The sequence below is a fragment of the Streptomyces sp. NPDC033131 genome, assembly GCF_055578365.1.
The window spans coordinates 168,497-210,262 of sequence record NZ_JBVIPA010000013.1 but is presented as its reverse complement, the minus strand read 5'-3'; the positions used below and the strand labels follow the sequence as shown (position 1 = coordinate 210,262).

The window sequence follows — 41,766 nt, the reverse complement described above, 5'->3', positions numbered from 1 at the left end:
GACAAGGGCCAGGAGACACCGGAGCCCGACCTGCAGTGGTTCCAGGGGCGCCCGCAGAACGGTCTGGGCACCAACACAGTCAACACCCGGTACAAACTGATCCTGTCCGGCGCGACGAACCGTTCCGGTGACAACGCCGACCTGATCAAGTGGGTCAAGGCCGCCAAGGCCGCCGTCATCAAGGACAACTCGACCGCGGACTACAAGGTCAAGCCGTCCGAGGTACCCGCCGACGCGGTCACCTCCTCCGGCTCCGGCCTGGACCCGGACATCTCCCCGGACTACGCCGACATCCAGGTCCACCGCATCGCCGAGCGAAACGGCTTGTCCGTCGCCCAGGTCCAGAAACTCGTGGACGAGCACACGGACGGCCGCGTTCTCGGCTTCATGGGCGAACCCACGGTCAACGTCCTGGAACTCAACATCGCGCTCAAGGAACTCGTGGCCAAGAGCTGATGCCCTTGGGCGAACCACGCGGGGAGCCTGGCGGCCGGGGACAGTCCAGTCCGCTTCCCGCCCCACGGCCCGGGGTACGCGGCTCGGCCGGTCCCGGATCGTGTGTCGTGTGTCGTGTGGGGCCGGCTGATCGAGCGGTGTCGTCGGCCCGGTGCCGCTGCAGGGCTCCGACCGGTGCGACCGGCGCGATCGGGCGACCAACAGCCGCGGTCGCCGCGGTCACCGCCCCCGTTCGATCTTCGGGTGGCCCGGAGCCGGCCCGACGTGTTGGGCTCACCGGCGACGACGGCGGGGCCCGGCGCAGGTCAGGGCCCCGCCGCCGCAGTTCCCGAAGGCAGACGCCATGAACCGCGCAGCACTCCGGCCTGAGCCGGGCCGAGCCTGAGCCGCCCCGCGGGACGTGTTGGCTCAGCGACGACGGCGGAAGCGAGCGAGCCTTAACGGCCGAATGCCGTCTGTTCACGGGTGGGCGAACGCCAATAGCCTGTGCGACCTTCACGCTCTGGGGGTCTCGTGAACGGTCTCCGTGCGGTCATCGTCTGCCTTGTGATCGCCTGTGCCGCGGTGGTGTCGCCGGCCGCGGCTGTGACGCCCGACTGGTCGACGCTGCCGGTGCCGGCGGCGTCCCCGCCGATGACCGTGTCCGACCTCGCCGCCCGTGGGCCGGGTGAGGCGTGGGCGACCGGGTACGAGCATGCCGCCGATGGACCGCGGCCGATGCTGTACGGGTGGGACGGCACGTCGTGGAGCCGGGACACTACCTTCCCCGGCGCCGGCGAGCCGGGCCGGCTCGGCAAGGTGCAGTTCGTCGGCCAGGAGGTGTGGATCTTCCACGAACGCGTTGGGGCGGGGGAGATCCTGCGCCGTTCGGCGGGAGGGTGGAAGGTTCTTCCGTTGCCGCGGACCTTGTCGGTCCATCAGGATTTCGCCGCGGTACCGGGTGCCGCGTGGGTGGTCGGCGAGGACGACACCGGATTGAAGGTGCTGCACTACGACGGTTCCGGCTGGACCACCCAGTCCACCCCGGACGGGGTGCTGTACCTGATGGGGATCACCGCACGTACCGCCTCCGACGCCTGGGCCTGGGCGGACACGAGCACCGGGACCACCATTCTGCGCTGGGACGGCACCGTGTGGCGGGACGCGAACGTCCCGTTGCCGCCGAACAGCAACGTGCACACGGTCGTGCTCGACCCGTCCGGACGGGTCACGATCGGCGGCAGCCAGTACACCGACGGCGTGGCCCGCACCTACCTGATGACCTTCAACGGGCACGCCTGGCGCACCACCCACCCACCGCTGGGCGACACCTACACCGAGGCCATGGTGCGCGGCCCGGACGGCGCGCTGTGGCTGCCGGTGCGCAGCGACCGCGCGTTCCAGTCGAAGTACGCACGGCTGGACGGCCCCCGCACCACCTTCTCCTACGGCCCGGAGCGCACGAACGCGATCGACGTCAAACCGCGTGCACTGGCGAAGGCCGGGTTCTCCCTTCTGTCCTTCGGCACCGTCGAGATCTACGGCTCGAAACCAAACCTGATGAGCGAGCGGCTGGGAGGCTGACCATGGCACGCAGACTTCTCGTCGCGGCCCTCGCTGCGGCCATGACCATCGTGACCGCCATGACCTCGGCCGCGGCGGACACCCAGTCCTGGCAACACGTTCCGGTCCCGGCACAGGTACGCCCCCAGGCCGGGCTGAACGAGGCCGTGGCGTTCGGGCCGGACCGGGCGTGGGCGGTGGGTGCCGACGCCGTCGGCCGCGAGGCGCCGGGCTTCCCGCTGGTGCTGCGCTGGGACGGCACCGCGTGGCAGCGCCAGAGTCTGGCCGGGGTCGGCTGGCAGGGCGAGCTGCTGTCCGTCGCCGCGACCTCACCGACCGCGGTCTGGGCGGTCGGCCGCGACTCGGCGGGCGGCGCCCACCTGCTCCGTTACGACGGCATCGCCTGGGCCGAGAGCCGGCCGCCGCGCGGGGTCGTGCTGACGAAAACCGTCGCGGGCGGCGGTGAGACCTGGCTGATCGGTTCGCGGGAGGGCGCGCAGGTGTTGCTGCGCTGGGACGGGCGCGGCTGGGAGGACGTGCCGGTGCCGCCGGGATCCGTGTACGGCCTGCACATCGTGGCGGCCGACGACGTCTGGGCCGCGGGTGACACCGCGTCGGGGGCGGCCGTCTCGCACTGGAACGGGCAGGCATGGCAGCAGACGATCGTGGACGGTTTCCCGCGGTCGGGCTTGAGCAGTGTGCTGGCGGTCTCGCCGACGGAGGTGTGGGCGGGCGGCACGGCCGGGTTCGTCGGCGGCCCGGTCGGCCGGCCGATTCCGCCGCTGCTGGTCCGCTGGGACGGACAGTCATGGAACCGGGTGGCCGTGCCCACCGACTTCGGCGCGATCAGCTCACTGGTACCCGCCACGTCCGGCGCGCTTGCCTGGGTCGCGGTGGCCCGCTCGCAGAAGTGGGGTCCGCCGGGCAGCTATCCGCCGTTCGTCCCCGGACCGGATTTCCTCGCCTGGAACGGACAGTCGTTCACCGAGCACAGCGAACCGGCGGTGTCGGGGGAGGGTGGGTCCTCGCTGGTGCGGCTGGCGCCGGTGCCGGGCACGGCGACGGTGTGGTCGGTCGGCCGCGCAGACGGCCCCGAGGGCACCTTCGCGCCACGCATCCTGCGGTTCGGCTGAGAAGTCGGACGCGGCCACCTGTGGCAGAGCGCTTCGCTCGTCCGCGACGTCCGCGACGCCGGCGCGTTCGTCAGCGCGTGGCCATCCCACAGGCAAGGGCGGAACATCTGCGACCGGTCCGGGCCGGCGCCCCACCCTCTACCTGGGCCCTCGGCAGCCCAAGTCGACGTGTAGACGGTCACGGTGCCGCGGCCTGCCGACAACGTGCCGGTCCGCAAAGGGAGATGAGCAACAAAGGCCCCTGCTATGGTGCGCCGATGCCATCGATCAAGCAGTTCCAAGTCACCTTCGACTGCGCGGAGCCTGAGCGCGTCGCTCGCTTTTGGTGCGAGGTGTTGGGGTACGTCGTACCGCCGCCACCGGAGGGGTTTGCTACGTGGGGCGATTTCGATCGCTCTCTGCCGCCTGAGCGGCAGGGTTCGGCGTTCGTGTGCAGTGATCCCTCAGGCGTGGGCCCGCGACTGTTCTTCCAGCGCGTTCCCGAAGGGAAGGTCGTCAAGAATCGGCTGCATCTTGATGTGCGAGTCGGCACCGGACTCGTGGGGGCAGAGCGCCTCGCCACGCTCGAAGCCGAGTGCGCTCGACTGGTCGCGCTCGGTGCCGTACGCGTGCGACTGTTGCTTGCCGATGACCAAAACGAGTCGTGCCTCGTGATGCAGGACGTCGAGGGCAACGAGTTCTGTCTCGACTGAGCCTCCTCCGAGAGGGCGAGGTGGGAGCCGTCTCCGTGGGCGGGGCAGGTGTGGCCGTAATGCCCGCGTTGCCTTGGCCGCCCTGGCGGCTGCGGGTGCCGCCCATTGATCGCCCGCTGTGACGTGGACCCGGAAGGCCTCCCCGGGATACCACTCCAAGGGGTCGGGATCGACGGTGGTGCCTTGTGCGGTGCGGTGTTCGATCGTCTTGGTGGCGACGAGCCTTCACCGCTGGCCTGCTCAGCTGCAGGTAAAGGGTGACGGTGGCCCGGGTACCGGAGGCGTCCTTGTCGGTAATGCGGATGACGCCGTTGCCGCCGGCGTCGCTCTCAGCTCTGTTCGAGCAGCGGGCCGATTTTGTCCGCCCGCCGCCCGCCGAGCCCCGCGTGATCGTGCAGCAGGCTGATCGAGCACGTCGAGGCCCCTTCTTCTGTGTCGCTGACACGGCGCTCCAGGTGAGCCCGGAGTGAACCGGCAAGGAGCGCCGCCCGCCCTGGTTCGTTGACCGTCTGTCGGCGGTCATGTCGTTCGGAAGTCGTCCACCCGCTCGCCCTCCGCCTGGGACGGTTCGGTTCGGGGGACGTCCGGATGCTGCTCCTCCAGCGCTCGCTCGGCCGGTTCCTCACGCTCCCCCTCGGCCTGGGAGGGCGTGTGCGAGTACAGCCAGCGGTCGTAGTCCGAGGCTCCGGTCTTCATGGCGGGCCTCCCTTGGTCGCTTATGTCCATGCTCCTCCCGGGCCCGCCGGAGGGCCAGAACGGCCGAGTCGCATTTTTCGCCTCGATCGACTGGCGGGGCGGTGATCCCGACGCGTGGGTGACCTGCCAATGACGGAGCCGCCCGCCGGTATGTCCCCCGTGGCGGGCGGCTCGCGCCGTAGGTGTTCAGAGATCGAGGTCGGCGGCGGCGCACGTAAGGCGTCCTGGGCCGCTGGACGACACCGGCCGGGGCCGGCGACGGGATTCGAACCCGCGTTACCCGCTTGAGAGGCGAAGTAGCCGCAGCCTCCGCACCTGAACACCAGCACCGTAGCGTGCGTGCGGCGGGCGGGGCACCTGACTTTCTCATGCCTCCTCGGTTGCTCAGGTGGCTTGGGTGCCGTCTCGATGTGGCCTGGCTCGTGGACGAGCCGCGCAGCGGCACATCCGATCGAAGCGCTCGGTGACCTTGGCGTTCGTCAGCGTCGCGAGAATCCGGTGGCATGATCTGCGTTCTTGCGGGAAGGCGGCTTTGGTGTCGTACGCGCCTGCGGAGCTCGTGTCGCAGGTGAGTTCCGCCCTGGTCCAGGCCGGCTTTCAGGTGATGGGCGATGCGGACACCGGCGTCCCGGGGCTGCGTGTGACCGAGGTGCCTGCGGGCGCGTTGGTCGGCTGGACGGCTTCGGACGGCTTCACCGCGCTGGCCCGTGAACAAGCCGGACGTCCTTCGAGTGACGACAGCATGAGAGTGATCGTGCAGGCCGCAGTGACAGGGCTGCTGGTCCAGCTCGGACACACCGTCACCGAAGCCTCCCACGAGGGAGACTTGGTGGTCCTTGCTGACACCGTCGCGCCGGACGGTCCATGAAGCGGCAGATGCCGACCCGTTGACACTGCCTTGTCTGGTGTCGTCCTCCAATGCTGTTCGGGGTTCGGGAGGCGCGCGAACAAGGGTGAGGGCCGGCCTCATCGTCCGCGACGCGCAGCACCCTTGCACGTATGTGAAGCAGGCTGCAGACCATCGCGTCCGGTGAGCCGCCTTGGAGGGTCGCAGGGCGTCCCATGGACGCTCGACGCAGCACTGGACCACCGGAAGCAGGCAGGTGATTGGGCGTCAGACGCCGTTGTCAGTGCCTCGCTCTAGAGTGAAGACATCACTCGGGGAGCCTCGGAGGGGGAACAGAAGCATGTCCGCAAACAGGATCCAGCACAAGGTGAATCACGTCGCGCTGGTAGTGGACTGTTCGGGTTCAATGCGTCCGCACCAGAGTCAACTCATCCGAGTTGTGGACGAATTCGTGGCGGGACTGAAGGCCGAGTCGGACAGCCTCGGCCACGAGACCCGGATCAGCCTCTACTCCTTCGACCACAAGGTGGAGAACCTGGTCTGGGACATGGACGTGAAGCATCTGCCGTCCATGCGGGGGCTGTACCGGGTCAACAATGGGGCTACGGCCCTCATCGAGGCTTCGCTGAAGTCCCTGGATGACCTGGGCCATATCTGGGAGGAATACGGCGAGCACAGCTTCCTCCAGATCGTCGTGACGGACGGCGAGGAGAACGCCTCCGGCGGCGACCGGCGGCACGACGGCGACATGACCATCCTCGGCCCCTGGCTAGACAAGATCACGGCGAAGATGAGTGGGCTTCCGGGGCACTGGACCTCGGCGATCCTCGTTCCGAACTCCCTGGCCAAGCGGACCGCCCAGAACTACGGTTTCCCGGCCGGGAACATCGCCATCTGGGATGCGGATTCCCAGAAGGGCGTCGAGGAGGCGATCGGCACCGTGCGCGCTGCCGCCACCAGCTTCCTCCGCGGGCGAGAACAAGGGGTGCGCGGTACGAAGAACCTGTTCGCCGTCGGTCAGGACATATCGGTTGACGAGGTGCGGGCGAACCTCGAACCGATTCCTGCCGACAAGTACCGGCTTCTCAAAGTCGACAAGGAGGTCGAGATTCGCCCCTTCGTCAATTCGCATCCGGGCGTGACGTACGAACGTGGTTCGTGTTACTACCAGTTGGGCGCCCGGGCTCAGGTTCAGCAGAACAAAGAAGTCATCGTGGTCGAGAAGGACACCGACCGCGCCTATACGGGCGACGCGGCCCGCAGCCTTTTGTTCGGTACGGGTGTCCAGGGGACCGTCTCCGTGAAAGCGGGGAACAACCCGAAGCTGGAGGTGTACGTACAGAGCCGTTCGGTGAACAGGAAGCTCAAGCCGAAGACACGTCTGCTCATCATGCTCTGACATCAGAGAGCGAAGAGCGGGGTGGTCCGGGGCCAGTCTGCTGCCCACGCTCGTCACTTCCGTGAGCGACAGATGTCGCCCCGTGCATTCACCGGAGGCACGGGGCGGCAGGGGGCGGCAGGGGGTGCCGTGAAGGCCGCAGGAGCGATGTGTGTTGGCCTACCGACCCGTGTCCTTCTGGTCGTTCAGGCTCTCGCAGTTGCCCCACTCGACGGCGAGAACGTTCAGCCGCCCGCGAACCTTCGTCGCCGGCCGGGGCGAGCAGTGGGTCCATGGCTCGGCCGGGGGCCTGCGGGAGGGTGGCGCTGCGGCCGCTGTAACGCGTACGTACCCTCGCGTCGTGCCGATGCAGCAGCATGCCGGGAGCCGCCACCGTGCGAGTGTCCGTTCCGGCGACGGCGTCTTCGGTCTCGCGGACCTCGTATCTGCGCCGCCTGTCGTGGGGCAGGCCCCGTGTCGCGGCGGAGTTCTGGCGGGGCTGCTCGCGTTCTGGGCGGGCCCGGTCAGGAGGTGCCGAGGCTCCCGACGGATGGTTCCAGCAGGTCGAAGGCGCGGGTCCCGTCCGATGCGACGATCGCCTCGATTTCTTCATCCGGCCGTCCGGCGAGGGTGAGGTACTGGATTTGCTGGAAGAGGATGCGGTGGACGGTACCGAGCAGGCCGGCGGCCGTGCGGATGGTGATGTCGTCGATCGGCATGCCCTCGGCCTGGGCGAGAGCCTCTGCCAGTGCTTCTTCCCGACGGTCGTGCAGGCCGCGCACGCAGATCGTGAGGGTGGGGCTGTCGGCGATCATCCGGGCGAAATCGGGGCCGGTGAAGCCGGTTACGGGATCGTGTGTGGCCAGTGCGTCGGTGAAGGCGCGGCGCAGTGCCCCCAGGGCTGACTCACCGGCGTGCCGCGCTGTCACGGCCGCGGCCAGGGTCGCGACGAAGGCGTCTTGATGGTCCAGGGCCATGTCCTCCTTGCGGGCGAAGTAGTTGGTGACGGTCTTTTTGGAGACACGCGCGGCGTCGGCGATCTCGGCGATCGTCGTGGCGTCGAAGCCCTGCTCGAGGAAGAGGCGGGTGGCCTGGTCGGAGATGTGCTGGCGGGTCTCCTGCTTCTTGACCTCGCGCAGGCCCGCAGGTTGTGACGTCGCGCGCTCGTTGTCGCTACTCATGGGCGAATCTTACACCGATAGTATTTTTACGTTGACGGCATCCTGGCTCTAGGAGTAAATTTACTCTCGACGTAAGTTCACGTGAAGGGGGATCGGTGACTGTGCACCCAGCTGTTGCCCCCGCTGCCCGCCCGCGAGCGGGTGGTGTTTCTCCAGCCGCTGATCACCTCCTCGACGGTCGAGGTGCGTGAGAACACCTACTACAACGCCCGAAAGGGGTGACCGACTTCGAGCGGCGCAACGGCAACCCTGCCCGCCCGATCCGGCAGCGCTACAGCGACGCGGACGTCGCGCTGCTGCTGTCGGCCGCCTGGTGGGACTGGCCCATCGAGCTGATCACCCGTCCTGTGCGCACGACCGTGGCCGGCATCCCCGCGGAGATCAGCGAGATCGCCGCGTGTCACGGTGCCGCCCGCAGCTCAGCCCCCGCGTCCTGACCGACCACCCTCCTCAATCGGGCCCGCCCCGGCCCGCACGCATTCACCCCCGTCCGCCCGAGCAAGGAGCATGCATTGCCCGACACCCAGTCCGCCACCGTGCCCCCGATGGTCTCGCTGCCCGCCCAGGCGGAACGCCTCATCGAGCTGGGACTGCACACGCACGCCGGGATGCCGGCCGAGGAAGTCCGCACCTTCGCCGAGCAACACCGGAACGAGGACAGTGACACCCTGCTGGCCATCGACCCGGGCCGCGTTCCCGCCTCGGTCCTCACCCCGCTGCTCCGCCACGGCGACAAGCCCGGCTTCGTCGTCACCGACATGCCCGACGTCGACCACTTCACGCCCCACGGGATCGACCTGCCCGACTCCCCGCTCTACGTGGTCAGCGGCGTAGACCGGGGCGACCACATGGCCAACTGGAGCCCGGAGGAAGCACTGCCCGCGCTCACCAAGGAGGACCGCACCCCACTGCTGCTCAGCGAAGGCATCCACTGGGTGCTCCAGCAGCCGGCGGCCCTCGAGCGCAACCGCTGCTTCATGACCATCGGCTCCCGGCTGCGCAAGCCGAACGGCACGTACGACGCCCGCACCCCCGCAATCTGGATCAGCAACGGCACCGGCCGGGACGGCCGCGAGAGACGCAACGCCCCGAAGGTCGGCTGGTGCTGGTGGGGAAACCGCCACACCTGGCTGGGCTTTGCCAGCGCGAGGGCCCGCGGAATCTGACGAACCGGAGGCGGACACCGCCAGCGTGCACCGGTATCCCGCCGCCGTTGCGCGCCCTGGCGGCCGAGGGTCCGTCACCGGCCCCGTGAGCAGGCCGCGACGAGTACGGGGGTCACCTTGTGGCCCGCGCCTGATCCCGCTGCAGCACGCCGATCGGCGCGACCGACGGCCGCCGACCGCCGGCACCGGGTCCGGCGCGTATGCACAGGGGCCGTATGCGCAGGGGCGAAGGCGCTCCAGTCGGGCGGCAGGGGCATGCACACACTTCTGTGACCGAGTGGTTCAGTTGGTACTACGCGCCAGAAGCAGCGCTCTGCCTCAAGTCGCCCTGACCGACAACGAAAAGAGCTTTACGCTCTCCCCATGGTCTCGGCATGATTCCCCTCGTGCACGAGGACAGGGACCATGGCGGGCAAGGACGGTACACGCTGACGGACACGGACAGCGGCCATGTCTGGGGCGTCTGCGCAGAGGTGGAGGGGCTGTTCAGGGAACCCCGGCGTGGGACGTACGAACTGTTCGGCTGGGTTCCACACGAAGCCGAGGTGTGCGGCTGGGTGGGCAGCCGGGTGTGGCTCGTGCCGGAGGACAGGACGCTCGATGCCTGGCTACTGGAGGACGCGGAGAGCCGCGGACGGCAGCCGGGAACGGACGGTCTCGTGCTCACCGGTCTGGACGACCACAACGGCCCGCCCGAGGGACACAGGGATGCTGTCCGACTCCACGACGGCTACCGGTGGTTGGGATCCTGCCGAGAGTTCGCCCGCGTCCTGCCTCCCGAAGACGCGGCGCCCCCGCTCGTCCTGCGGGGGCTCGTCCCGGGTGATCGGCTACGACGGGCACTGACGGTAGGCACCCGCCGCGCGCTGGACCTGGAGGAGGCCTGGCTGGAGATACGGGACGACAGCGGCGAGCCGCTCACCGACCGGTTGCTGCGGCCCCGAATCCGTGCGTGGCGCCGGTCCTCTCACGGGGCGAAGCTGATCGATCTGGAACTCGAGGGAGAGCTCGAACCCGTACCGGGGCACGCCAAGCCCATCTGGGAGCGCTGGCTCGCCGGCCCGCCGGACACCGCCGGCGCCTGGGCGGACCTCGACACCCGGCAGCGCGATGCCTGGCTCGCGCTCGTCCGCGAGCGGGGCTGCCGGCTCAAGCACCGGGACAGGCCGGCCGGACACGCGTACGAACTGGACGGTCGACACGTCACTGATGAACCGGGCCTCTTTCTCGCACTTGGCGAGGCCGTCAACGGGCCGGGTGGTTACTTCGGCGGCTGCCTGGACGCAATCGTGGACTGTCTGCGCGGCAACTTCGGCTATATCGCTCCCGCGAACCTGCTCTGGCGGGATGCGTCGACCGCACGCGGGCACCTGTCCCGCGTCCTGGCGCCGGAGGGTGAGCCCTATGACCTGGTCGCCACGGTGCTCGAAATCCTGGCCGACGGCGGGATGCGCGTCACCTTCGCGTGAATCGGCGTCCGCCGCGCCGAAGCAGCGGGGGCTCCATGCTGCACTCAGGAGTGATGTCCTCGGGCTGACGTCTCGCGGTAACGCCCCCGACCGGCGGGCCTTGCGGCGCAGGCACGCTCACGGCAACTGCCGCGCCGTAGCTGCTGCTTGCGGGCCGGGGGTGCCGGGAACTCACGAGACAGACCCGTTCGGAGCATCGGCGGCGCGGGTATGCCATGTCCTGCCGCGCGCATGTCACGAGCGCGGATCCGGCTTCGACCGAGGGGCGTCATTGCGACACAGAGTGGCTGGTCCGGGGCTCGGTGAAATCCGCGGCGATCACGCCATCATCAACCCGGCGATGGGCGCCATGGCGCAGGTGCTGCGGGGATTCTTGCTGCTTCTCTGGATCGCCCTGCTCGTCGCCACTGTCGTCAACCCGTCCGCAGTCAATGACAATGCCGCTGTCGCGACGGCGGTGGTGGCCGTGGTGTACGCTCTGAAGTCCGGATGGCGCCGGCTGACCGCCCGGCTTGGTGTGAACAGGTGTTACCTGTGCGCGGACGGCGTGGCCGTCACCGACCGGTTCGGCCGGACACGCGACTCTGTGGCGTGGTGCGAGGTGACCGGGGTGCAGGCGGTGCTGGGTCTCGTCATAGGCTGCCACCGCATCGAAATCTTCAGAAGCCGTGACACCACCCCCCTCTGGTTCGTGGCGCCGGGAGCGAAGTCCGCCCTGGTGCAGGCTCTGCTCGACGAGGGCAGGCGCAGCGGCGTCCTCCAGAATCGCGCGCAGGGGCATTGAGGCAGGTTGTCGATGCATCTGCGACCAGGCGAGACCGAGGCCGTTGGCTGGAGGGTGGTGACCGTGCTCGACGCCGTACGGCAGCTGCGCGACGCATCACCCGACGTCACCGGACGGCCGCGAGTGATCGCGATCGACGGTCGGGGCGGCGCCGGCAAGACGACCCTGGCCGAGCGGCTGCGCAAGGTGGTGCCCAACTCCGCCATCGTGCACACCGACGACATCGCCTGGAACCACGCCTACTTCGACTGGGGCGCCGTGCTTGTCGAGAACATCCTGCAACCCCTGCACCGGGGTGAGGCGGTGGACTTCCGCCCCGATGCCTGGATCACCCACGACCGGCCAGGATCGATCACCGTCCCCGCCCGGACCGACTTCGTCTGGGTCGAGGGCACCGGCATCATCCGCGAAGAGCTTGCCTTGTGGTTGGACGCTTCGGTGTGGATGCAGGGGGACCTCGACGAGCAAGAGCGCTTGTTGGTCGTCCGTGACGGTGACTCACCCGAGCAACTGGAGCACGTGGCGAACTGGCTGTCGGAGGAAGTGCCGTTCTTGTTGCGAGAGCAGCCGTGGGCCCGCGCCACGATGATCGTGGCAGGCCCTCCCCGGACCGACCACGACCCGGACACCGAGTTGGTCGTCGCCCCGCCGACCAGGTCCAGGTCGGCCGACCCGCCTGCAGAACGTGAGTGAGCGGTACGAGCGGAACTCGGCAAGGGCCGCGCGCGACGCCGGGCAGACCAAGCTGCCCGGCCCGGTGATGCCGTAGGTGCGCGGCCGGATCGTGGCGACCATCCCGGTGCCTTGCCCAGGCGGGTCCGCGAACCCGGGATCGGCCGGGGCGTCAGGTTTTCACGCAGCGTCGGAGGGCGCCTCGCTCTGCTGGGCGACGGGCGTCAGCTCGGCGCCGGGAGCACCCGCTCCCATGACAGCCGCTCGCGTTCAGGACTCGAGGAATTCAAGCGCCCTCAGCACGAATTCATCGTGGAATTGGAAGATTCCTCCGTGTCCGGCATCCGGGTAGAGGGGGACGAGTTCGCTCTGGGGCAGGCGTGCTGCCAGGTCGAGGGTGTTCCGGCTGGGCACCATCCGGTCGTTCTCACCGTTTGCCAGGAGGACCGGCTGGCGAACGTCCGACAGGTCGGACGGCGCCTGGCGACCCCATTGTCTGATGGCCTTCAGCTGGGCGCGGAACGACGGCAGGGAGATGTCTTTGTCGCGGTCGTGTGTGCGCTCCTTCAGTCGTTCCAGGAAGGCGCGTCCGGCCCGCCGGCCGTCTGCGGTGTCCGTGAAGAAGAGCGAGAGCTTGGGATCCTGGCGGGTGAGGGCGCCCTTGAGCGTGGCCTGGATGCTGAGCGCCGGGACCTTGCTGATGCCGGGCCCCCCGGCGGGGCCCGTGCCCGCGAGGATGACCTTGCGGACGAGGCGCGGTTCTTCTGCCACGATGACCTGTGCGACGAAGCCGCCCATCGACAGGCCGAACAGATCGACTTGGTCGAACCCGAGGGCCCGGATGAACAGCACCGCGTCGCGGGCCATCGCCTCGATCGAGTCCGGCGTGGAACCGCTCGATCCGCCCACCCCGCGGTTGTCGAAGGTGATGACCCGACGTCGCGCGGCGAGTCCGTCGACGATGCGCGGGTCCCAGTTGTCCAGGACCCCGGCCAGGTGAATCAGGAGGATCAGCGGTACGCCATCCTCGGTGCCGAGTTCCCGGTAGGCGAAGTTCTCGCCGTGAACGGACACGGAGCGGGTCGGCGCGTTCTTGTACGACGACGTGGAGGCGGGCGGGGAATTACGCGGGGTGCTCATGTTCAGGTCCTTTTGTAGCGGGGGTTCCAGCACACTTCTCGTTGGCGCGGGCTGTTGTCGTTCCGGCGCTCATGGAGGCTCTTGACCGCCCGGCGGGGCTGTTCCCTCACGTCGTCCTGATGCCGGCCTGCCCGTGACCGGGGGAGAGGCAAGACCCGATGAATTATGATCGTAATGTTATGTGGTCGGTCGGCGGACCGCAAGTGGGTCCGGTGCTCTCAGGGCCGCCGCCGCGCTGTGACGCCCGGGCGCGGCCGGGCGCCCTGCGGTGCGGCATGCTCCTGCTGCGGGTGTCTCAGGTGGAGGTCCTGGCGCACTCGTGCTCCTCGTTCAGCAATGCGAGGGCGTTGTGGATGCCCTCCTCGAGGAGTTCGTCGGCGAGGCGCGTGTCGGCGAGGGCGCGGGAGAGCTGCAGCGTCCCGGCCATCATGGCGTAGGCTCCGAGTGCCTTGGTGCGGGCCGAGAGCGGATCGTCGGGTGACAGGCGGGCGGCGAAGCCGTCGATGACCATCAGCACGCCGTCCGTGTAAGCCTGCTTGGTCGGGTCTGTGCAGCGCCGGATTTCGTCGAGCAGGGCGGCGGAGGGGCAGCCGTCGTCGGAGCTGTCGCGGTGCCGGGCGGACAGGTACCACCGGACGATCTCCTCAAGTCCGGCGCGGCCGGGTGCCGCCTGGGCGACGATGTTCGCGTTCTGTGTCTGTAGCTGGTCGGCGACCGCGGTGGCCACGAGGTCGTCCTTCGACGTGAAGTGGGTGTAGAAGGCGCCGTTGGTCAGCCCTGCGTCCTTCATGAGCGCCGAGATGCCCGAACCGTCGATGCCGTCCCGCTTGAACCGGCGCCCGGCCGCCTCGACGATCCGCTGCCTGGTCGCCTGCTTGTGCTCTGTCCCGTATCGCACTGCACGCTCCTTTCGTCCCTCGGAGGGGTCGCTCGCTCTCCCTCGCCGCATTGTATTATGAATGTAATTCAATGCCGCCAGGGCGTCGACCATCGTCCGCTCGTGGAGTCCGCCAGGTTTTGCCCTTTGCGGCGACTGATCCGTCTGTTTCCGGTCTGCCTGGCCTCTGAGCGCAACGCGACTGTGTTCGACCACGTCGGCGTCGGCCACCCGACGGCGGAGCGCGCGACCGGCTTGAGGGGTTCGTCTCGGGGGTCATGGCGGTGGGTCGGCCTTCAGTGCGAGCGCCGCCTCATGGCTGTGTGAGGCGGCGCTCGCGCGATGGTGGAACGTCGCCGTTGTGGGGCCCGGCCAGCGGTCGGCGCGTCCCGGCGGTGCGACCTCGCGGCGGATGGCGGATGGCTCAACGTGGCTGCTTGCTCGGCCCGCCTACGCGTACGTGTCACGACTGGTCGGCCGGCCATGGCCTCCGTCTTCGCGGTCAAGTGCATCGCTGTACCTGGGGCTCCGGATTCACCTCGCCTTGATGTCGCAGGCCCTCGGGCCCCGGGCCGCTTGGCCGCGCACCCATCGTCGACCGCCGCACGCGCTCCGTCGTTCGGCCCGGGGTGGTGGGCAGGCGGCGCGCCCCCCAAGAGCGGGGCAGCTCCCCTGAGCGGCCCAGAGTGGAGTGCGACCTGCGTCGATGGGTGTTTCTTGCGACGGTGCACAGCCGCACGCGTGGCTGTCCGCGGGGCGGGCCATCGCGGCAGTGGCCCCCGCTCGCTAGGGCGGGCAAGGGGTGTGGATCGGGGGCGGCATCGCCCCGCCGTGATCGTCGCAGGTCGTGCCGTCCACCGTGCTTCGCCGGCGTGTGCGTCTTGTTCGGCTGTGAGGGCTTGCGACTCAATGAAATTATGATCATACTCTAATGGTCGACGGGAAGCCGAAGTGCTCGACCGCTCAGAGTTCCGACGCCTACGGCCTGCCCGTCGACTCCGCAGACTGCGCCTGCAGTCGGCGGACCCCAGGTAACTGCTCCGCATCCCCCTTCCAAGGAGGAGGGGGTGGTGTCCTCGCAGGAACCCTCGTATCCCTCACCCCGAAGGGCGCGACCGTGAATGACTCACAGGATGTGCGAGGCGATGTCGTGACGTCGTACAAGAACGCGCCGACCCGCACCATCACCGCCGGTGGGGTGACCTTCTCCTACCGAGAGCTCGGTCCGCGGTCCGGCGTGCCGGTGGTCTTTCTCAACCATCTCTACGGAGTCCTCGACAACTGGGACCCCCGGGTCGTCGACGGCATCGCCGCCAAGCATCACGTCATCACGTTCGACAACAGGGGCGTCGGCGCTTCCACCGGTTCGACCCCGCGCACCATCCAGGAGATGGCGAAGGACGCCGTCACCTTCATCCGGGCGCTCGGGCTGGAGCGCGTCGACCTCCACGGCTTCTCGATGGGCGGCATGATCGCCCAGGTGATCGTGCAGACCGACCCGCAGCTCGTCCGCAAGCTGATCCTCAGCGGTACCGGTCCCGCGGGCGGCGAGGGCATCAAGAACGTGACGGTGTTGTCCCATCTCGACACCGTCCGGGCCCTGTTCACCTTCCAGGACCCGAAGCAGTTCCTCTTTTTCACCCGCACCGCCACCGGGCGTCGGGCCGGCAAGGAGTTCGTGGGTCGCCTGAAGGAGCGCACCGCGGACCGGGACAGGACCATGTCCCTCATCGCGTACAGCAACCAGCTCAAGGCCATTCACCGCTGGGCCCTGGAGCGGCCCCACGACCTCTCGGGCATCCAGCAGCCCGTGCTCGTCGCCAATGGTGACCACGACAGAATGGTGCCGACGAAGAATTCGTACGACCTGGCCCAGCGGCTGCCGAACAGCGAGTTGGTGGTCTACCCCGACGCCGGCCATGGCGGCGTCTTCCAGTTCCACGACCGGTTCGTGGAGACAGCGCTCGAATTCCTCGCCCGGCAGTAGGCGGGCGGTGCAACCGTCGCTTGGGCCGAGGACGTTGCCTCGGAGCCGTGACGCCCGGTGGGGCGGGCGGCTCGAGGTGCCCGTTCGGAGTTTCTGCGCCCTTGAGCCCGGCGAAGGGTGCTCGACGGCAGACGTGGACGCATGGATGCCGACGCATCACGTCGACGCGAGAACGGGCCTCGCGGAGAAGCCTCCTGCGAGTCCGTGGGCGGGGCGGGCGTAGGTCTTCCGCTCACCCCATGAATGCGAGGGCGTTATTGATTCCCTGTTCCAGGACCTCGTCGGCGAACTTGCCGTCGGACAGGGCGCGAGACAGTTGCAACGTCCCCACCAGCATGGTGAAGAGTCCGATGGCCTTGGCTCGAGCGGACTGCGGGTCCTCGGGTGCCAGCCGGGCGGCGACTTCCTCCACGACGTCCCGTGCGCCATCGGTGTAGGCCTGTTTGGTCGCGTCTCCGCAGCGGCCGATCTCGTCGAGCAGGGCGGCGGAGGGGCATCCGAGGCCGGGGTGGTCCCGGTGCTCGGGCGACAGGTATTCGCGAATGAAATCCTCGAGCCCCGGGCGGCCGGGCCGCAGGGTGTCGTATGTTGCGAGCTGCGTGCGCAGCTCGCCGGCCACGACATGGGCGACGAGGTCGTCCTTGGACGCGAAGTGGGCGTAGAAGGCTCCGTTGGTGAGTCCGGCGTCCGACATCAGCGTGGAGATGCCCGAGCCGTCGATGCCGTCCTGCTTGAACCGCTGGCCGGCCTTCTCGATGATGCGTTGCCGCGTCACCTGCTTGTGCTCCTTGGCGTAACGGACCACGAGCTTCCTCCATTCGCTCCGTAAGGCGGTTGCCCCGTACTCAAGAGTAGTCTATGACCTGACACATGTAATATTACGGGCGGCAGGTGATTTTGGCCACGGCTTTCGCGCCATTGATCGGCATCGGACGGACCGGTGTCGAGGGCTCATGTGCGCAGGCGGGCGCCTTTCCCCGGCCGGGCGGTGACTTCGCGAGGGGTGAGGGTGGAGTGTTCCGTGGAGCACTGGACGACGACGCGGACCGGGGCGTCGCAGTCGGTGTGGCGGATGTCCAGTGCGGGGCCGTCGGGGCCGAGAGTGTGAGTCTCGCCCCATTGGGTGAGTGCCATCAGGACGGGCCACAGGTCCCAGCCTTTGCGGGTCAGGCGGTATTCGTTGCGGGGGCGGCTGCCGGGCTCCTGGTAGGGGACGGTCTTCAGGATGCCGGCCGCGGTGAGCTTGCGGAGGCGGTCGCTGAGGACGGCTTCCGAGAGGCCGATGTGGCGGTGGAAGTCGTCGAAGCGGCGGACTCCATTGACGGCGTCACGCAGGATCAGCAGTGTCCACTTCTCCCCGATCACGTCGAGCGTGCGCTGGACGGGGCAGTTCTCCGTACTCGTCTCGAGCCACTCCATCCCGCCATCGTAAGAGCCTGGCTTCGTCATTGACAGTCAGGCGAGCCCGCGGCTAGCTTCATTTGAAAAAGTCAGATGGGAAGGCGTCGGTCGTGGGACGAACACGTACGTATCAATGGGAAGATCCCGCGATCCTGGCGGAAGCCGCCGGACGCATGGCCGGCATCGACTTCCTGCGCGAGCTGCAGGCGGGGCGGCTGCCGGGACCGCCCATCAACTACAGCGTCGACTTCACCCTGGACGAGGTGGAGCCCGGCAGGGCGGTGTTCTCGCTGACGCCGGGGGAGGAGCACTACAACCCGATCGGCAGCGTGCACGGCGGCGTCTTCGCCACTCTGCTGGACTCGGCGGCGGGCTGCGCCGTCCAGTCCACCCTCCCGCAGGGCGTGGCGTACACCTCGCTCGACCTGACGGTGAAGTTCCTGCGGCGGATCACCGTGGACACGGGCACGGTGCGCGCCATCGGCACGGTCGTCAACCAGGGCCGTCAAACCGCTCTCGCCCAGGCCCAGTTGGTCGACGCGAAGGACCGACTGCTCGCCCACGCCACCAGCAGCTGCATGCTCTTCCCGGTGCCTCCCGCGCAAAGGTGAGCATGGGCGGCGACCGGTGATGTCTGTGCGGTGACAGCGGACTCCTTGGCCTCGGCGCAGAACGCCGGGAGACGAGGTGAAACAGCTGCGGCGTACGGCGGTGGCGGACCGTAATTCCTCGGGTGGCCCAACCGCCCTGCGCCGCAGCCGTGTCGAGGCGCCCGAAGCCGGTGATCGGCTGGGGCGTCGTCATCCTCGGTCCCGGGGCGTGGGTGGGGTGGCCGGTCAGCCGGTGGCGCTGCCGCCGGAGCCCTGTCTCCCCTTGATCCTCAGGGCACAGCGGATGAGACGTCGGCGAGGGAGGCCGGAAGTACCTGCTCCGCCCAGATGACCTTGCCCTCGCGGTTGTGCCGTGTGCCCCAGTGTTCGGTGAGTTGGGCGACGAGGAGCAGGCCGCGGCCGCCCTCGTCGAAGACCCGGGCGCGGCGCAGGTGCGGGGCGGTGCTGCTGGCGTCGGAGACTTCGCAGGTCAGAGCGGATTGAAGGATCATCCGCAGTTGGATGGGGCTCCTGCCGTAGCGGATGGCGTTCGTCACCAGTTCGCTGACCACGAGCTCGGTGGTGAAGGCCAGTTCTTCCAGCCCCCAGGCGGCCAGCTGATCGGATGCCTGGGCGCGGGCCTTGGAGACGCCTGCCGGGTCGCTGGGAAGGTCCCATGTGGCGACGTGATCGGCATCGAGAGCTGCGGTTCGGGCCACCAGGAGGGCGACGTCGTCAGCGGGGCGGCTGGGCAGCAGTGCGGAGAGCAGTTCGTCGCAGGTCTCCTCGAGCGATGCCGGTGCTCGGGCGAGAACGTCCCGCAGCAGTGTGAGGGCGGCGTCGAGATCACGGGAGTGGCTCTGGACGAGGCCGTCGGTGTACAGCACCAGCCGGCTGCCTGGGTGCAGTTCGAACTGGGCGGTTTCGAAGGGGAGTCCGCCCAGGCCCAGTGGCGGGCCGATCGGCAGCTTCGGGAAGTCGACCGCGTTGGATGCGCGGGCATCGTCGTCAGCGGTCGGGGGAGTCACCACGGCCGGCGGAAGGTGTCCGGCGCTGGCCATGGAGCACGTTCGGGAGACGGGGTCGTAGACCGCGTACAGGCAGGTGGCGCTGATCTCGTCCGTGCGCTCTTCCTCCTCGCGCTGCAGGCGGATGACCACGTCGTCGAGGTGGGTCAGCAGTTCGTCGGGCGTCAGGTCGATGTCCGCCAGGGTGCGGACGGCCGTCCGTAGTCGGCCCATGGTGGCAGCGGCATGCAGGCCGTGACCGATCACGTCGCCCACGACGAGTGCGACGCGGGCTCCGGAGAGCGGTATCACGTCGAACCAGTCGCCCCCCACGCCCGCTCGCGATCCGCTGGGCAGGTAGCGCGATGCCGTCTCGACCGCGGACTCGTTCGACACGTGGTGCGGCAGCAGGCTGCGTTGGAGGGTGAGTGCGATGGAACGCTCCTGGGTGTACGGCGGGCGTTGTCGATGTTCACCGCCGCTCTGGACGCGATCTCCTGGGCCAGAAGCAGTTCGTCGTCGTCGAAGGGCTCCGCCGTTTGACGGCGGACGAACTGTGCGAGTCCCAGCGGGTTTCCGCGGGCCCACAGCGGGACCAGGAGTACGGAGCGCAGGCCCAGGGCGCGCAGGGCGGGCTCGTGGTCCGCCGACATCGCCAGCCACGAGGGGACGTCGTCGGCGGCGATGCGGAGCCGGGAAGGCTGTCCGGTGGCCAGTACGCGAGCCGGCTCCGAGTCTTCCGGGTAGGTGTGCGTCTGCCCTGTGACGACTGCCGGATCCGGGCAGCTGTCCGAGACGGCCTGGGCGATGCGGCGGAGCGTATCCGGAACGGCCACCGGATACGGCCCCTCGTGGAGGGCGGAGGACAGGAGGTCGACGGTGACGAGGTCCGCGAGGTGGTCGGCACCGACGTCCGCCAGTTCCTGCGCGGTGCGGGTGGTGTCCAGGGTGGTCCCGATTCGTGTCCCGGCCTCGTTGATCACGGTCAGCCGCCGCTGCAGCCAGCAGTCGCGTTCCTTTTGGTAGGCGGCCACAGCCTGTTCCGCCGTGCGATCGGCGTATTCGAAGGCCATCGCGCTCAGGGCGAGAGTCGTCGGGTTGATCAGCTCCTGGGACCCGGCGGCACGGGCTGTCTCCGTATTGAGCTGATCGAGCAGACCTGCGTGGACGAGCCGATGGACGCGAAGGAGTTCGCTGATCGGCACCCCGTGCTCAGCGAGCAGGCAGGCGAACTCGATGGCGGCGGGCGGCGTCCTGACCTCGGTCATATCGAGGCCGCGCTCGAGGAAATCCAGAATGGTGGCGACGTGTTCGGACAACGCCGTCGGCGCCACGGCGGCGATGTCCTCGTACTTCCACACGTCGGGAAGCGCTTCGAGCAGATGCTGCAGCACCACGTCGCCCAATTGATCCGCTCGGGGTGCGAGGCCCCGAGCGAGATCGCGGAGGAAGACATGGGCGTCGGCTCCCATAATCACAAGGTACCTCCGCCCTGGACGACGGGCCGTGCCGAGCGGAGTCCGGTGACGCCCTCGCCCACCGCCGGCCAGGCCCGCTGTCAGCCGTTCACGGACGGGGTGTGATCGGCGCGGCGGAGGACCGGGCGCAGGGTTTCGATGACGCCGGGGTCGTCCACCGTGGAGGGGATGGGTTCGTCGTGGCCGTCGGCGATACCGCGCATGGTCTTGCGCAGGATCTTTCCCGAGCGGGTCTTGGGCAGGGCGGCCACGACCGTGACGTCCTTGAGGGAGGCGACCGCTCCGATGCGCTCGCGGACGAGTTGGACGAGTTCGGCCTCGACCTCGCTCGGTTCGCGGTCGCTGCCGGCTTTGAGGACGACGAAGCCGCGCGGGATCTGACCCTTGAGTGGGTCGGCGACGCCGATGACGGCGCATTCGGCGACGTCGGGGTGGGCGGCCAGGGCCTCCTCCATGCTGCCGGTGGACAGCCGGTGTCCGGCGACGTTGATGACGTCGTCGGTGCGGCCCATGACGAACACATAGCCGTCGTCGTCGATGCGGCCGCTGTCGCCGGTGAGGTAGTAGCCGTCGTAGGCGGAGAGGTAGGAGGCGACGTAGCGGTCGTCGTCGTTCCAGAGCGTGGGGAGTGCGCCGGGCGGCAGGGGCAGCTTCACGACGATCGCGCCGTCGACGCCCGCGGGCACCGGCTCGCCCGAGGGGTCGAGGACGCGGACGTCCCAGCCCGGCAGCGGGCGGGTGGGGGAGCCGGGCTTGAGGGGAGCGGCTTCGATGCCGACGGGGTTGGCGACGATGGGCCACCCGGTCTCGGTCTGCCACCAGTGGTCGATCACCGGGACACCCAGGAGGGCGCTCGCCCAGTGGTAGGTCTCGGGGTCGAGGCGCTCGCCGGCGAGGAAGAGATAGCGCAGGTGGGAGAGGTCGTAGTCGGCGGTGAGCGTCCCCTTCGGGTCTTCCTTGCGGATGGCCCGGAAGGCGGTGGGCGCCGTGAACATGGTCTTGGCCCGGTACTCGGCGGCCACGCGCCAGAACTGGCCCGCGTCCGGAGTGCCGACCGGCTTGCCTTCGTACAGGACCGTCGTCGCGCCGGCCAGCAGGGGAGCGTAGACGATGTAGGAGTGCCCGACGACCCAGCCGACGTCGGAGCCGGTGAACATCGTCTCGCCCGGCCCCACGTCGTACACGGCGCCCATCGACCAGTGCAGGGCGACCGCGTGGCCGCCGCAGTCACGCACGACTCCCTTGGGCTTTCCGGTCGTTCCGGACGTGTAGAGGATGTACAGGGGATCGGTGGCGGCGACGGGAACGCAGTCGGCCGGCGGCGCGGTGGCGACGAGGTCGGCCCAGTCGAGATCGTCCGGCCCCAGCGCGGCCGGCTCCTGCGGGCGCTGCAGGATCACGGTCTTCTCCGGCTTGTGGGCCGCGAGTTCGATGGCCCGGTCGAGCAGGGGCTTGTAGGCGATGACCCGCTTGCCCTCGATGCCGCAGGAGGCGGAGACGACCACCTTGGGAGCCGCGTCGTCGATACGGAGGGCGAGTTCGCGCGGGGCGAACCCGCCGAAGACGACCGAGTGGACCGCGCCGATCCGTGCGCAGGCCAGCATCGCGACGGCGGCCTCGGGGACCATCGGCATGTAGACCACCACGCGGTCGCCTTGTCCCACGCCGAGCTGCGCGAGCGCTCCGGCGAAGGCCGCCACCTCGTTCCTCAGTTGCGCGTAGCTGTAGGTGCGGCGAGTGTCGGTCACGGGGGAGTCATAGACCAGCGCGGGCTGTTCGCCGCGGCCGGCTTCGACGTGCCGGTCGAGCGCGTTGAAACAGACGTTGAGCCGCCCGTCGGGAAACCAGCGGTAGAAGGGTGCGCCCGAGGAGTCCAGGGCGCGTTGCGGAGTGACATCCCAGTCGATGCCCTCCGCCGCCTTCAGCCAGAAGCGCTCCGGGTCCTCGGTACTGGCGCGGAAGACATCCTCGTACGTTCCCATCGCACTCCTTTGTGGGATCGAGGGACGGTGGTGGGGCTGCGTGCGAAACGGTGCCGGACACAAGTACCGCATGCCGGTCGGCACGGTCGAGCAGGATGCAGGAGACCGGCGGACCGGTCACCGGCATGGCGGTGGGGTGGCGCCTGCCGTCAACAGGACCGCCGCCAGGTGCAGTCTCTGCTCACGCGCCGAGGTGCTTCCGGAGCCACTGGCCCATCTGCTGGATCGCATGGTCCACCTCGGGTACCCGCCCGGCGCCCAGGACGAACGAGTGCTGCCCTTCGGGCATCGGGTGCACCTCGGAGGTGACCTCGAAGTCCGCGAGTCGGCGGCCGAGCCGGGCGCCGTCGTCGGCGAGGGTCTCGTACTCGCCGTAGTGGACGGTGGTGGGCGGCAGGCCGGTCAGGTCGGCGTTGGCGATGCTGACCGCGGGGTCGGTGAAGTCCACGGCGGGATCCTGCAGCCACGCTCCCCGGAAGAGCTCGAGGGTGTTCCTGCTGAGCATCTTGTCGTTGTCCTCGTTCGCGTCCACCGACGCGTTCCGGATGGTGAGGTCGGTCCACGGCGAGACGCTGACGATCGCGCCCGGGGTGGCCTCGCCCTTCGCGAGCAGGCGCAGCGGCAGCATCACCGCGAGCGTGCCTCCGATCGAGTGGCCGGTGCTGCCGATGTTGCGCGGCTCGTAGCCCTGGGAGAGCAGCCAGCGGTAGGCCGTCTCGGCGTCGTCGAGCTGCGCGGGGTAGGGGTGCTCGGGGGCCAGGCGGAAGTCCACGACGAGGGAGCGGGCGCCGGCCGCCTTCGCGATGTGGCCCGCGGCCTTGCGGTCGGAGTGCATGGAGGCGGTGACGGATCCGCCGAAGTGGAAGTGGAGCAGCGCCTTCTCGGGGTCGGCGCCCTCGGGGATGGCCCACAGCGCGGGTACGCGTCGACCTCGGCGTAGGTGACGCCTTCCGGCTCGGTCGACGCCTTGTGGTTCGAGTCGACGATGTCGCGGATGACGGCCAGGTCGAGACCGGGCGTGGACGACTTCGCGCTCACGCTCGCGAGGAACTCCGCGAACTCGTGTGCCTCTGGGCTTACTCCCATGGTGGTGCTCCTTCTCAGACGGGTGCCGTGCCGGGTGATCCCGCAGCAGCCGGGTCGATGCGCTGGTCATGACGCCACTGACTGAGTATAGAAAAGTAAACTCAGACGAGCGGGAATCCCCCCTGGAGGGGCTGTGCTGCGGAGGCGGCACCGCTGCGGCGCCGATGACCTGACCGACGGGTGTGGTTCGAGGGCGCCTCAGGCTCCCGATTCGGCGCCGCCTCTTGGCTCACCGGACAGGAGTGGAGGATCGGCCGGCGTCACCGCACCTCCTTGGGGTTCATTGCGGCATCAGTTCGTCGGCCCGTTCGGCGACCTCATGCCGCAGAGCGGTCCACAGGGCGCGTACGGCGGGGTGCGTCACGGCCTCGCGGCGGACGGCCAGGGTGATGGGGAGGCGGATGTCGATCTCGTCGGCGAGGAGTCGGCACAGCTGCGTCCGCCGGGTCAGGAAGGCCGGCAGGACGCCGATGCCGGCCCCCTGCCGGGTGGCTTCCAGCTGGGCGAAGACGTTCGTCGAGGAGAAGGCCGGGGTCATTCCGGGAAGGTGGCGTTCGATGTCGAGGTCGCCGACCTGCAGCATCGACTCGATGTAGAAGATGAGCGGGTGCTCGCGCAGCTCGGCCACCGTCTCCGGGCGGCCGTACCGGGTGAGGTAGTCGTCACTGGCGTACAGCCCCAGCGTGTAGTCGGTGAGGTGCTCGGTCACGAGGCGGCTGCTGGAGGGAACGCCGATGACGAGGGCGAGGTCGAAGCCGGACGGGCGCAGGGCGAGCTGCCGCGTCGCGGTGATGAGTTCGACCTGGAGCTGAGGGTGCCGGCGGCGTACCCGTACGAGGGCGGGTGTGGCGAAGGCGGTGCCGAAGCCGTCGGGCGCGCTGACGCGCACCGTGCCGTGCAGGGACGGCGAGTCCTGGCCCGCCACGGTGTCGACCACCCGGTCGATGGCCTCCTCGATCGCGCGGGCGTTCTCCGAGACCGCTCTACCGAGGTCCGTCAGCGTCCATCCCTCAGCGCCCCGTTCGATGAGTCGCAGGCCGATGCTCTTCTCCAATGCCGCGATGCGGCGGGACACGGTGGTGTGATCCACGCCGAGTGCGTCGGCGGCTGTCACCAGGCGTCCGGTACGGGACACCGCGAGCAGGTAGCGCAGATCGTCCGCACGGAGTTTGCGCGGATCGACGGATCGACGGGAGCCGGTCGGCTGCGGAGCGGGGTTCTCGTCCGGGGAGTGAGGGGGCACGGCCCGACCGTATCTGCATTTCTGCACACAGGGTGTGCGCTATTGGTGGTTGATTGCACACAGCCCGGCACCGCACAGTCGGGGCAGTGGGCGCGATGTGCCCCGCCGTTCCTGCTGAGAGGGCCGCCATGGTTGCCAGCATTTCCCTCCCGCGGATCCTGCGCGTCGGCGGCGGTGCCGTCGGCGAGCTGGGCGACGTCGTCGCAGGGCTGGGCCTGCGACGCCCGCTGCTGGTGACGGACGCCTTCCTCGCCGGGACCGGCGCTGCGGAACGACTGATGGCGACGCTGAGGGATGCCGGGCTGCAGCCGTCCCTGTTCGCGGGCACCGTCCCGGACCCGACGACCGACTCGCTCGACGCGGGCCTGACGGTGCTGAGGGAGCACGGGGCGGACTCGGTGATCGGATTCGGCGGCGGCAGCCCGATGGACACCGCCAAGGCCCTCGGCCTGCTGGGCGTCCAGGGCGGGCGGATGCGGGACTACAAGGCCCCGCGCACCAACGTCGGCCCGGCGCTTCCCCTGATCGCGGTCCCGACGACCGCCGGCAGCGGCTCGGAGGCCACCCAGTTCACCATCATCACCGACAGCGCCACGGACGAGAAGATGCTCTGTCCGGGGCCGGCGTTCCTGCCGGTCGCCGCCCTCGTCGACTTCGAACTGACCCTGTCGATGCCGCCCCGGCTGACCGCCGACACCGGCGTCGACGCGCTCACCCATGCCGTCGAGGCGTACGTGAGCCGCAAGGCCAATCCGTTCTCCGACGGCCTCGCCCTGAACGCGATCCGGACCATCGGCCGGCACCTCCGCCGCGTCTACGCCGACGGGGGAGACATCGAGGCTCGCGAGGCGATGATGCTCGCCGCGACCCAGGCCGGCATCGCCTTCTCCAACTCCAGCGTGGCGCTCGTGCACGGCATGAGCCGCCCCATCGGCGCTCACTTCCACGTCGCCCACGGCCTGTCGAACGCGATGCTCTTCCCCGCGGTGACAGCGTTCTCCGTGCCCGCCGCCGACAGCCGGTACGCCGACTGCGCCCGCGCACTCGGAGCCGCCACCGACGTCGACAGCGACGCCCTGGCCGCCGGCCGGCTCGTCGAGGCGCTCCGCTTGCTGTGTCAGGATCTCGAGGTGCCCACCCCCCAAGCCCACGGCATCGACAAGGACGAGTGGTTTCGCCTGTTGCCCCTCATGGCCGAGCAGGCGCTCGCGTCCGGATCCCCCGCCAACAACCCCGTCATACCCACCGTGGAAGAGATCCAGGATCTCTACACACAGATCTACGCCTGACACCCGGCAAGTGAGGAACGTGATGGCCACGACAGCCATGTCCGCGCGGACGACGAGGTGCTGACCCATGACTGACACCGCTGCGCGCGATATCGTCGCCGACGTCCACCGGGGCGTCGGCCGCATCCTGCTGAACCGGCCCAAGGCGCTCAACGCCCTGACGACCGGCATGGTCGTCGCCATCGACCGTGTGCTCGCCGAGTGGGAGCGCACACCGCTGTCCGCTGTGGTGATCGCCAGTACCAGCACGAAGGCGTTCTGCGCCGGCGGAGACATCCGCTCGATCCGCGAGCACAGCCTCGCCGGGGACGCCGAGGCCAGTGAGCGGTTCTTCGCCTCCGAGTACCGGCTCAACGCCCGGATCGCCGAGTATGCCGTGCCGGTCGTGTCGCTCATCGACGGCGTGTGCATGGGCGGCGGTCTCGGTCTGTCCGTCCACGGCGGCTTCCGCGTCGTCACCGAGCGCGCGGTGCTGGCGATGCCCGAGACCGGGATCGGCTTCTTCCCGGACGTGGGGGCCAGCTACTTCCTGCCGAGGCTGCCCGGCGCGATCGGCATGTACCTGGGACTGACCGGGCACCGGCTCGACGCGGCCGACACCCTGTACACGGGGCTGGCCACGCACTACGTCCCCGCGGACGGGATCGACGCGGTCGGGGACGCCCTGGCCGACAATCCCGGCGACCCGGTGGACGTGGTCCTGAACCGCCTCGCCGGCCGTTCCCCGGTGGCGGAGAGCAGGCTGGCGGAGGTACGCGGGGAGGTGGACTGGGCGTTCGGCGCGCCGGCCCTCGGCGAGATCGAGGAACGCCTGCGTCACCTCGACACCCCCTGGGCGGCAGGCGCGTTGGCCGCCCTGGAGGCCGCCTCGCCGCAGAGCCTGGAGATCACTCACGCTCTGCTGGCCCGAGGCAGGCAGCACACATTGCGCGAGTGCCTCGACGACGAACTCGCCCTCACGCGCACGACCATCCGCACGCCGGACTTCCTGGAGGGCGTCCGTGCGGCCCTGGTCGACAAGGACCGCACTCCCGACTGGCAACGTGCGTCGCTCGGCGGACGGACGCCGTCGGCCTGAGCATGTCCGCCGTGGGCAGGACATCGCGTTGCGCAAGTGGCCGGTCGTGCAGGAGGGGCGCGCTTCAACGAAAGGGGAGCGCGTCCCCGCCGGCCGGGATGGCACGGGGCGGCAGCGGGTCCGGAAGGCGTCATCAGTCAGCCCTGTATCCGTCATGCGAGCCGCGAGCCGCGAGCCGTCGGTGCGTCCCGCCCGACCCGGGAAGCCCTCGGCTCTCAGCCTGGGCGGCTCACACAGGGGTGGAGCCCCGTCCGCCGTGATCCCATTCCTCACACACAACGGGCGCGAGGCCTGACCACGGCTCGGGTCGGCGTAGAGCCGCGTGGCGCGCTGTGTCGCGAGCCGTATGACGTGCGGAACGACACCGACTCGCCAACAGCGGCGGCCTTGCGCGACCGTAGTCGCCCATGAGACCGCCGACGGCGTCGTTGCCCTTCCGTCGACCGCGCCGGAAGGAGGGTCCGTGACCGGCCTGGTCTCAGTCGCTGTCGGACCCCATCGAGATCACGACCTTGCCGGCCTTGGTACGGCCCTGCTCGACGTGAGCCATCGCCTCCAGCGTCTGGTCGAACGGGAAGGTGCTGTCGATGACCGGGCGGAGCTTCCCGCTGTCGTAGAGGGCGCCGAGTTTGCGCAACTGCGAGCCGTTGCCCTGCATGAAGAAGAACTCGTAGCGCACGCCCAGCGCCTTGGCCTGCTTGCGGATCTTACGACTGAGTGTGCTCATGACCAGGCCCAGGAAGGACGGGGCGCCGAGCTGCTTGGCGAAGCCGGCGTCCGGCGGGCCGACGACACTGATGGCCAGGCCTCCGGGCTTCAGCACGGTCAGCGACTTCTCGAGGTTCGCTCCGCCCAGGGAGTCCAGCACCAGGTCGTAGCCGGAAAGCACCTTCGAGAAGTCCTCCTTGGTGTAGTCGACGACGACGTCGGCGCCGAGGCTCCTGACCAACTCCTCCGTCTTGGTGCCCGTGGTCGTCGCCACCGTGGCGCCGAGGTGCTTGGCGAGCTGGATGACCGTCGAGCCGAGGCCACCGGCACCGGCGTGGATGAGCACCTTCTGACCCGGCTTCACGTGGGCACGGTCGACGAGAACCTGCCAGGCGGCCAGGGCCACCAGGGGCACAGCGGCTGCCTCCTGGAGGGTGAGGGAGGCCGGTTTGGGCGCGACGTCGTCCATGTCGATCGCGATGAACTCGGCGAAGCCTCCGATGCGCAGGTCGCGGGGACGGGCGTAGACCTCGTCGCCGACTTCGAGGCCGTGTACGGCGGAGCCGACCCGCGTCACGACGCCGGCCACGTCATGGCCGAGCACGAACGGACGCTTGTATTTCAGGAGTTGCTTGAACTCCCCGTTGCGGACCATCTTGTCCAGCGGGTTGATGCCGGCGGCGCTCACTCGGACCAGGACGTCGCGGTCTCCGACCGTGGGCTCGGGTACCTCTGCGGCGCGTGCGCCGTCCTTGCCGTACTTCTCTACGACGAATGCCTTCATGCCGGCCGCCTTTCCATGTGCGTCTTCCGATGGTCGATGTGAGTCTTCGCGCGGGTCCCCTGCGCGCCCGTTCTCGGGTGCGGCCGGGTTGATGTGCTGGTGATGACGCTACCTACTGAGTATAGAAAAGTAAACTCAGAGGGTTTGGGATCTCCCCGTGGATGCGAGGACCGAAGCTCTTCAGGGCGCCGGCATGGACCCCCGTCTCGACCGGGACATGTCGACTGCTCGATCGCCCGGACCCTTGAGGTCGTGGGTGAGAAGTGGACGATCCTGATCCTGCGTGAGGTCTGGTACGGCTCGTCCCGCTTCAGCGACTTCGAGCGTGTCCTCGGCTGTCCGCGCAACCTCCTCGCGGCGCGGCTCCGGATGCTGGTGGAGGAAGGGATCCTGGCCACCGAGACCTACAAGGAACCGAGATCGCGGAGTCGGCCGAAGTGCGTGATCACACCCAAGGGCACGGATCTGGTCCCGGCCGTGATGGGACTCCTGCAGTGGGGCGACCGTTACCGCGCCGACCCGGAGGGCCCGGCCGTGGTGGCGCGACACCGCGGATGCGGCGCGCACGTCGATGCCCGGATCCGCTGCGAACGTGGCCACGCGGTGCAGGCGGAAGACATCGAAAGCGTCCCCGGCCCCGCATTTCGTATCAGGACCGCCGGGTGCGCTGAGCGCTGTCGCGCCCAAGGCCGGGGACTCGGTCTGCCGGGTGTGCCCCGTCTGGGGCCGGGCCTGGTGGAGACGGAGCTTGGTGCGGTTGCCGCGGTCGGGCAGGGGGCAGGAGTGGCGGTTGTGGGCGGGGTAGCGGTCGGGGAAGTGCACGGCAGACGTCCGTGCCGCAGACGCGTCCGCGCCGGATGTCGCATGGCCCGTGTTCAGGACTTCGAGTCAAGCCCGTGTGGTGCAGTCAGGGCCTTGTGGGTCGACTCCAGGATCTTCGCCGAAAGTTCGGTGCCCGCCGTGGCCCGGGCCAGCAGGATCGCGCCGACCAGAGTGGCCACGACGGGAAGACCGTCGTTGGTGTCGGTGGACATCCACGCGGCGAATTCCTCGACTCCTGCTGCGTACGTTTCGCGCACCTCCCCGGCTGTGGGCTCCCGAGCCATGTCCCCTGCGAATCCCGCGGTGGGACAGCCCGTGCCGGGCTGGTCACGGTGCTCGGCCGACAGGTAGAAGTCGACAAGGGCGCCGCGCGCGGTGTCGTGATCGCCGTGAGCCGTATCGAACGAAGCCAGGAGTAGGTCGAGGTCTCCGAAAGCGGCGTGCGCCGCCTCGGCGACCAGGGCCTCCTTGGAGGGGAACTGCTTGTAGAAGCCGCCCGTCGTCAGTCCGATGGACTTCATCAGATCGGCGACGCTGATGCCGTTCACGCCGCGCTCCCGGAAGAGCTGGGAGGCCGCGGCGACCGCGCGCCTGCGGTTCTCCAGTGCTTGTGCTTGCGAAACGCGACTCATCACTCACCTGCCCACGTTAGATAGTAAAGCGCATCTATCATACGCGAAGTGCCGGGGGCCGGCCGCGGCGCCTTCTCTCCGTATGACTCTCTCGTTGTCGCAGGCGAGGGGCTCGTGGACTCACATCCGAAGCAGGAGCGGCTTCCGGCCTTCGGGGTCGTGTGGTGGATCCGTTCCGGGGTGGTCGCGAGATGACGGCGATACGAAATCTCGTGGAGCGCATGCAGGGCGACCGACGGGTCCTGCTCGACTCCTTCGGTGACGAGCGGGCCCCGTGCCTCGGGCGCCTTAACCCGTACGCGGCAAGCCGAGGGGCCGTCGGGCCGGAGGCCCCGCGTTCGCCGTGGGGGCTGGACAGGGGACCGTCCATGGCGACCACGCGCCCGACGGGTCCCCTTCCGAATCCGATCGACCGCCAGTCCTGTGATCCGCGTGCAGGTTGAGCAGTCTCCGGCCGCGGGCGGGGGCGGCGGCGTCGGTGCCCGTTGACTGGACCTCATTAGATATCTATCGTAATCTAAAGCGAGGCCGACACTTCGGCCCCTGCCCATCACCTGCCCCGAAATGAGATCCATCCCATGACCACGCAGAACAAGACCGCTGTCGTCACCGGTGCGTCCGCCGGCCTGGGTACCGCCTACGCGCAGCGGCTTGCCGACCGGGGTTACGACCTGATCCTGGTGGCCAGGAACACTGCGCGGCTGGAGACGCTGGCGTCGGACATCCGCAGCCGCACAGGCCGCGCGGTGGACGTCGTCGCCGCCGACCTCACCGATGCGGCCCAGCTCTCCGTGGTCGAGGAGCGCCTGCGCACCGACGAGAGCATCGAGGTGCTGGTCAACAACGCCGGCGGTGCGCTGCTCACGCCGCTGACAGGCTCCGACGCGGCGGCCTACGAGGCACTGATCAACCTCAACGTGACAGCGCTGACCAGGCTGACCATCGCGGTCCTGCCGGGCCTGACGGCCCGCGGACACGGCACCGTCGTGAACATCTCCTCTGCCATGGCTCTCAACATCCTGCCGTTCAGCGCCGTCTACAGCGGCACCAAGAGCTACGTGCTGACGTTTACCCAGGCCCTGCAGCAGGAACTCGCCGAGAGCCCCGTCAGGGTGCAGGCCGTGCTGCCGGGCGCTGTCCGCACGGAGCTCTGGGACGGCTCCGGCGTCGACCTCGAGGCGCTTCCCGAAGAGTCGATCATGAGCGTGGACGATGCCGTCGACGCGGCGCTCGCCGGCCTCGACGCCGGGGAGCCCGTCACCATCCTGTCGCTGCCGGAGATCAGCGACTGGGAGTCGTTCGAGAAGGCGCGTCAGGCGCTCGTTCCGAACCTGTCGCTGCGGGTCCCGGCCGATCGCTACCGCGGCTGACCACCGCTCCGACTCCCGTGCGGGGGTCCCTCTGTGGCAACGGCACGGCCGCCGCTGCACACGACCGATGTGCCCTTGGCGTGGGGAGAGACTGACACGCTCGGCATCCTCCCCTGTGCAAACAGCCGGGGCCCCGCACTGCGCCGCCGGCGGCGATGCAGGCGGCAAGCCCCGTCCGCGCAGTCAACTGCCCCACTACGCAGCCGCGTTACACGGTGGAGCGTCACCGGGGCCATCCGACCGGTCACCGTCTACGCGCCCCCGCGGCAACCCCCCACCCACAGCTCCCACTTACCCCTTAAATGCGAGGAACATCAAATGTCGAACGCCCTGTGGAACCCGATCGTCGCCGGGGAGATCTCCCTGCCGCACCGGCTGGCCATGGCCCCCATGACGCGGAACCGGTCCACCCCGGAAGGCATACCCACCGAGCTGAACGCCGAGTACTACGCCCAGCGCGCCTCGCACGCCCTCATCATCACCGAGGGCACCCAGCCCAACGCCGACGGACAGGGCTACCTGCTCACCCCCGGCATCTACTCCGAGGAGCACATCGCCGGCTGGCGCAAGGTCACCGACGCCGTGCACAAGGCCGAGGGACGCATCGTCATCCAGCTCATGCACGCCGGACGGATGTCCCACCCCGACAACACCCCCCACCACCGGCAGCCGGTCGCCCCCTCCCCGGTACAGCCGGCGGGCGAGATGTTCACTCCGTCCGGCCCTCAGGAAATGCCCGTACCGCGCGAACTGTCCACCGAAGAGGTCGCCGCCACGGTCGACGACTTCCGGCGCGCCGCCGCGGCCGCCATCGCGGCCGGCGCCGACGGCGTCGAGATCCATGGTGCCAACGGCTACCTCCCGCACCAGTTCCTCGCCACCAACACCAACCAGCGCACCGACCAGTACGGCGGCTCCATCGACAACCGCATCCGCTTCGCCGTCGAGATCGCCACCGCCGTGGCCGAGGAGATCGGCGTCGACCGCACCGGACTGCGGATCTCTCCCGGCAATCCGTTCAACGACATCGCGGAGAGCGACACCCAGGAGCTGTACCCGGCACTCGTACGCGCCCTCGCCCCGCTCAACCTCGCCTACCTGCACATCGGCCACGGCGGCGACGACGAACTCCTGCGCACCCTTCGCAAGCTGTGGCCGACCACCCTCGTCGTCAACCGGGCCGGCACCGACATCGCCACCCGCGCGAAGGACATCGAAGACGGCCTGGCCGACATCGTCACCGTCGGCGTGATGGCACTCGCCAACCCCGACCTGGCCGAGCGCGTACGCACCGGCGCGCCGCTGAACACCCCCGACCTCGCCACCTTCTACGGCGGCGGCGAAGCCGGCTACACCGACTACCCGACCCTCACCGCCTGACCAAGCCCGGCCATACCGGTCCTGGCGGGCCGGTATGCCCAGATGGCTCCGTGGACGTACCACGTGCTTGAGTGCGCTGCTGTTGAACTGAGCCTGAAGCGACCGCGTTCGCGGCATCTCCGGCGGCAGGGGCAGAGCCCTCGTCCTCCTGCGCCGGCGGGCACCGGACCACACGTACCCGGCCCAGGTGGACGACTCGGAGGCGGCCTTCAACTGGCTGCAGTCCGAGGGGTGTGAGCCTGCGGCACGTCCAGGTGGCGCAGCACCATGCCGACGCCCTGGCAGCGGACCGGGTCGCCGTGGCCGCCTCCGAGATGCCCGGGAGTATGTAGGAGGCCTGCCCAGCGGTCCAGCGCCTCCTCGGCCCGGCCGGCGAAGAGCGCCGGCATGCCGAGGTTCCACTCCGCGCAGGCGCTGAAGACGCGCACCCCACGCGGCACCCATACCTCGCTGAACCGGGCGGCGACGTCCGCGACGGTCCGCTCATCGCCTCGCGCGGCTGCCGGCCATCCGAGACCGGCGCGGCACTGCGCCGCCAAGTGGTCGTCGCCGGTGCCCTCGGCGACCTGGAGCCCTTCAAGGGCGTTCGCCTGGGCCGAGGTCCAGGATCCTTGCGCGATGTCGAGCGCCACGGTCTGGGTCAGTGCCCGGGCCAGGGCAGTGACCTGGCCCGTGTGCCGCAGCCTGTCGACTTCACGGCGGAGCGCCTCTTGGAGGGCGGGCCCGATGCCCCAGGCCACCGCCAGCGGGGCTGGTGGCATCAGGAGCCATGGAAACTGCCGCTGAGCCGGGTGAGGAGGTCAGCGCCGGGGGCCACGACCGGGGCGGGGTCGTCGTCGGCGCCGCCCCGTTCCTCCGTCCACCATTGGCGCAGCAACGGCAGGAGATCGGCGTTGGGGAAGTCCTCTTGCGGGAGGCGCCGCCGGAGCCGCTGGAGCGCCTCGCGCTGCGGTGCGCCTGGAAAGCCGGACGGCACTCGCTTGAGTATCTAAAAGTAAACTTAACTTCGGTTAGAATCGCTCCCATGGATGCGTGGACCGAAGTTGTTCAAGACACCGGCATGGATCACCGACTCGACCGGGACACGTCCAACTGCTCGATCGCGCGGACTCTCGAGATCGTGGGCGAGAAGTGGACGATCCTGATCCTGCGTGAGGTCATGTACGGGTCATCCCGCTTCAGTGACTTCGAACGTGTCCTGGGCTGTCCTCGCAACCTTCTGGCGGCGCGGCTCCGGATGCTGGTGGAGGAAGGGATCCTGGCGACCGAGACGTACAAGGAGCCCGGTTCGCGGAGCCGGCCGAAGTACGTGATCACGCCCAAGGGCATGGATCTGGCGCCGGCCGTGATGGGGCTGTTGCAGTGGGGTGACCGTTACCGCGCCGACCCGGAGGGGCCGGCGGTACTGGCGCGACACCGCGAGTGCGGCGCGCCCGTCGACGTCGAGATTCGCTGCGAACGAGGCCACCCGGTGCAAGCGAAGGACATCGAGAGCGTCCCCGGCCCGGCCTTTCGTATGAGGTCGCCCGAGTGAGCTGAGGGCTTTCGGTCAGCTCACTCGGTACGCCGGCCGCCCTGTCGTGTGCGCGCCTCATGGATGCGGACCTCCGTGCGTTTCCGCGGCGGAACGCGGAGCTCAGCGGCGGTTGCGGGGCGGGGGGCCGGTCCGTGAAGCGCAGTGCGCAGCGGTCCGCTCCGCAGACGCGTACGCGCCGGATCCCGGCGGAGAAGCAAGTCGACGCGACCGTCGGCCTGACCGTCCAAGAAGGGACGGGGTCCGTCTGCACTACCTCCGAGCCGGGTCCGGGCCGCTGCTTGTCCTGCTCCACGGCTGGCCGCAGACTTCCGGCTGCTGGCGGCCGGTACTGGCGGATCTCGCCGCCGACTACACCGTTGTGGCGCCGGACCTGCGCGGATACGGCTTGAGCGACAAACCCACGACCGGGTGCGACAAGCGGCGTATGGCCGCCGACATGGCAGGCCTCGTCGAGACGCTCGGCTTCGCGCGGGCCATGGTCGTGGGTCACGACCGCGGCGCTCGCGTGGGGCACCGCTGGGCGCTGGACCGCCCGGACCAGGTGGAGCGGCCGGCCGTGCTCGACATCATTCCCACCCGGGAGATGTTCCGCCGCCTGGACGCCTCGCTCGCCTCCGGGTACTGGCTGGCTGTTCCACATGCAGCCCGATCTGCCCGAGCGCTTGGTGGGGCACGACATCCGGGGGTACCTCGAGTACTTCTTCGAACGGTGGACCTGCAACCGCCACGGACTGACCCCCGAAGCGGTCGACGGCTACGTCCGCGCCTTCTCCCGCCCGGGTGCCCTGCGCGCGAGCCTCGACGACTACCGCGCCGTGGAGCAGGACACCGCCCTCGATGACGTCGACGCCGCCGAGGGCCGCCGTCTCACCATGCCGGTGCTGGCGCTGTGGGGTTCCGTGGGCTGCCGTCCCGCCTGCCGACGCTGGAGATCTGGCGCTCCTACGCGGACGACGTCACCGGCGCCGAGATCCCCGAATGCGGCCACTTCATCCCGGAGGAGCAACCGGAGGCGCTGTTGGCCCGGCTGCGGGACTTCCTCCTGCCTCTTGGCTGAGGGGAGAGGAAACCGCAGCTCCCGTTGCCCGTAGGTGCCGTCCTCTCGGCCTCGCCGTTCGTCACCGGAGCAGTTGCCGGACGGCGTTGTGGATGCCCTCCCGAGCGCGGTCGCCCCGTCGGTGCCCTGGTGTCCCCCTCGGACGGGTGTGAGTACGGTCATAATTCAAAAGACGGTCGGCCTCTTGCTCGCGAACCGGCCCTCCTTATATTGCCGTATGATCGTAATCTAAAAAGTTCAGGAGCGGCGAGCGGCACCACCGCGAACCCCGTCGGCCCACGAGGTCAACCAGCTCCCCATCCGGAAGGGCATCCCATGAAGTCGCTGGTCTTGCCGAAGCCGGGGACGGCGGACGAAGCGCAGTGTGCGGAGCGCACTGAGGCCTATGCGTCCGCGGCGCGACGCACCCCGGGTGCCCCCGGTCCGCTCGCCTCCTTCGCCCGGTTCGTCGTGTTCGGCGGCGGCGTGGGGGTCGCTTCCAGCGCTGCCGTGGTGGGGCTCGCCGGAGTGATGCCCTGGGCTGCGGCGAACGCTCTGATCACCGTCGCCTCCACTCTCCTCAGTACGGATCTCCACGCACGCTTCACCTTCTGGGCAGGACATGCCGGATGGCGCCAGCACTGGCAGTCCGCGGGATCGGCCGCGGCCGCCTACGCGGTGACCTCCGTAGCGGTGCTCGTCCTGCACACGGTGCAGCCGTCGGCTGGAGCGCTCTACGAGCAGGTCACCTACCTCGCCGCCGCAGGTCTCGCCGGCACCGGGCGTTTCCTGGTCCTGCACGTGTTCGTCTTCGCCGGTGGCCGGACCCGGACCACGGTGCGGCCCATGAGCCCGGTGCCGGTTCGGGAAGCCGGCGCGAAGGTGTCCCTGCTCTTCCCGGTTCCGGCGCTTTGAGCGGAAGGCCCATCAAGTCCCCGGCCCGGCATTACGACGGTTCTGTCCACAGGTACGCCGTGCTGCCGTGGCGCTTCGGCTCCAGTCGGCCATTGCTGGCCGGCTGGAGCCGTCCGTGAGCGATCCGTGTGAGACGGGCTGGGCTCGTCACGTAGGGGAGACGGGGCCTACTGGACGAGCTCCCAGTCCTGCGAGCCGTCCGCGACCGCGTTCTGCAAGGTCAGCTGCGCCCCGGCGGACGCACCCGTCAAGTACAGACTCGTGTTCTTGACCGACTGCAGTGTGTAGAACCCGTCGTCGGTCCTGACGAGGTTCCAGCTGCCCGTGGTGCTGTTGTCCACCCACTGGCCGATCTTCTGGCCGACGGTCGCGTTCCCCGTCCAGATGGCCGCCGCCCGCCCGCCCGACTTGTTCAACAGCGTCTTGCCACCGTTGAGCTCGGTCTCCACGTGCCAGAACTGGGTGTCCGCGTTCGCCGCCGAGCCGGGGGCCTCCAGACGGACGTCGGGAACGTCGCCGTTGCCGAGGTTCGCGTCGTTGGTGTTGTTCCCGGTGCCGATCACCTGGTCGGTCTTGCGGTTCACGAGCTGGTAGTAGGGACCGTCCGAGTGGCCCAGATCGACCTCGGCGAACTTGAGCGTCGAGGTGCCCTGGTTGTTGAGTATCGAGATGCGGCCGGTGCCCTCGACGTACTGCAGGTTGCGGCTGTAGCCGCCCTGCGAGGTCGTCTGGTACTCCTTCCAGACGCCGTCGCTGCGTCCGCTCTCGTTGACCCAGACGTTGCCGCTGCCCGCGGAGTTGTAGACCAGTCGCCCGCCTGGAAGCCTGATGATGACGGGACTGCCGCCCATCGCGAGAGGACGGGAGCCTGCGGCGACCGGCAAGGAGGCGACGGAGTCGCCGGTGGGGGAGCCGGTGTAGAACGTCAGCGGGTCGTCGGCGATCCGGAACCTGGTGTTGGCTCCGCCGCCCCAGAACTCGTAGGGGAGGATCCACTTGCCGTCCGTCGTGCGGACGACGTTCGTCATGCCGGGCCGGCCGCCGCCGATCTCCTTCTTCCCGCCGCCCATGTCCTGGGTCAGGCCGGCGATGTCGACGACGGGGTTGCTCCAGTTCGCGCTGCGGCCGTCCCAGGTCTTGTGGACGAGGATCTGGCCCAGCGAGTCCTTGGCGGTGTCGTTCGCGGGGTCGAGAGTCGGGACGCCGGTGTTCGCGTCGAGGCCCAGGTAGTCGTTCTCGTCGGAGTAGTAGCAGACCAGCTTGCCCTTGTGGACCATCAGGTACGGCTCCCAGAGGGGATCCACCTGCTTGTTCGTGTTCGCGACCGCGATGTTCTGGCCGACCGCGCCCGCGCTGCCGCCCTGCCAGCCGCCTGTCGCGACGACGTTCAGGACCTTCCACGTGGCACCTTCGTCGGTGCTGGAATACAGGGCGATCGCCAGGTCCTTGCGGTCACCGTCGTTGGACGGGGTCCAGTTCGGGTCGGCTGCCTTGTGCTCCTTGTAGTAGTAGTCGTCGCCCGACACGACACTCGCGAGGAGCAGCGTGCCCTGCTTCAGGTCCCCGACGTCCTGCGGAAGCGTGTACAGGTACGGGTTGGTCCAGTTGCTCGTGTACTTCGCGTACTTGGGGTCGGTGGACAGGTATGCCGGAGCCTTGACCTCGGACAACGCCTGCCACGTCGTTCCGTGGTCGTCGCTCTTGTAGACCGGGAGGGTCTGCCTGTCGGCGCTGCCCGTCGCCGTCACGACGGTGGACTTCTCGAACGACGCGACCAGACGTCCGCTCGGCAGCTGCGCCGACTTGGGGTAGACCGCGCAGTTGCCGCGCCCCTTCAGACACGGGTCACTGCCGAGCTGATACAGGGTCCCGCCCGTCGGGTCGTACGCCAGCGCACCGGACGCGGGTACGGCCAGCAACGCAGACGCTGCGGCGAAGGTGCCCAGCGTTCTCGCCAGTCTTCTTCTCTGCATTCTTCCTCCTTCTGGGGATGACCACGGTGATGCCCAGGTCCTTCGGCCACCGGCGCGGTGACCTGCTCTGCGGGGTCCGCGCGGCAGCCTGCTCAGGTGGCCGGACGGGCGGGGAGCGGAGGGCGGAGGGCGGTTCAGGTGCTCAGCCGGTGCGGAGCGCTCTCCGGCCCGGTCAGGAGGGGATGCCCGCCGCCGGGTCCGGGGCGGTGCCGGCGGAGACGAGTACGCGTACGTCCCACGGGCCCAGGACCAGGGCAGTTCCGGCCGGTACGGGCTCGTCGTTCAGGGCGTCGGACAGGTCCACCGGGCTCTGGGCACGAGCGGGCTCCCAGCTCCAGTTGTGCACGATGTGGACGCGGCGTCCCTCGGGTGAGGTGCCGGTCGTCGCGGTCACGGATGCCGGGAGGTCCTGCCATCCGCCGCGCGTGGCCGGAGCCATCCAGGCGGCCAGTGTCCGGGCGAGTCCGCGGCCGGGGACGGTGCCGACGCACGTGACGCGGCCGGCTCCGTGGCGGCGGGTGGTGACGGCCGGCCAGCGCCCGAGGTGCGGGTGAACGTACGAGGCCAGCACGTCCGCGTCGAGGACCGTGAGCCCTTCGGCCCAGTGCGTCGCCGTCGCGTCCGCGGGCACCTCGAGCGGGCCGCCGGGTACGCCACGGACCGGGACGTCGTGGGTGAGGTTGCTGAACTCGTCGTAATGGACGCCCGCGGCCTCGGCGAGACGCCCGGGAGCCGGTTCGTGCCGGGCGCGGGCCTCTTGGTCGGCGTATGCGGTGCGCGGGCCGAGCACGAGGTGGCCGCCCGCTTCCGCGTAGGCCGCGAGCCAGTCGACCGTGGCGTCGTCGACGAGGTACAGGGCCGGGGCGACGAGCACCGGACGGCGTCGCACGGCCTCCTCGGGTGTCATCCCCTCCCGCTTTCCGCTCGGGTCGTGCAACTGCCGGGCATGGACGATGCGCACCTGGCGGCCGGCGTCGAACGCGCCGCGGTAGAACGGGTCGAAGACGCGGTGGTAGGCGGCGGGGTCCGGTTCGCCGTCGGGCGTCGCGAGGGGCGGGTACTTCTGCATGAGCCACTTGCTGGGCATCGAGTAGACCATCGTGATGTCGGCGTCCGGCTCGAGGCCGGCGACGAGCGGGCCCGCCTTGTCGAACTCGGCTCCCAGACGCGCCACTTCGGCGTAGGTGCGGCCGGGGCGGCCGCTGTGCGGGAGGACGCCGCCCCAGTAGGTCTCCGCACCGAAGCGCAGCGTCTGCCACTGCCAGTACTCGATCATCCGGGCGCCGCGTGCGACGTGCGCCCACGCGGTCTGCCGCCACTGGCCGTCGTATCCGGGGCGGTTGTCCCAGGGGAAGCCGATGGAGTTCGCGTTGGTCTCGGTGACGAGGAACGGTGCCTGGCGGGAGGAGAACATCCAGTCGGCGGTCTGGTACATCGACCACACCCCGGTGGTCTTCCACTTCTGTTCGTGCCCGTCGGGGGTCGGATCGGGCAGCAGCAAGCCGTCCTGCATGTCGTAGTACGGGTTGCCGGAGGCGATGTCGAGGCGGTCGGACATCTCGTCGTCCTCCACCCCTTGGCGGGTGTAGGAGATGCAGGTGGTGACGAACTGCTCGGACTGGGCGTACTCACGGACGATGTCCGCCTGCCAGCCGATGAACTCGGTGACCTGCCGGGCCTGGAACGCCCGCCAGGCCACGTCGTACTGCGGCTGGGCGTTGCCGTCCGGAGTCCACAGGTCGGCCCAGGTGGACAGGCGGTGCGACCAGTAGACCAGGCCCCATTCACGGTTGAGGGTCTCGACGTCGCCGTACTTCTCGCGCAGGTGGTCCACGAAACGCTGGAAGACCCCGCGGTTGTGCAGGAGGTGCAGGCCGGGCTCGTTGTCCACCTGCCATCCGATGACCGCCGGGTGATCGGCGTACCGGGCCACCATCGTGCGGATCACCCGCTCGGCGTGGAACCGGAACGCGGGGTGGGTGAAGTCGATCTCCTGGCGGGCACCCCAGCCGAGACGCTGCCCGGTGGCGTTCTCGGCGGTGATCTCGGGGTACTGACGGACCAGCCACGGCGGGGCGGCGTACGTCGGTGTGCCGATGACGACGGAGATGCCGCGTTCGTGGGCGCCGTCGAGGACCGGCTGGAGCCAGTCGAGGTCGAACCGGCCGTTCTCCGGCTCCCAGGTCGACCAGACGGACTCGCCGACCCGGATCACGGTGAAGTTCGCTTCGGCCATCAGGTCGAGGTCGGTCTTCAGCTGTTCGTCGGGCCGCAGGTCGGGATCATAGCCGGGCGTGTACTCGTGGTAGTACGCGGCGCCGAAGAGGACGCGGTCGGGCAGAACCGCCATGAGGGGAACCTCCGAAGAGTCGAGGGGGGAATGGCCTGTGTGCCGGCGGTGGTGCCGGTGGGGCGTCACTGCTTGACGCCGCCGGTGGCCAGACCGCTCTGCCAGTACCGCTGCAGGAGCAGGAAGGCGACGACGAGCGGGATGATGGAGAGGAGGGAGCCGGTCACGACGAGCGCGAGCATGTTGCTGTCCGCGCCGGCCCCGCCGCCCACGGCCTGGGACGCCCAGGAGGAGAGTCCGACCGTGACGGGGTACAGCCGCGGGTCATTGAGCATGATCAGCGGCAGGAAGTAGTTGTTCCAGGTCGCGACGAGGGTGAAGAGCACGACGGTCACCAGGCCGGGGGCCAGCAGCCGCAGCGCGATCGTGACGAAGATCCGCAGCTCACCGGCTCCGTCGATGCGGGCGGCCTCCAGGAGGCTGTCCGGTACGGCGTCCTGGGCGTAGATGCGCATGAGGTAGAGGCCGAACGGGCTGACGAGCGAGGGCAGCACGATGGCCCAGGGGGTGTTGACCAGGTCCACCTTCGCGAAGAGCAGGTAGGTCGGGATGGCCAGGGCGTTGGTCGGGACCATGATGGCGCCGAGCACCAGGGCGAAGGCGGCGTTGTTGCCCCAGAACCGGTACTTGGCGAACCCGTAGCCTGCGGCGGCCGCCAGGAGCGCGGCGCCGAGCGCGCTGCCGACGGAGTAGAGGACCGTGTTGAGCAGCCAGTGCAGGAAGACCCCGTCGTCGTGGGTCAGGGTCTCCTGGATGTTCTCGAGGAGCTGCGGTGAGCGTGAGAGCCACAGACCGAAGCTGGTGAACAGGTCCTGGGTGCTCTTGGTCGAGGCGAAAAGCAGCCAGAACAGCGGCAGAAGGAAGTACGCCAGGACGGCCAGCATGACGATGGTGAGCGGCGTGCTGCGGCGCCGGGCGGGCCGTCGAGGCCGCCGGTGAGCCGTGCGGGGCGCTCCGGTCGCGGTGGTGCTCGTCGCCGCCCGGGGCGTCGCCGGGGGAGTCGTGGTCGTCATGAGGTCCTCCTGCGGTTCGCGGTGAACAGGACGGCGTAGGAGAAGATCACGATGAACAGCCCGAGGAGGAAG

The 41,766-nt window shown here is 69.3% G+C and carries 37 protein-coding genes, 1 tRNA gene and 2 pseudogenes (1 of these 40 running past the window's edge); 22 read left to right on the top strand and 18 right to left on the bottom strand.

Annotated features, from left to right (window positions below; translation table 11 throughout):
• The 4 genes from ACZ5XS_RS19285 to ACZ5XS_RS19270 form a co-directional block, all read left to right on the top strand.
• Positions 1–456: potassium-transporting ATPase subunit C (locus ACZ5XS_RS19285; protein ID WP_468652773.1), on the top strand; the 456-nt coding region annotated here is incomplete at its 5' end.
• A gap of 513 nt (positions 457–969) precedes the next feature.
• Positions 970–2,019, top strand: coding sequence for a hypothetical protein (locus ACZ5XS_RS19280; RefSeq protein WP_468652771.1), 1,050 nt, complete (start codon positions 970–972; stop codon positions 2,017–2,019).
• A 2-nt stretch (positions 2,020–2,021) separates the two neighbouring features.
• Positions 2,022–3,131, top strand: coding sequence for a beta propeller repeat protein (locus ACZ5XS_RS19275; RefSeq protein ID WP_468652769.1), 1,110 nt, complete (start codon positions 2,022–2,024; stop codon positions 3,129–3,131).
• A 257-nt stretch (positions 3,132–3,388) separates the two neighbouring features.
• Positions 3,389–3,823 (top strand): VOC family protein, encoded by a 435-nt coding sequence (locus tag ACZ5XS_RS19270; RefSeq protein WP_468652767.1) that lies wholly within the window; start codon positions 3,389–3,391, stop codon positions 3,821–3,823.
• Between the two features lie 519 nt (positions 3,824–4,342).
• Here the strand turns inward: ACZ5XS_RS19270 and ACZ5XS_RS19265 are convergent.
• Both ACZ5XS_RS19265 and ACZ5XS_RS19260 read right to left on the bottom strand, forming a co-directional pair.
• The gene (locus ACZ5XS_RS19265; RefSeq protein ID WP_468652765.1) at positions 4,343–4,519 is read right to left on the bottom strand and encodes a hypothetical protein; all 177 of its coding nucleotides are present in this window, start codon (positions 4,517–4,519) and stop codon (positions 4,343–4,345) included.
• A 250-nt stretch (positions 4,520–4,769) separates the two neighbouring features.
• A tRNA-OTHER gene (locus ACZ5XS_RS19260) sits at positions 4,770–4,846 on the bottom strand.
• 136 nt (positions 4,847–4,982) lie between these two features.
• Between ACZ5XS_RS19260 and ACZ5XS_RS19255 the strand changes: the two genes are divergently transcribed.
• Together ACZ5XS_RS19255 and ACZ5XS_RS19250 are read left to right on the top strand one after the other, a co-directional pair.
• Positions 4,983–5,387: a hypothetical protein gene (locus tag ACZ5XS_RS19255; RefSeq protein ID WP_468652763.1), complete on the top strand. Its 405-nt coding sequence runs from the start codon at positions 4,983–4,985 to the stop codon at positions 5,385–5,387.
• A 319-nt stretch (positions 5,388–5,706) separates the two neighbouring features.
• Positions 5,707–6,765: a vWA domain-containing protein gene (locus ACZ5XS_RS19250; RefSeq protein ID WP_468652761.1), complete on the top strand. Its 1,059-nt coding sequence runs from the start codon at positions 5,707–5,709 to the stop codon at positions 6,763–6,765.
• 503 nt (positions 6,766–7,268) lie between these two features.
• Here ACZ5XS_RS19250 and ACZ5XS_RS19245 read toward each other — a convergent pair.
• Complete coding sequence (locus ACZ5XS_RS19245; RefSeq protein ID WP_468652759.1) at positions 7,269–7,925, bottom strand: TetR/AcrR family transcriptional regulator; 657 nt, start codon at positions 7,923–7,925, stop codon at positions 7,269–7,271.
• A gap of 218 nt (positions 7,926–8,143) precedes the next feature.
• On the opposite strand from ACZ5XS_RS19245, the gene ACZ5XS_RS19240 reads away from it, so the two are divergent.
• The 5 genes from ACZ5XS_RS19240 to ACZ5XS_RS19220 all read left to right on the top strand — a co-directional run bounded on the left by ACZ5XS_RS19240 (position 8,144) and on the right by ACZ5XS_RS19220 (position 12,037).
• Positions 8,144–8,362 carry a hypothetical protein gene (locus tag ACZ5XS_RS19240; RefSeq protein WP_468652757.1) on the top strand — a complete coding sequence of 73 codons (219 nt, stop codon included), beginning with the start codon at positions 8,144–8,146 and terminating at the stop codon, positions 8,360–8,362.
• 75 nt (positions 8,363–8,437) lie between these two features.
• Positions 8,438–9,091: a DUF5701 family protein gene (locus tag ACZ5XS_RS19235; protein WP_468652755.1), complete on the top strand. Its 654-nt coding sequence runs from the start codon at positions 8,438–8,440 to the stop codon at positions 9,089–9,091.
• Between the two features lie 374 nt (positions 9,092–9,465).
• Positions 9,466–10,560, top strand: a complete 1,095-nt coding sequence (locus ACZ5XS_RS19230; RefSeq protein WP_468652753.1) for a barstar family protein — start codon at positions 9,466–9,468, stop codon at positions 10,558–10,560.
• Positions 10,561–10,831: 271 nt separating this feature from the next.
• Positions 10,832–11,344, top strand: coding sequence for a hypothetical protein (locus tag ACZ5XS_RS19225; RefSeq protein WP_468652751.1), 513 nt, complete (start codon positions 10,832–10,834; stop codon positions 11,342–11,344).
• A gap of 12 nt (positions 11,345–11,356) precedes the next feature.
• On the top strand, positions 11,357–12,037 hold the full coding sequence (locus tag ACZ5XS_RS19220) for a uridine kinase family protein (protein ID WP_468652749.1): 681 nt from the start codon (positions 11,357–11,359) through the stop codon (positions 12,035–12,037).
• A 249-nt stretch (positions 12,038–12,286) separates the two neighbouring features.
• On the opposite strand, the gene ACZ5XS_RS19215 is transcribed toward ACZ5XS_RS19220, so the two are convergent.
• Both ACZ5XS_RS19215 and ACZ5XS_RS19210 read right to left on the bottom strand, forming a co-directional pair.
• A complete protein-coding gene (locus ACZ5XS_RS19215; RefSeq protein ID WP_468652747.1) occupies positions 12,287–13,156 on the bottom strand; it encodes an alpha/beta fold hydrolase in 870 nt (289 codons plus the stop codon).
• A gap of 295 nt (positions 13,157–13,451) precedes the next feature.
• Positions 13,452–14,054 (bottom strand): TetR family transcriptional regulator, encoded by a 603-nt coding sequence (locus ACZ5XS_RS19210; protein ID WP_468652745.1) that lies wholly within the window; start codon positions 14,052–14,054, stop codon positions 13,452–13,454.
• Positions 14,055–15,183: 1,129 nt separating this feature from the next.
• Between ACZ5XS_RS19210 and ACZ5XS_RS19205 the strand changes: the two genes are divergently transcribed.
• The gene (locus ACZ5XS_RS19205) at positions 15,184–16,020 is read left to right on the top strand and encodes an alpha/beta fold hydrolase (protein ID WP_468652743.1); all 837 of its coding nucleotides are present in this window, start codon (positions 15,184–15,186) and stop codon (positions 16,018–16,020) included.
• Positions 16,021–16,252: 232 nt separating this feature from the next.
• On the opposite strand, the gene ACZ5XS_RS19200 is transcribed toward ACZ5XS_RS19205, so the two are convergent.
• Together ACZ5XS_RS19200 and ACZ5XS_RS19195 are read right to left on the bottom strand one after the other, a co-directional pair.
• Entirely contained in the window at positions 16,253–16,825 is a 573-nt protein-coding gene (locus tag ACZ5XS_RS19200) for a TetR/AcrR family transcriptional regulator (protein ID WP_468652741.1), read from the bottom strand.
• 146 nt (positions 16,826–16,971) lie between these two features.
• Complete coding sequence (locus ACZ5XS_RS19195) at positions 16,972–17,439, bottom strand: winged helix-turn-helix transcriptional regulator (RefSeq protein ID WP_468652739.1); 468 nt, start codon at positions 17,437–17,439, stop codon at positions 16,972–16,974.
• A 92-nt stretch (positions 17,440–17,531) separates the two neighbouring features.
• Between ACZ5XS_RS19195 and ACZ5XS_RS19190 the strand changes: the two genes are divergently transcribed.
• Complete coding sequence (locus tag ACZ5XS_RS19190) at positions 17,532–18,032, top strand: PaaI family thioesterase (protein WP_468652737.1); 501 nt, start codon at positions 17,532–17,534, stop codon at positions 18,030–18,032.
• Positions 18,033–18,301: 269 nt separating this feature from the next.
• Here the strand turns inward: ACZ5XS_RS19190 and ACZ5XS_RS19185 are convergent.
• The 4 genes and pseudogenes from ACZ5XS_RS19185 to ACZ5XS_RS19170 all read right to left on the bottom strand — a co-directional run bounded on the left by ACZ5XS_RS19185 (position 18,302) and on the right by ACZ5XS_RS19170 (position 24,807).
• A pseudogene (locus ACZ5XS_RS19185) lies at positions 18,302–20,490 on the bottom strand (ATP-binding SpoIIE family protein phosphatase).
• Positions 20,491–20,576: 86 nt separating this feature from the next.
• A complete protein-coding gene (locus ACZ5XS_RS19180; RefSeq protein ID WP_468652735.1) occupies positions 20,577–22,478 on the bottom strand; it encodes a propionyl-CoA synthetase in 1,902 nt (633 codons plus the stop codon).
• 181 nt (positions 22,479–22,659) lie between these two features.
• Positions 22,660–23,313 (bottom strand): alpha/beta hydrolase fold domain-containing protein, encoded by a 654-nt coding sequence (locus tag ACZ5XS_RS19175; RefSeq protein ID WP_468652733.1) that lies wholly within the window; start codon positions 23,311–23,313, stop codon positions 22,660–22,662.
• Between the two features lie 531 nt (positions 23,314–23,844).
• Positions 23,845–24,807 carry a LysR family transcriptional regulator gene (locus tag ACZ5XS_RS19170; protein WP_468652731.1) on the bottom strand — a complete coding sequence of 321 codons (963 nt, stop codon included), beginning with the start codon at positions 24,805–24,807 and terminating at the stop codon, positions 23,845–23,847.
• A 128-nt stretch (positions 24,808–24,935) separates the two neighbouring features.
• On the opposite strand from ACZ5XS_RS19170, the gene ACZ5XS_RS19165 reads away from it, so the two are divergent.
• Complete coding sequence (locus ACZ5XS_RS19165) at positions 24,936–26,096, top strand: iron-containing alcohol dehydrogenase (protein WP_468652729.1); 1,161 nt, start codon at positions 24,936–24,938, stop codon at positions 26,094–26,096.
• 67 nt (positions 26,097–26,163) lie between these two features.
• Complete coding sequence (locus ACZ5XS_RS19160; protein WP_468652727.1) at positions 26,164–27,174, top strand: enoyl-CoA hydratase/isomerase family protein; 1,011 nt, start codon at positions 26,164–26,166, stop codon at positions 27,172–27,174.
• 478 nt (positions 27,175–27,652) lie between these two features.
• Here the strand turns inward: ACZ5XS_RS19160 and ACZ5XS_RS19155 are convergent, their stop codons facing one another.
• Positions 27,653–28,666, bottom strand: coding sequence for an NADP-dependent oxidoreductase (locus tag ACZ5XS_RS19155; RefSeq protein ID WP_468652725.1), 1,014 nt, complete (start codon positions 28,664–28,666; stop codon positions 27,653–27,655).
• Between the two features lie 102 nt (positions 28,667–28,768).
• Between ACZ5XS_RS19155 and ACZ5XS_RS19150 the strand changes: the two are divergent.
• Positions 28,769–29,119, top strand: a pseudogene (locus ACZ5XS_RS19150) (winged helix-turn-helix transcriptional regulator); the annotation flags it as partial.
• Between the two features lie 422 nt (positions 29,120–29,541).
• Here the strand turns inward: ACZ5XS_RS19150 and ACZ5XS_RS19145 are convergent.
• The gene (locus ACZ5XS_RS19145) at positions 29,542–30,120 is read right to left on the bottom strand and encodes a TetR/AcrR family transcriptional regulator (protein ID WP_468652723.1); all 579 of its coding nucleotides are present in this window, start codon (positions 30,118–30,120) and stop codon (positions 29,542–29,544) included.
• A 578-nt stretch (positions 30,121–30,698) separates the two neighbouring features.
• On the opposite strand from ACZ5XS_RS19145, the gene ACZ5XS_RS19140 reads away from it, so the two are divergent.
• Positions 30,699–31,490 carry an SDR family NAD(P)-dependent oxidoreductase gene (locus ACZ5XS_RS19140; RefSeq protein WP_468652721.1) on the top strand — a complete coding sequence of 264 codons (792 nt, stop codon included), beginning with the start codon at positions 30,699–30,701 and terminating at the stop codon, positions 31,488–31,490.
• A 318-nt stretch (positions 31,491–31,808) separates the two neighbouring features.
• Positions 31,809–32,870, top strand: coding sequence for an alkene reductase (locus ACZ5XS_RS19135; RefSeq protein ID WP_468652720.1), 1,062 nt, complete (start codon positions 31,809–31,811; stop codon positions 32,868–32,870).
• Between the two features lie 209 nt (positions 32,871–33,079).
• Here ACZ5XS_RS19135 and ACZ5XS_RS19130 read toward each other — a convergent pair whose 3' ends face one another.
• On the bottom strand, positions 33,080–33,631 hold the full coding sequence (locus ACZ5XS_RS19130) for a hypothetical protein (RefSeq protein ID WP_468652718.1): 552 nt from the start codon (positions 33,629–33,631) through the stop codon (positions 33,080–33,082).
• Between the two features lie 299 nt (positions 33,632–33,930).
• On the opposite strand from ACZ5XS_RS19130, the gene ACZ5XS_RS19125 reads away from it, so the two are divergent.
• The 4 genes from ACZ5XS_RS19125 (at position 33,931) to ACZ5XS_RS19110 (ending at position 36,358) form a co-directional block, all read left to right on the top strand.
• Complete coding sequence (locus ACZ5XS_RS19125) at positions 33,931–34,404, top strand: winged helix-turn-helix transcriptional regulator (protein WP_468652800.1); 474 nt, start codon at positions 33,931–33,933, stop codon at positions 34,402–34,404.
• A 46-nt stretch (positions 34,405–34,450) separates the two neighbouring features.
• Positions 34,451–35,248, top strand: a complete 798-nt coding sequence (locus ACZ5XS_RS19120; protein WP_468652716.1) for an alpha/beta fold hydrolase — start codon at positions 34,451–34,453, stop codon at positions 35,246–35,248.
• Between the two features lie 48 nt (positions 35,249–35,296).
• The gene (locus ACZ5XS_RS19115; RefSeq protein WP_468652714.1) at positions 35,297–35,464 is read left to right on the top strand and encodes an alpha/beta fold hydrolase; all 168 of its coding nucleotides are present in this window, start codon (positions 35,297–35,299) and stop codon (positions 35,462–35,464) included.
• 315 nt (positions 35,465–35,779) lie between these two features.
• Entirely contained in the window at positions 35,780–36,358 is a 579-nt protein-coding gene (locus ACZ5XS_RS19110; RefSeq protein WP_468652712.1) for a hypothetical protein, read from the top strand.
• 167 nt (positions 36,359–36,525) lie between these two features.
• Here ACZ5XS_RS19110 and ACZ5XS_RS19105 read toward each other — a convergent pair whose 3' ends face one another.
• The 4 genes from ACZ5XS_RS19105 to ACZ5XS_RS19090 all read right to left on the bottom strand — a co-directional run.
• The gene (locus ACZ5XS_RS19105) at positions 36,526–38,331 is read right to left on the bottom strand and encodes an RICIN domain-containing protein (RefSeq protein ID WP_468652710.1); all 1,806 of its coding nucleotides are present in this window, start codon (positions 38,329–38,331) and stop codon (positions 36,526–36,528) included.
• A gap of 172 nt (positions 38,332–38,503) precedes the next feature.
• Positions 38,504–40,681 carry a beta-galactosidase gene (locus ACZ5XS_RS19100; RefSeq protein ID WP_468652708.1) on the bottom strand — a complete coding sequence of 726 codons (2,178 nt, stop codon included), beginning with the start codon at positions 40,679–40,681 and terminating at the stop codon, positions 38,504–38,506.
• Between the two features lie 65 nt (positions 40,682–40,746).
• Positions 40,747–41,694: a carbohydrate ABC transporter permease gene (locus ACZ5XS_RS19095; RefSeq protein WP_468652706.1), complete on the bottom strand. Its 948-nt coding sequence runs from the start codon at positions 41,692–41,694 to the stop codon at positions 40,747–40,749.
• Positions 41,691–41,766, bottom strand: partial view of a carbohydrate ABC transporter permease gene (locus ACZ5XS_RS19090; RefSeq protein WP_468652798.1) — the 3' end only. 863 nt of this gene lie beyond the right edge of the window; the window shows 76 of its 939 coding nt (coding positions 864–939); its start codon lies beyond the right edge, outside the window — the gene reads right to left on this strand; its stop codon occupies positions 41,691–41,693. The genes ACZ5XS_RS19095 and ACZ5XS_RS19090 overlap by 4 nt, the downstream gene beginning before the upstream one ends.

Excerpts from the sequence above, each read along its gene's own strand:
- ACZ5XS_RS19275 (WP_468652769.1), top strand. The coding sequence starts at position 2,022 with ATGGCACGCAGACTTCTCGTCGCGGCCCTCGCTGCGGCCATGACCATC.
- ACZ5XS_RS19270 (WP_468652767.1), top strand. The coding sequence starts at position 3,389 with ATGCCATCGATCAAGCAGTTCCAAGTCACCTTCGACTGCGCGGAGCCT.
- ACZ5XS_RS19265 (WP_468652765.1), bottom strand. The coding sequence starts at position 4,519 with ATGAAGACCGGAGCCTCGGACTACGACCGCTGGCTGTACTCGCACACG.
- ACZ5XS_RS19250 (WP_468652761.1), top strand. The coding sequence starts at position 5,707 with ATGTCCGCAAACAGGATCCAGCACAAGGTGAATCACGTCGCGCTGGTA.
- ACZ5XS_RS19245 (WP_468652759.1), bottom strand. The coding sequence starts at position 7,925 with ATGAGTAGCGACAACGAGCGCGCGACGTCACAACCTGCGGGCCTGCGC.
- ACZ5XS_RS19230 (WP_468652753.1), top strand. The coding sequence starts at position 9,466 with ATGATTCCCCTCGTGCACGAGGACAGGGACCATGGCGGGCAAGGACGG.
- ACZ5XS_RS19220 (WP_468652749.1), top strand. The coding sequence starts at position 11,357 with ATGCATCTGCGACCAGGCGAGACCGAGGCCGTTGGCTGGAGGGTGGTG.
- ACZ5XS_RS19215 (WP_468652747.1), bottom strand. The coding sequence starts at position 13,156 with ATGAGCACCCCGCGTAATTCCCCGCCCGCCTCCACGTCGTCGTACAAG.
- ACZ5XS_RS19195 (WP_468652739.1), bottom strand. The coding sequence starts at position 17,439 with ATGGAGTGGCTCGAGACGAGTACGGAGAACTGCCCCGTCCAGCGCACG.
- ACZ5XS_RS19180 (WP_468652735.1), bottom strand. The coding sequence starts at position 22,478 with ATGGGAACGTACGAGGATGTCTTCCGCGCCAGTACCGAGGACCCGGAG.
- ACZ5XS_RS19175 (WP_468652733.1), bottom strand. The coding sequence starts at position 23,313 with ATGCACTCCGACCGCAAGGCCGCGGGCCACATCGCGAAGGCGGCCGGC.
- ACZ5XS_RS19165 (WP_468652729.1), top strand. The coding sequence starts at position 24,936 with ATGGTTGCCAGCATTTCCCTCCCGCGGATCCTGCGCGTCGGCGGCGGT.
- ACZ5XS_RS19160 (WP_468652727.1), top strand. The coding sequence starts at position 26,164 with ATGACTGACACCGCTGCGCGCGATATCGTCGCCGACGTCCACCGGGGC.
- ACZ5XS_RS19155 (WP_468652725.1), bottom strand. The coding sequence starts at position 28,666 with ATGAAGGCATTCGTCGTAGAGAAGTACGGCAAGGACGGCGCACGCGCC.
- ACZ5XS_RS19145 (WP_468652723.1), bottom strand. The coding sequence starts at position 30,120 with ATGAGTCGCGTTTCGCAAGCACAAGCACTGGAGAACCGCAGGCGCGCG.
- ACZ5XS_RS19140 (WP_468652721.1), top strand. The coding sequence starts at position 30,699 with ATGACCACGCAGAACAAGACCGCTGTCGTCACCGGTGCGTCCGCCGGC.
- ACZ5XS_RS19135 (WP_468652720.1), top strand. The coding sequence starts at position 31,809 with ATGTCGAACGCCCTGTGGAACCCGATCGTCGCCGGGGAGATCTCCCTG.
- ACZ5XS_RS19130 (WP_468652718.1), bottom strand. The coding sequence starts at position 33,631 with ATGCCACCAGCCCCGCTGGCGGTGGCCTGGGGCATCGGGCCCGCCCTC.
- ACZ5XS_RS19125 (WP_468652800.1), top strand. The coding sequence starts at position 33,931 with ATGGATCACCGACTCGACCGGGACACGTCCAACTGCTCGATCGCGCGG.
- ACZ5XS_RS19110 (WP_468652712.1), top strand. The coding sequence starts at position 35,780 with ATGAAGTCGCTGGTCTTGCCGAAGCCGGGGACGGCGGACGAAGCGCAG.
- ACZ5XS_RS19105 (WP_468652710.1), bottom strand. The coding sequence starts at position 38,331 with ATGCAGAGAAGAAGACTGGCGAGAACGCTGGGCACCTTCGCCGCAGCG.
- ACZ5XS_RS19100 (WP_468652708.1), bottom strand. The coding sequence starts at position 40,681 with ATGGCGGTTCTGCCCGACCGCGTCCTCTTCGGCGCCGCGTACTACCAC.
- ACZ5XS_RS19095 (WP_468652706.1), bottom strand. The coding sequence starts at position 41,694 with ATGACGACCACGACTCCCCCGGCGACGCCCCGGGCGGCGACGAGCACC.